The organism is Agromyces sp. Y575, from assembly GCF_059445445.1.
Window position 1 is genome coordinate 1 of sequence record NZ_JCAIUI010000001.1, and the last position, 55469, is coordinate 55469.

The 55469-nt window shown below is 67.1% G+C and carries 60 protein-coding genes, 1 tRNA gene, 1 rRNA gene and 1 pseudogene (1 of these 63 running past the window's edge); 40 read left to right on the forward strand and 23 right to left on the reverse strand.

Annotated features, from left to right (window positions below; translation table 11 throughout):
• The 20 genes from rrf to AC1C2U_RS00100 form a co-directional block, all read left to right on the forward strand.
• Positions 1–86 (forward strand): 5S ribosomal RNA (rrf, locus tag AC1C2U_RS00005); the annotation flags it as partial.
• A gap of 671 nt (positions 87–757) precedes the next feature.
• Positions 758–1714, forward strand: coding sequence for a hypothetical protein (locus AC1C2U_RS00010; RefSeq protein WP_495359677.1), 957 nt, complete (start codon positions 758–760; stop codon positions 1712–1714).
• Positions 1689–2723, forward strand: coding sequence for an HAD-IIA family hydrolase (locus tag AC1C2U_RS00015; protein ID WP_495359678.1), 1035 nt, complete (start codon positions 1689–1691; stop codon positions 2721–2723). Before AC1C2U_RS00010 ends, AC1C2U_RS00015 begins: the two co-directional genes overlap by 26 nt.
• A gap of 97 nt (positions 2724–2820) precedes the next feature.
• Positions 2821–3027, forward strand: a complete 207-nt coding sequence (locus AC1C2U_RS00020; protein ID WP_495359679.1) for a hypothetical protein — start codon at positions 2821–2823, stop codon at positions 3025–3027.
• A 3-nt stretch (positions 3028–3030) separates the two neighbouring features.
• On the forward strand, positions 3031–3840 hold the full coding sequence (locus AC1C2U_RS00025) for a TlyA family RNA methyltransferase (RefSeq protein ID WP_495359680.1): 810 nt from the start codon (positions 3031–3033) through the stop codon (positions 3838–3840).
• Positions 3795–4751 carry an NAD kinase gene (locus tag AC1C2U_RS00030; RefSeq protein WP_495359681.1) on the forward strand — a complete coding sequence of 319 codons (957 nt, stop codon included), beginning with the start codon at positions 3795–3797 and terminating at the stop codon, positions 4749–4751. Before AC1C2U_RS00025 ends, AC1C2U_RS00030 begins: the two co-directional genes overlap by 46 nt.
• A gap of 23 nt (positions 4752–4774) precedes the next feature.
• Entirely contained in the window at positions 4775–6472 is a 1698-nt protein-coding gene (recN, locus tag AC1C2U_RS00035; RefSeq protein ID WP_495359682.1) for a DNA repair protein RecN, read from the forward strand.
• Between the two features lie 157 nt (positions 6473–6629).
• Positions 6630–8291 (forward strand): CTP synthase, encoded by a 1662-nt coding sequence (pyrG, locus tag AC1C2U_RS00040; RefSeq protein ID WP_495360811.1) that lies wholly within the window; start codon positions 6630–6632, stop codon positions 8289–8291.
• Entirely contained in the window at positions 8284–8958 is a 675-nt protein-coding gene (locus AC1C2U_RS00045) for an NUDIX domain-containing protein (protein ID WP_495359683.1), read from the forward strand. Before pyrG ends, AC1C2U_RS00045 begins: the two co-directional genes overlap by 8 nt.
• A complete protein-coding gene (xerD, locus tag AC1C2U_RS00050; protein WP_495359684.1) occupies positions 8955–9857 on the forward strand; it encodes a site-specific tyrosine recombinase XerD in 903 nt (300 codons plus the stop codon). The genes AC1C2U_RS00045 and xerD overlap by 4 nt, the downstream gene beginning before the upstream one ends.
• A gap of 41 nt (positions 9858–9898) precedes the next feature.
• Positions 9899–10786, forward strand: coding sequence for a ParA family protein (locus AC1C2U_RS00055; protein ID WP_495359685.1), 888 nt, complete (start codon positions 9899–9901; stop codon positions 10784–10786).
• Complete coding sequence (locus tag AC1C2U_RS00060; RefSeq protein ID WP_495359686.1) at positions 10770–11600, forward strand: segregation and condensation protein A; 831 nt, start codon at positions 10770–10772, stop codon at positions 11598–11600. The genes AC1C2U_RS00055 and AC1C2U_RS00060 overlap by 17 nt, the downstream gene beginning before the upstream one ends.
• Positions 11560–12321, forward strand: a complete 762-nt coding sequence (gene scpB / locus AC1C2U_RS00065; RefSeq protein WP_495359687.1) for an SMC-Scp complex subunit ScpB — start codon at positions 11560–11562, stop codon at positions 12319–12321. The genes AC1C2U_RS00060 and scpB overlap by 41 nt, the downstream gene beginning before the upstream one ends.
• Entirely contained in the window at positions 12314–13141 is an 828-nt protein-coding gene (locus AC1C2U_RS00070) for a pseudouridine synthase (protein WP_495359688.1), read from the forward strand. The genes scpB and AC1C2U_RS00070 overlap by 8 nt, the downstream gene beginning before the upstream one ends.
• On the forward strand, positions 13138–14220 hold the full coding sequence (locus tag AC1C2U_RS00075; protein ID WP_495359689.1) for a prephenate dehydrogenase: 1083 nt from the start codon (positions 13138–13140) through the stop codon (positions 14218–14220). Before AC1C2U_RS00070 ends, AC1C2U_RS00075 begins: the two co-directional genes overlap by 4 nt.
• Entirely contained in the window at positions 14217–14909 is a 693-nt protein-coding gene (gene cmk, locus AC1C2U_RS00080; protein ID WP_495359690.1) for a (d)CMP kinase, read from the forward strand. The genes AC1C2U_RS00075 and cmk overlap by 4 nt, the downstream gene beginning before the upstream one ends.
• A 41-nt stretch (positions 14910–14950) precedes the next feature.
• Complete coding sequence (gene der / locus AC1C2U_RS00085; RefSeq protein ID WP_495359691.1) at positions 14951–16465, forward strand: ribosome biogenesis GTPase Der; 1515 nt, start codon at positions 14951–14953, stop codon at positions 16463–16465.
• Between the two features lie 7 nt (positions 16466–16472).
• Positions 16473–17117, forward strand: a complete 645-nt coding sequence (locus AC1C2U_RS00090; protein WP_495359692.1) for an SRPBCC family protein — start codon at positions 16473–16475, stop codon at positions 17115–17117.
• Positions 17114–17830, forward strand: a complete 717-nt coding sequence (locus AC1C2U_RS00095) for a DUF4166 domain-containing protein (RefSeq protein ID WP_495359693.1) — start codon at positions 17114–17116, stop codon at positions 17828–17830. The genes AC1C2U_RS00090 and AC1C2U_RS00095 overlap by 4 nt, the downstream gene beginning before the upstream one ends.
• A 5-nt stretch (positions 17831–17835) precedes the next feature.
• Positions 17836–18072, forward strand: coding sequence for a DUF167 domain-containing protein (locus tag AC1C2U_RS00100; RefSeq protein WP_495359694.1), 237 nt, complete (start codon positions 17836–17838; stop codon positions 18070–18072).
• Between the two features lie 29 nt (positions 18073–18101).
• Here AC1C2U_RS00100 and AC1C2U_RS00105 read toward each other — a convergent pair whose 3' ends face one another.
• Positions 18102–18740 carry a GNAT family N-acetyltransferase gene (locus AC1C2U_RS00105; protein WP_495359695.1) on the reverse strand — a complete coding sequence of 213 codons (639 nt, stop codon included), beginning with the start codon at positions 18738–18740 and terminating at the stop codon, positions 18102–18104.
• Positions 18741–18918: 178 nt separating this feature from the next.
• Here AC1C2U_RS00105 and AC1C2U_RS00110 point away from each other — a divergent pair, with 178 nt between their 5' ends.
• The 3 genes from AC1C2U_RS00110 (at position 18919) to AC1C2U_RS00120 (ending at position 20760) form a co-directional block, all read left to right on the forward strand.
• Positions 18919–19050, forward strand: coding sequence for a hypothetical protein (locus tag AC1C2U_RS00110; RefSeq protein ID WP_495359696.1), 132 nt, complete (start codon positions 18919–18921; stop codon positions 19048–19050).
• Positions 19051–19378: 328 nt separating this feature from the next.
• On the forward strand, positions 19379–19546 hold the full coding sequence (locus AC1C2U_RS00115) for a hypothetical protein (RefSeq protein WP_495359697.1): 168 nt from the start codon (positions 19379–19381) through the stop codon (positions 19544–19546).
• 110 nt (positions 19547–19656) lie between these two features.
• Positions 19657–20760 carry a type I restriction endonuclease gene (locus AC1C2U_RS00120; RefSeq protein ID WP_495359698.1) on the forward strand — a complete coding sequence of 368 codons (1104 nt, stop codon included), beginning with the start codon at positions 19657–19659 and terminating at the stop codon, positions 20758–20760.
• 45 nt (positions 20761–20805) lie between these two features.
• Here AC1C2U_RS00120 and AC1C2U_RS00125 read toward each other — a convergent pair whose 3' ends face one another.
• Positions 20806–22560 (reverse strand): pyruvate dehydrogenase, encoded by a 1755-nt coding sequence (locus tag AC1C2U_RS00125; RefSeq protein WP_495359699.1) that lies wholly within the window; start codon positions 22558–22560, stop codon positions 20806–20808.
• A gap of 238 nt (positions 22561–22798) precedes the next feature.
• On the opposite strand from AC1C2U_RS00125, the gene AC1C2U_RS00130 reads away from it, so the two are divergent.
• Positions 22799–22875 (forward strand) — tRNA-Pro (locus AC1C2U_RS00130).
• Positions 22876–23067: 192 nt separating this feature from the next.
• Here the strand turns inward: AC1C2U_RS00130 and AC1C2U_RS00135 are convergent.
• The 4 genes from AC1C2U_RS00135 to AC1C2U_RS00150 all read right to left on the reverse strand — a co-directional run bounded on the left by AC1C2U_RS00135 (position 23068) and on the right by AC1C2U_RS00150 (position 28060).
• Entirely contained in the window at positions 23068–23820 is a 753-nt protein-coding gene (locus tag AC1C2U_RS00135) for an SDR family NAD(P)-dependent oxidoreductase (RefSeq protein WP_495359700.1), read from the reverse strand.
• Positions 23817–25328, reverse strand: a complete 1512-nt coding sequence (locus AC1C2U_RS00140; protein WP_495359701.1) for an APC family permease — start codon at positions 25326–25328, stop codon at positions 23817–23819. The genes AC1C2U_RS00135 and AC1C2U_RS00140 overlap by 4 nt, the downstream gene beginning before the upstream one ends.
• A gap of 205 nt (positions 25329–25533) precedes the next feature.
• Positions 25534–26046, reverse strand: a complete 513-nt coding sequence (locus AC1C2U_RS00145; protein ID WP_495359702.1) for a hypothetical protein — start codon at positions 26044–26046, stop codon at positions 25534–25536.
• Between the two features lies 1 nt (position 26047).
• On the reverse strand, positions 26048–28060 hold the full coding sequence (locus AC1C2U_RS00150) for a primary-amine oxidase (protein ID WP_495359703.1): 2013 nt from the start codon (positions 28058–28060) through the stop codon (positions 26048–26050).
• Between the two features lie 127 nt (positions 28061–28187).
• Between AC1C2U_RS00150 and AC1C2U_RS00155 the strand changes: the two genes are divergently transcribed.
• The 4 genes from AC1C2U_RS00155 (at position 28188) to AC1C2U_RS00170 (ending at position 31809) form a co-directional block, all read left to right on the forward strand.
• On the forward strand, positions 28188–28784 hold the full coding sequence (locus AC1C2U_RS00155) for a TetR/AcrR family transcriptional regulator (protein WP_495359704.1): 597 nt from the start codon (positions 28188–28190) through the stop codon (positions 28782–28784).
• 106 nt (positions 28785–28890) lie between these two features.
• Entirely contained in the window at positions 28891–29886 is a 996-nt protein-coding gene (locus AC1C2U_RS00160) for a phosphotransferase enzyme family protein (RefSeq protein WP_495359705.1), read from the forward strand.
• Positions 29887–29906: 20 nt separating this feature from the next.
• The gene (locus AC1C2U_RS00165; protein ID WP_495359706.1) at positions 29907–31199 is read left to right on the forward strand and encodes an aspartate aminotransferase family protein; all 1293 of its coding nucleotides are present in this window, start codon (positions 29907–29909) and stop codon (positions 31197–31199) included.
• Between the two features lie 4 nt (positions 31200–31203).
• On the forward strand, positions 31204–31809 hold the full coding sequence (locus AC1C2U_RS00170; protein ID WP_495359707.1) for a TetR/AcrR family transcriptional regulator: 606 nt from the start codon (positions 31204–31206) through the stop codon (positions 31807–31809).
• Between the two features lie 58 nt (positions 31810–31867).
• Here AC1C2U_RS00170 and AC1C2U_RS00175 read toward each other — a convergent pair whose 3' ends face one another.
• The 3 genes from AC1C2U_RS00175 to AC1C2U_RS00185 form a co-directional block, all read right to left on the reverse strand.
• Positions 31868–33313 (reverse strand): aldehyde dehydrogenase family protein, encoded by a 1446-nt coding sequence (locus AC1C2U_RS00175; protein ID WP_495359708.1) that lies wholly within the window; start codon positions 33311–33313, stop codon positions 31868–31870.
• A 101-nt stretch (positions 33314–33414) separates the two neighbouring features.
• A complete protein-coding gene (locus AC1C2U_RS00180) occupies positions 33415–34416 on the reverse strand; it encodes an AraC-like ligand-binding domain-containing protein (protein ID WP_495360812.1) in 1002 nt (333 codons plus the stop codon).
• Positions 34417–35055: 639 nt separating this feature from the next.
• The gene (locus AC1C2U_RS00185) at positions 35056–35298 is read right to left on the reverse strand and encodes a hypothetical protein (protein ID WP_495359709.1); all 243 of its coding nucleotides are present in this window, start codon (positions 35296–35298) and stop codon (positions 35056–35058) included.
• An 18-nt stretch (positions 35299–35316) separates the two neighbouring features.
• Here AC1C2U_RS00185 and AC1C2U_RS00190 point away from each other — a divergent pair, with 18 nt between their 5' ends.
• Positions 35317–35721 carry a VOC family protein gene (locus AC1C2U_RS00190; protein WP_495359710.1) on the forward strand — a complete coding sequence of 135 codons (405 nt, stop codon included), beginning with the start codon at positions 35317–35319 and terminating at the stop codon, positions 35719–35721.
• Positions 35718–35999, forward strand: coding sequence for a winged helix-turn-helix transcriptional regulator (locus AC1C2U_RS00195; protein WP_495354360.1), 282 nt, complete (start codon positions 35718–35720; stop codon positions 35997–35999). Before AC1C2U_RS00190 ends, AC1C2U_RS00195 begins: the two co-directional genes overlap by 4 nt.
• Positions 36000–36123: 124 nt before the next feature.
• Here AC1C2U_RS00195 and AC1C2U_RS00200 read toward each other — a convergent pair whose 3' ends face one another.
• Genes AC1C2U_RS00200 through AC1C2U_RS00210 form a run of 3 tightly spaced genes read right to left on the reverse strand, consistent with a single transcriptional unit; the run spans position 36124 to position 38489 of the window.
• Positions 36124–37596, reverse strand: coding sequence for an MFS transporter (locus tag AC1C2U_RS00200; RefSeq protein WP_495359711.1), 1473 nt, complete (start codon positions 37594–37596; stop codon positions 36124–36126).
• Complete coding sequence (locus AC1C2U_RS00205; protein ID WP_495359712.1) at positions 37583–38173, reverse strand: SRPBCC domain-containing protein; 591 nt, start codon at positions 38171–38173, stop codon at positions 37583–37585. The genes AC1C2U_RS00200 and AC1C2U_RS00205 overlap by 14 nt, the downstream gene beginning before the upstream one ends.
• Positions 38166–38489 carry an ArsR/SmtB family transcription factor gene (locus AC1C2U_RS00210; protein ID WP_495359713.1) on the reverse strand — a complete coding sequence of 108 codons (324 nt, stop codon included), beginning with the start codon at positions 38487–38489 and terminating at the stop codon, positions 38166–38168. The genes AC1C2U_RS00205 and AC1C2U_RS00210 overlap by 8 nt, the downstream gene beginning before the upstream one ends.
• A 109-nt stretch (positions 38490–38598) precedes the next feature.
• On the opposite strand from AC1C2U_RS00210, the gene AC1C2U_RS00215 reads away from it, so the two are divergent.
• Positions 38599–39174: a dienelactone hydrolase family protein gene (locus AC1C2U_RS00215; protein ID WP_495359714.1), complete on the forward strand. Its 576-nt coding sequence runs from the start codon at positions 38599–38601 to the stop codon at positions 39172–39174.
• A gap of 174 nt (positions 39175–39348) precedes the next feature.
• Here AC1C2U_RS00215 and AC1C2U_RS00220 read toward each other — a convergent pair whose 3' ends face one another.
• A complete protein-coding gene (locus AC1C2U_RS00220) occupies positions 39349–40275 on the reverse strand; it encodes an SDR family NAD(P)-dependent oxidoreductase (protein WP_495359715.1) in 927 nt (308 codons plus the stop codon).
• Here AC1C2U_RS00220 and AC1C2U_RS00225 point away from each other — a divergent pair.
• The gene (locus AC1C2U_RS00225) at positions 40257–40850 is read left to right on the forward strand and encodes an acyl-CoA-like ligand-binding transcription factor (RefSeq protein WP_495359716.1); all 594 of its coding nucleotides are present in this window, start codon (positions 40257–40259) and stop codon (positions 40848–40850) included. The genes AC1C2U_RS00220 and AC1C2U_RS00225 overlap by 19 nt on opposite strands.
• Positions 40851–40984: 134 nt before the next feature.
• Here AC1C2U_RS00225 and AC1C2U_RS00230 read toward each other — a convergent pair whose 3' ends face one another.
• The 4 genes and pseudogenes from AC1C2U_RS00230 to AC1C2U_RS00245 all read right to left on the reverse strand — a co-directional run bounded on the left by AC1C2U_RS00230 (position 40985) and on the right by AC1C2U_RS00245 (position 44799).
• Positions 40985–42286, reverse strand: coding sequence for a Fic family protein (locus AC1C2U_RS00230; RefSeq protein ID WP_495359717.1), 1302 nt, complete (start codon positions 42284–42286; stop codon positions 40985–40987).
• 251 nt (positions 42287–42537) lie between these two features.
• A pseudogene (locus AC1C2U_RS00235) lies at positions 42538–42681 on the reverse strand (hypothetical protein); the annotation flags it as partial.
• Between the two features lie 112 nt (positions 42682–42793).
• Positions 42794–43501: a DUF998 domain-containing protein gene (locus tag AC1C2U_RS00240; protein WP_495359718.1), complete on the reverse strand. Its 708-nt coding sequence runs from the start codon at positions 43499–43501 to the stop codon at positions 42794–42796.
• Positions 43502–43626: 125 nt separating this feature from the next.
• Entirely contained in the window at positions 43627–44799 is a 1173-nt protein-coding gene (locus AC1C2U_RS00245; RefSeq protein WP_495359719.1) for an aminotransferase-like domain-containing protein, read from the reverse strand.
• A 126-nt stretch (positions 44800–44925) separates the two neighbouring features.
• On the opposite strand from AC1C2U_RS00245, the gene AC1C2U_RS00250 reads away from it, so the two are divergent.
• On the forward strand, positions 44926–45531 hold the full coding sequence (locus AC1C2U_RS00250; RefSeq protein ID WP_495359720.1) for a TetR/AcrR family transcriptional regulator: 606 nt from the start codon (positions 44926–44928) through the stop codon (positions 45529–45531).
• A 56-nt stretch (positions 45532–45587) separates the two neighbouring features.
• Here AC1C2U_RS00250 and AC1C2U_RS00255 read toward each other — a convergent pair whose 3' ends face one another.
• The 4 genes from AC1C2U_RS00255 to fdxA form a co-directional block, all read right to left on the reverse strand.
• The gene (locus AC1C2U_RS00255; protein ID WP_495359721.1) at positions 45588–45998 is read right to left on the reverse strand and encodes a GreA/GreB family elongation factor; all 411 of its coding nucleotides are present in this window, start codon (positions 45996–45998) and stop codon (positions 45588–45590) included.
• A gap of 262 nt (positions 45999–46260) precedes the next feature.
• The gene (locus tag AC1C2U_RS00260; RefSeq protein ID WP_495359722.1) at positions 46261–46893 is read right to left on the reverse strand and encodes a superoxide dismutase; all 633 of its coding nucleotides are present in this window, start codon (positions 46891–46893) and stop codon (positions 46261–46263) included.
• A gap of 52 nt (positions 46894–46945) precedes the next feature.
• A complete protein-coding gene (locus tag AC1C2U_RS00265) occupies positions 46946–47467 on the reverse strand; it encodes a flavin reductase family protein (protein WP_495359723.1) in 522 nt (173 codons plus the stop codon).
• The gene (gene fdxA / locus AC1C2U_RS00270) at positions 47464–47811 is read right to left on the reverse strand and encodes a ferredoxin (protein ID WP_495359724.1); all 348 of its coding nucleotides are present in this window, start codon (positions 47809–47811) and stop codon (positions 47464–47466) included. Before fdxA ends, AC1C2U_RS00265 begins: the two co-directional genes overlap by 4 nt.
• Before the next feature lie 79 nt (positions 47812–47890).
• Here fdxA and soxR point away from each other — a divergent pair, with 79 nt between their 5' ends.
• Positions 47891–48364: a redox-sensitive transcriptional activator SoxR gene (soxR, locus tag AC1C2U_RS00275; RefSeq protein WP_495359725.1), complete on the forward strand. Its 474-nt coding sequence runs from the start codon at positions 47891–47893 to the stop codon at positions 48362–48364.
• 26 nt (positions 48365–48390) lie between these two features.
• Here soxR and bla read toward each other — a convergent pair whose 3' ends face one another.
• Complete coding sequence (bla, locus tag AC1C2U_RS00280) at positions 48391–49314, reverse strand: class A beta-lactamase (RefSeq protein ID WP_495359726.1); 924 nt, start codon at positions 49312–49314, stop codon at positions 48391–48393.
• A gap of 73 nt (positions 49315–49387) precedes the next feature.
• Here bla and AC1C2U_RS00285 point away from each other — a divergent pair, with 73 nt between their 5' ends.
• From AC1C2U_RS00285 to AC1C2U_RS00310, 6 genes are all read left to right on the forward strand, one after another.
• On the forward strand, positions 49388–50326 hold the full coding sequence (locus tag AC1C2U_RS00285; protein ID WP_495359727.1) for a LysR family transcriptional regulator: 939 nt from the start codon (positions 49388–49390) through the stop codon (positions 50324–50326).
• Complete coding sequence (locus tag AC1C2U_RS00290; RefSeq protein WP_495359728.1) at positions 50316–51218, forward strand: serine hydrolase; 903 nt, start codon at positions 50316–50318, stop codon at positions 51216–51218. Before AC1C2U_RS00285 ends, AC1C2U_RS00290 begins: the two co-directional genes overlap by 11 nt.
• Before the next feature lie 405 nt (positions 51219–51623).
• Positions 51624–52019, forward strand: a complete 396-nt coding sequence (locus tag AC1C2U_RS00295; protein WP_495359729.1) for an efflux permease Rv1217c-related protein — start codon at positions 51624–51626, stop codon at positions 52017–52019.
• 434 nt (positions 52020–52453) lie between these two features.
• A complete protein-coding gene (locus tag AC1C2U_RS00300) occupies positions 52454–53119 on the forward strand; it encodes a nitroreductase (RefSeq protein WP_495359730.1) in 666 nt (221 codons plus the stop codon).
• A gap of 89 nt (positions 53120–53208) precedes the next feature.
• On the forward strand, positions 53209–54009 hold the full coding sequence (locus AC1C2U_RS00305) for a hypothetical protein (RefSeq protein ID WP_495359731.1): 801 nt from the start codon (positions 53209–53211) through the stop codon (positions 54007–54009).
• 36 nt (positions 54010–54045) lie between these two features.
• The gene (locus AC1C2U_RS00310) at positions 54046–54831 is read left to right on the forward strand and encodes a ferritin-like domain-containing protein (protein WP_495359732.1); all 786 of its coding nucleotides are present in this window, start codon (positions 54046–54048) and stop codon (positions 54829–54831) included.
• Between the two features lie 304 nt (positions 54832–55135).
• Here AC1C2U_RS00310 and msrA read toward each other — a convergent pair whose 3' ends face one another.
• On the reverse strand, positions 55136–55469 hold the 3' portion of the coding sequence (gene msrA / locus AC1C2U_RS00315) for a peptide-methionine (S)-S-oxide reductase MsrA (RefSeq protein ID WP_495359733.1). 188 nt of this gene lie beyond the right edge of the window; 334 of the gene's 522 nt are visible here — the last part of the coding sequence; its start codon lies beyond the right edge, outside the window; the stop codon is at positions 55136–55138.

Here is a 55469-nt window from a genome sequence, read left to right on the forward strand (position 1 = left end):
GACACATTCCGAACCCGGAAGCTAAGACTCGCAGCGCCGATGGTACTGCAGGGGGGACCCTGTGGGAGAGTAGGACACCGCCGGACAATCATTAAGGAGAGTGGCCACCCGAAGAGGGTGGCCATTTTTCGTTAACGGGTCGCTTACAATGCGGCCCAGTACGGTTGAGTCCCATGAGGACTCCACACTCGACGGGACTATCGTGAGCGACTCCAGGCATGATTCGGCAGACCAGGGACGCCAAGATCGAGGCGATCAGCGCGGCCGGAGTGGCGACGGAACCGCTCGTGGAGTTGGGGGCGGTCGACCATCCTCAGGAGCTCGTGACGGTTCGGCGTCAAAGCGCCCGAATGGTGACGCGAAACGTGCCGGCGGCTCTGGCGATGCGAAGAAGCCCTACGGGGACCGTGATGCGAAGCGTCCGTATGGCGATCGTGATGCGAAGCGTCCGTATGGCGATCGTGATGCGAAGAAGCCGTACGGGGACCGTGATGCGAAGAAGCCCTATGGGGACCGTGATGCGAAGAAGCCCTATGGGGACCGTGATGCGAAGCGTCCGTATGGCGATCGTGATGCGAAGCGCCCGTATGGCGATCGTGATGCGAAGCGCCCGTATGGCGATCGTGATGCGAAGCGCCCGTATGGCGATCGTGATGCGAAGAAGCCCTACGGAAGCCCGTCGCGCGGCGGCCGACCTGACGGTCGCGACGAGCAGCGTGACGCGCCTCGCGAGACGTACGGTGCGGCCGAGTTGCAGGTGCGTCCGCGCCACGACGCCCCGGAGATCGACGAGTCCATCGAAGCGCGCGATCTCGACAAGGGCGCTCGCGCCGAACTCAAGACCCTGAGCAAAGACAACGCGGACTGGGTGGCGCGCCACCTCGTCGCGGCATCCCAATTGCTCGACGATGACCCGGAGCTCGCACACCAGCACGCGCTGTCGGCGGCACGCCGGGCCGGCCGAGTCTCGGTCGTGCGCGAGACCCTCGCGATCACCGCGTACGCGACCGGTGACTTCCCGCTCGCCCTCCGCGAGCTGCGCACCTACCGTCGGATCTCCGGAAGCAACGACCAGTTGCCGCTCTTGGTCGACAGCGAGCGCGGCGTTGGGCGCCCCGACCGTGCACTCGAAGTCGGGCGTGCGGTCGATCGGTCGACGCTGCCGGCCGCGGTGCAGGTCGGACTCGCGATCGCGATGTCGGGTGCACGTCTCGACCTCGGTCAGCCTGAGATCGCTCTCGCCGAACTCGAGATCCCGCAACTCGAGCCCGACCGGGCGTTCTCGTACAGTCCTGCGCTCTTCGCCGCCTACGCGGAGGTGCTCGAGGAACTCGGCCGAACGGCTCAGGCGAAGGAGTGGCGTGCTCGCGCCGATCGCGCTGAAGCCGCCCTCGGAGGCCCCGCCGAGGCCGAGTCGATCGAGATCTTCGAGATCGAGATCGACGACACGGTCGAGCCGGAAGAACCGAACACGGTCGAGCCCTCGACTGACGAGTCGGTCGCTGACGAGTCAGTCGCCCAAGATGCGGCTGAGTCTGAACAGACTGAACAGACATCCACCGCGCCGAACGCGGATACCGATGTGGATGTGGATGACGAGGACCCCGGCGCCGTGCTCGAAGACGACGTCGCAGCGGTGATCGCCGAAGGCGCAGCACTCGACGCCGACGAGAACGAGGGCACGCCCGATGGGCCTGTTTCGCGCGAAGACTGAGACGTCGACCCCGCTCGACGGGGTCGACGCCGTGCTCGCCGACCTCGATGGCGTCGTCTATGCGGGGGCCGATGCGATCCCGCGTGCCGTCGAGAGCCTCAACCGCGCCAAGCAGCACCGCGCGGTCGGGTACATCACGAACAACGCGTCGCGAAGCGACGCATCCGTCGCCCGTCATCTTTCCGAACTCGGCCTCGATGTGGTGCCGGCGGACGTCGTCACCTCGCCGCAGGCTGCGATGAGCCTGCTCGACCAGCAGGTGGCGCCAGGCGCGCTCGTGTTCGTCGTCGGCGGAGAGGGTATCGTCACCGAACTCGAGAAGCGCGGATACCGTGTGACACGATCGGCCGACGACGCACCCGACGCGCTCGTGCAGGGGTTCACGCCCGATATCGGTTGGAGCGATCTTGCTGAGGCGAGCTTCGCACTGAACGCGAACGGCGGGCCGGATGCCGCGACGCCGGGTATTCCCTGGATCGCGACGAACATGGACTGGACGATCCCCGTTGCCAGAGGCATCGCCCCCGGCAACGGCACCCTCGTCTCGGCGGTGCACACTGCAGTCGGTCGGTTCCCGCTGGTCGCAGGCAAGCCCGAGACGCCGATCTTCGACGAAGCCAGGCGCCGGTTCGCCGCCGAGCGGCCTCTCGTGGTCGGAGATCGGCTCGACACCGACATCCTGGGCGCGAACCGCGCCGGCATGCTGAGTGCGATCGTGCTCACCGGGATCGACCGCGCGAAGCATCTGCTGGCCGCTGATGCGTCGAGCCGGCCGGACTTCATCCTCGCCGACCTCGATGGGCTCCACGAGCCGTACCCGGCGACTGAAGCGGTTCGCGGCGGCGCCGTACGTGTCGGCGCAGCTCGGGTTCGAGTGGCCGGCAATCGTGTCGAGATCGTCGATGAGGGCGATGGCGGCATCGACCTGCTTCGAGCGGCGTGCGCAGCGATCTGGCAGTCCGGCACGTCGATCCACGTACTCGAGGTGCCGGAGCGCCTCTACACCTGACCGGCGGTCGTGCCATCATCGGAACTCCGATGTGTGGAAACCGAGCAGCGCCGATGTCATCGACCCGAGCGTCGGTCTGTCGGGGTAGCGTTGAGGGGTGAGCACAGAACCCGATCGAAGCCGCGAGGCGAACACGCCCGCAGTGTCGAGCGCTGGTGAGTTCGGTGAGGCATCCGAAGCGACACCCGGGCTGCTCGCCGACATCGAAGCGCGCCCGCTCTCCGAGCGTGCCGAGGGCTATCAGAGCCTCGCCGACCGGTTGCGCACTCAGCTCGAGCAGTCCGACCCGTCGCTGCGTTCCTGACGCATGACCGAACAACGCCTCGACGCGGCCCTCGCGGCTCGCGGGCTCGCACGCTCTCGCACTCACGCCGCAACGCTGATCGCTTCGGGTGTCGTGACCGTCGACGGTCGCCCCGTGACGAAGGTCGCAACGAGAGTCGGCGACGAGGCGCGACTCGGGGTCGCGGCATCCGACCACTATGTGAGCCGCGCAGCGCACAAGCTCATCGCCGGCCTCGATGGATTCGACGTCGACGTCGAAGGCCGCGTCGTCCTCGACGCGGGAGCCTCGACCGGGGGATTCAGCCAGGTGCTGCTCGAGCGCGGTGCACGCCACGTGCTGGCGATCGATGTGGGCCACGACCAGCTCGCACCAGAACTCGTCGGGCAGACACGACTCGTGCTCGTCGAGGGCTGCAATGTGCGCCACCTCGACGCCGCACGCCTCGCCGAGCTGACCGGCATCGACGAGCGACCATCGCTCGTCGTCGCCGACCTGTCGTTCATCTCCCTCACGGTGGTGCTCCCGGCGTTGAAGGCGACGGCGTCGGATGGTGCGGACTTCGTGCTGCTCGTGAAGCCGCAGTTCGAAGTTGGGCGCGGAGGCGCGCGTGAAGGCGTGGTTCGCGATGCCGGGCTCCGCTCCGAGGCGGTTTCGAACGTGCTCTGGGCAGCCTTCGACGAGGGGCTCGGCACGGTCGGCGTCCTGTCCTCCCCAATCGCGGGTGGTCACGGAAACCTCGAATACCTCGTGCATCTGAGCGCGGTGCGCGGTGCGAGTCCGACAGAATGGACAAGTCGGGTCGACGAACTGGCAGGAAGGGCGAAGGCGTGAATGACGCACGGCGCTTCCTCGTGGTCTCGCACACCGGCCGTCAGGCAGCCCTCGAGGCGACGAGCGAGGTGTGCGCGCAACTGCTCGCGGCCGGCGCCGTCCCGGTGATCGCGGCCGAGCACTGGGATGACGTTCATGACTTCGTGCCCGAGCTCAACGGCGAGGTCGAGCGGTTCGAAGAGACCGACCCTGCCCGTGTCGAACTCGTCATCGTGCTCGGTGGCGACGGCACGATTCTGCGTGCAGCCGAGATCATGCACGACTACCCGATTCCACTTCTCGGCGTGAATCTGGGCCACGTGGGATTCCTCGCCGAGAGCGAACGCGATGATCTCGGCTACACCGTGGGCCGGGCACTCGCGCGGGACTACACCGTCGAAGAGCGGATGACCCTCTCTGTGCGAGCGAAGGTCGGCAACGCCGTCGTCTACGAGAGCTGGGCGCTCAACGAGGTCACCGTCGAGAAGGCCGAGCGCGAGCGGATGCTCGAGGTCGTCATCGAGGTCGACCGGCGGCCGCTCTCGTCGTTCGGCTGCGATGGCGTCGTGATGTCGACGCCGACCGGCTCCACCGCCTACTCGTTCTCGGCCGGTGGCCCGGTCGTCTGGCCGAGCCTCGAGGCCTTGCTGCTCGTACCGCTCAGCGCCCATGCACTGTTCGCGCGTCCGCTCGTCGTCGGCCCCGAGTCGTCGCTCGCGGTCGAGATCCTGCAGCGTACCGAGGCATCCGCAGTCATCTGGTGCGACGGCCGTCGCACCTACGATCTGCCGCCCGGGGCTCGGGTCATCGTGCGCAAGTCCCCGGTGCCTGTGCGCCTCGCGCGGCTTCACGAGGTGCCGTTCACCGATCGCCTGGTGAACAAGTTCCAGCTCCCGGTCACCGGGTGGAGGGGACCGGTGGGGCGTGAGTGAGGCAGCGATGATCGAGGGCAGCGATGATTGAGGAGCTCGGCATCCGTGACCTCGGTGTCATTGCCGAGGCCACTCTTCCACTCGGTCCGGGGTTCACAGCGGTGACGGGCGAGACCGGTGCCGGCAAGACCATGGTGGTGACCGCCCTCGGGCTGCTGCTCGGCTCACGCGCCGACGCGGGCTCCGTGCGCGCCGGTGCCAAGCAGGCTTGGGTCGAAGGGCGCTGGTTGGTGCCCGACCACGGTGCGATCGCCGAACGCGTGGCCGAGACGGGTGGTGAGGTCGAGGCAGGGGAGCTGCTGCTGGGGCGCTCGGTCTCCGCCGAAGGGCGCAGCCGTGCCGTGGTGGGCGGTCGCAGTGCGCCGGTCGGCGTGCTCGCCGAACTCGGCGACGAACTCGTCGTCGTGCACGGGCAGGCCGACCAGCAACGGCTCCGTTCCGCGGTTGCTCAACGTGAGGCGCTCGACCGTTTCGCGGGGCAGGGCCTGCAGACCGTTCTCGAGGCGTACCGCACGGCCTTCAACGCCTGGCGAACGGATGCCGCCGAGCTCGATCGCTTGCGCGAGGCCCACGACGCCCGCACCCGTGAGGCAGCGGACCTGCGCGCTGCGCTCGACGAGGTCGAATCGGCGGACCCCCAGCCCGGTGAAGACACCGAGCTGCAAGAGCGCGCCGATCGCCTTTCGAATCTCGAAGAGCTCCGCCTCGCAGCTGCGCAGGCACGCACGCTCATCTCGGCTGAAGACGTCGTCGATGATGCACCTGACGCCGTCGCGCTCGTCGACGGGGCGCGTCGGCATCTCGAACGGGTGTCCGAGCACGACCCGGCCCTGCAGCCGATCGCCGAGGTGTTGACGAACGCTGGATTCCTCCTCGCAGATGCTGCGGCGGAGTTGTCGGGGTACCTCGCCGGTCTCGATGCCGATGGCGCTCGCGAGCTCGAGGTCGTCCACGAACGACGTGCGCTGCTCGGGGGGCTCATTCGCCGGCACGGCAGCCTCGACGGGGTGATCGAGTTCCGCCGCACCGGGGGGCTGCGACTCATCGAGCTCGACAGCGATGATGAGCGCATCGAAGGGCTCGAGGCATCCGTCACCGCGCTCGAGGCCGAGGTCGATCTGCTTGCCGAGCGGCTCACCGCCGTGCGCACCGAGGCTGCCGGCCGTCTGGCCGCCGCGGTCACGAGCGAGCTCGCAGCGCTCGCGATGCCCGATGCCCAGTTGACGGTCTCCATCGAGCGGGCGCCCGAGGCGGTCGTGCATGGGCGAGATATCGTGTCGATCCTGCTGCGCCCACATCCGGGTGCTGAACCGCGGCCGGTCTCGCGCGGTGCATCCGGCGGTGAACTCTCGCGGGTGATGCTCGCAATCGAAGTCGTCATCGCGGGCAGCGATCCGGTTCCGACGTTCGTCTTCGACGAGGTCGACGCGGGTGTCGGCGGTGCCGCGGCCATCGAGATCGGTCACCGGCTCGCCCGGCTCGCCGAGCGTTCGCAAGTCATCGTCGTCACCCACCTCGCACAGGTCGCCGCATTCGCGACGAACCACCTGAGCGTCGTGAAGGGCACCGACGGGCAAGTGACCTCGTCGAGCGTGCGCCAGCTCGCCGGAGCCGAGCGAGAGGCCGAGATGGCACGGTTGCTGTCGGGGCTCACCGACTCGGAGAGCGGACTCGCGCACGCGCGAGAGCTGTTGGAGATCGCCGCAGATCGAGCGGCGTGACGCGCGGCCGAAGGCCGTGCGTGATGGGGGATCGACCGGATCCCGACAAGAGATAGGGGAGCGCGTGGGGCATGTCGGGGCGAACGACCGGGAACGTGAGTTAGACTATAAGCCCGTGGTGGATGAACGCGGAACAGCTCCTTCGAGCACAGACAATTTGAACGGCACGACCAAGCACATTTTTGTGACCGGTGGTGTCGTTTCTTCGTTGGGCAAGGGACTCACGGCGGCGAGTCTCGGCAATCTCCTGACAGCCAGGGGCCTCAGAGTCGTCATGCAGAAGCTCGATCCCTATCTCAACGTGGATCCGGGCACGATGAACCCGTTCCAGCACGGTGAGGTATTCGTCACCGACGACGGCGCCGAAACCGACCTCGACATCGGGCACTACGAGCGGTTCCTCGACATCAATCTGAGCCAGGCGGCGAACGTCACGACCGGTCAGATCTATTCGACGGTCATCGCGAAAGAGCGGCGCGGCGAATACCTCGGTGACACGGTGCAGGTCATCCCGCACATCACCGATGAGATCAAGCGGCGCATGCGGCTGCAGGCCTCGGAGTCGCCGAAGCCCGACGTCATCATCACCGAGATCGGCGGCACCGTCGGCGACATCGAGTCCCAGCCGTTCATCGAGTCCGCCCGCCAGGTGCGACACGAGCTCGGCCGTAAGAACGTGTTCTTCGTGCATGTCTCCCTCGTTCCCTTCATGGGCGCATCGGGTGAGCAGAAGACGAAGCCGACGCAGCACTCCGTCGCAGCCCTTCGCTCCATCGGCATCCAGCCCGACGCACTCGTGCTCCGCAGCGACCGGCCGGTCACCGAATCGAACAAGCGCAAGATCGCACTGATGTGCGACGTCGACGAGGTGGCTGTCGTCAACGCGGTCGATGTGCCGTCGATCTACGAGATCCCCACGATGCTGCACGATCAGGGGCTCGACTCGTACATCATCGACGCGCTCGGGCTCACCGCGGCCGACGTGGACTGGTCGGGCTGGAGTGAGCTGCTCGAGGTCGTGCACGAGCCGAAGCACGAGGTGACGATCGGTCTCGTCGGCAAGTACATCGACTTGCCCGACGCGTACCTCTCGGTGACCGAGGCGCTCCGGGCCGGCGGGTTCGCGAACGACACGAAGGTCAAGATCGAGTGGATCCCGTCCGACGAATGCCAGACGCCGGAGGGCGCCCAGAAGCACTTGGCCCACCTCGACGGCATCTGCGTGCCCGGCGGCTTCGGCGTGCGCGGCATCGAGGGCAAGCTCGGCGCCCTGCATTTCGCCCGTGAGAACGGCATTCCCGTGCTCGGCCTCTGCCTCGGTCTGCAGTGCATGGTCATCGAGTACTCGCGCAACGTGGCCGGGCTGCCCGGCGCGTCGTCGAGCGAGTTCGATCCCGACACCGAGTTCCCCGTCATCGCGACGATGGAGGAGCAGGTCGAGATCATCGCCGGCGGCGACCTCGGCGGCACCATGCGCCTCGGTCTCTACCCCGCCGCGCTCGTCGAAGGGTCGATCGCGGCCGAGCTCTACGGTTCGACCGAGGTCTCCGAGCGGCACCGCCACCGCTACGAGGTCAACAACGCGTACCGCGATCGCATCGCAGAGGCCGGCCTGACCTTCTCGGGCATGTCGCCCGATCGTCACCTCGTCGAGTTCGTCGAGTTGCCGCGTGACGTGCACCCCTTCTACGTCGGCACCCAGGCGCACCCCGAGTTGCGCAGCCGCCCGAACTCTCCGCACCCGCTGTTCCGCGGCCTCGTCGGCGCTGCGCTCGAGCGCCAACAGGCGAGTCTGCTGTTCGACGTCAACAATGACTGATCCGCACGACACCGGCGTCGGCGAGGGGCGAGAGCCGCTCGCCGACGAACTGGTCGAGGTGCCCATCGTCACGAGCGAGCGGGTCTTCGACGGTCGCGTGTGGGATATCCGTCGTGACGCCTTCGAGTTCGGCGGCGAGACGATCGTGCGCGAGTACATGGACCACACCGGCGCCGTCGGTGTGCTGGCGCTCGACGACGACGACCGTGCATTCCTGATCAAGCAGTACCGGCATCCGGTTCGCATGCGCGACTGGGAGATCCCCGCGGGGCTGCTCGACATCGACGGTGAAGACCCGCTTGCGGCCGCGAAACGCGAGCTGGCCGAAGAGGCCGACCTCGAGGCATCCGATTGGGCGGTGCTCACCGACTTCGCAACCTCACCGGGCGGCAGCGACGAACTGATTCGGATCTACCTCGCTCGAGGGCTCTCGGCCACCGCCGACGCGTTCGCACGCGAGGCTGAAGAGGCTGACATGGAGACGCGCTGGGTGCCGCTCGACGAGTGCGTCGACGCGGTGCTCGAGCGGCGCATCCACAATGCGCCGCTCGCCATCGCGGTGCTGGCCGCCGCTGCGGCACGCGCACGCGGCTGGTCGAGCCTCGGACCGGCGGATGCCCCGTGGCCGGGTCGGCACGTCGGCCGCTCGGAGCCGTCGCGGCGATGAGCCGCACGCCGGTCGACGACTATCTGCGGCATCTCGCCGTGGAGCGGGGACTCGCGCGGAACACCATCGCCTCGTATGGTCGCGACCTCGTGATCTACGCCGACTGGCTCGCTGCTCGTGGCATCGCGGGGCCGGCTGCCGTGACGGAGCAGGATCTCAGCGACTTCATCCGTTTCCTCGGCGCCGAACGAGTGCCGACGTTGGCGACTTCATCGATCGCTCGTGTGCTGTCGGCGGTGCGAGGCCTGCATCGATTTCTCACCGATGAAGGGATCGTTCCCGCAGACGTGTCACGCGAACTGCGCCCGCCGAAGCTGCCCATGCGCCTGCCGAAGGCGATCCCGGTCGACGATGTCGAGGCGCTCATCGCCGCGGCCCGCGGTGAGGAGCCAACGGATCTCCGCGACACGGCGCTGCTCGAGCTCCTCTACGCCACGGGGGCGCGGGTGTCCGAAGCGGTATCGCTGAACGTCGACGACCTCGTCGACCAAGAGGTGGTGCGGCTCTTCGGCAAGGGGGGCAAGCAGCGCGTCGTGCCGCTCGGAAGCTACGCCCGGCGCGCGGTCGACGCGTACCTCGTGCGGGCTCGGCCGTTGCTCTCCGCACGCGGCTCGGCGACGCCCGCGCTCTTTCTCGGCGTGCGCGGCAAGAGGATGTCGCGGCAGGCCGCGTGGGAGGCGATCCGTGACGCCGCCGAGACGGCAGGGCTCGCGACATCCGTTTCACCGCACACTCTGCGGCACTCCTTCGCGACGCATCTGCTCGAAGGCGGTGCGGATGTGCGCGTCGTGCAGGAGCTGCTCGGGCACTCCTCGGTCGCGACGACGCAGATCTACACCCTCGTCACAGCCGATACACTCCGGGAGATGTACACGGCGGCCCACCCGCGTGCTCGATAGAATCAACCAAGCACCCGCACAGCCCAGAAGAGAGTGGACACGTGACGCACCAGAAGCGCGACTCAGCGAACGGAATCGCAACGCTTCCGCCAGAGCTCGGTCCCACTGGTCGTCCCCACCGCGAATTCCCCGAGCCCAGGGCGCTGAAGACGCATGGACCGGCGCGCATCATCGCCCTCTGCAACCAGAAGGGCGGGGTCGGCAAGACGACCACGACGATCAACCTCGGAGCCACGCTCGCCGAGTACGGTCGCCGCGTGCTCGCGATCGACTTCGATCCGCAGGGTGCGCTCTCAGCAGGACTCGGCGTGCAGACGCACGACGTGCCGACGATCTATGATCTGCTGCTCTCCCGCAATCTCGACCCGGCCGATGTGATCCAGAAGACCGGTGTCGAGAACCTCGACGTGATTCCCGCGAACATCGACCTCTCCGCGGCCGAAGTGCACCTCGTGACCGAGGTCGCCCGTGAGCAGATCCTCGCCGGCGTGCTGCGCCGGGTCGCCGATGACTACGACGTGATCCTCATCGATTGCCAGCCGTCGCTCGGCCTCCTCACCGTCAACGCACTGACCGCGAGCCACGGAGTCGTCATCCCCCTCGAGTGCGAGTTCTTCGCGCTGCGCGGCGTGGCGCTCCTCATCGAGACGATCGACAAGGTGCGCGACCGGCTGAACCCCGCCATCGAACTCGACGGCATCCTCGCCACGATGTACGACTCGCGCACGCTGCACTCGCGTGAGGTGCTCGAACGGGTTGTCGACGCGTTCGGCGAGAAGGTGCTCGAGACGGTCATCACGCGCACGGTCAAGTTTCCCGACGCGACCGTCGCAGCGACCCCGATCACAGAGTTCGCTCCCGAGCACCAGGCGTCGAAGTCGTACCGCCAGCTCGCCAGGGAGCTGGTGTTCCGTGGCGCGGTCGCCTGAGGCGGCTTCGGCCCCCGAGCAGCAAGTGCCCGAGGGGGGCTTCCGTGTCGCCCTCACCAACTTCGAGGGTCCGTTCGACCTCTTGCTCTCGCTCATCGCGAAGCACGAGCTCGACATCACCGAGGTGTCGCTGTCGGCCGTGACAGACGAGTTCATCTCCTACCTGCGCGGGCTCGATTCCGAGGAGGAGCTCGACCGGGCGTCGGAGTTCCTCGTCGTGGCGGCGACCCTGCTCGACTTGAAGGTCGCCGGGCTCCTGCCGCAGGGTGAACTCGTCGACGCCGAAGACGTTGCGCTGCTCGAGGCGCGTGACCTGCTCTTCGCGAGGCTCCTGCAGTACCGGGCGTTCAAGGAGGCTGCGCGGTGGTTCACGGGGCAACTCGAGCAGGAGTCGCTTCGGCATGCCCGCAACGTGCGGCTCGAGGAGAAGTTCCGCCAGCGTGCGCCCGAACTCGTCTGGACTCTCTCGGCCGAAGACTTCGCCGCGCTCGCGACGCTCGCGCTCACGCCGCGAGAGATTCCCATGGTGGGACTCGATCACCTGCACGCGCCACTCGTGTCGATTCGCGAGCAGGCCGCGCACGTCGTGGCGGTGCTCCGGCGCGGCGACCCTGTGACATTTCGCCAGCTCATTGCGGGGGTTGCGCAGCCGGGACTCGTCGTGGCGCGATTCCTCGCCGTGCTCGAGCTCTACCGTCACGCGGCGATCGGATTCGAACAGCTGGAACCACTCGGTGAACTGACCCTTCGCTGGTCGGCGGAGAATTGGTCGGATGAGAACCTCGAGAGCCTGGGGGCGGACTATGACGAGTGAGACGGATGTCGCGGCGATGAATCTCGATACCGGCGCAGAGCGCCCGAATCGACCACCGGAGTCGGCGGGGGAGGCCGACGGCCCCGAACTGTCGATCTCGACGCCGCTCGACGTGCCCGGGCAACCGGCGCTCGACCTCGACCGCGCCCTCGAGGCGATCCTGTTCATCGCCGACGAACCGCAGAGCGTCGTGTCGCTGGCGGCCGCGGTCGCACGGCCTGTGGCCGAGGTGCGTGCGTCGATCGCTCGACTCCGCGCGGACTACGACGGCACCGGCACTTCGGGCGAGCCGCGGACGGATGTCGCCGGGGAGCCCGAGGCTCGCGGCATCCGTCGCGGCTTCGAACTTCGCGAGGTGGGCGGTGGCTGGCGTTTCTACGTCCGGGCCGAGTACGACACCCTCGTGGCGGACTTCGTGCTGACGCAGTCGTCGACCAAGCTCTCGCAGGCTGCGCTCGAGACGCTCTCGGTGATCACGTACAAGCAGCCGATCACTCGGTCGCAGGTTGCCTCCATCCGCGCGGTGAACGTGGACTCGGTGGTGCGCACCCTGCTCGGTCGCGGACTCGTGACAGAGGTCGACACCGACCCTGAAACAGGCGCGATCCTCTACGGCACGACCGAGCTGCTGCTCACCAACCTCGGTATCAACTCGCTCGACGAGCTGCCGCACATCTCGCCGTTGCTCGACGACGGCCAGGAAGGATTCGACGTTGACTGACGCAACCAGCTGGAGCGGCGAACCGCCCGAGGGCGTTCGCCTGCAGAAGGTGCTCGCGGCGGCGGGCGTCGCGAGCCGTCGGGTCTCCGAGCAGTACATCACCGAGGGCCGAGTCGAAGTCAATGGCGAGGTCGTCACCGAGCTCGGGCGCCGCATCGATCCCGAGACCGACCTCGTTGCTGTCGACGGCGTTGCCGTGCAGCTCGACCCGGCGAAGCGCTACTACATGCTGAACAAGCCGCGCGGCGTGGTCTCGTCGATGCGCGACGAACAGGGCCGCCCCGACCTCACGCGCTTCACCGCCGACCTCGAAGACCGCGTGTTCAACGTGGGCAGGCTCGATGCCGAGACGAGCGGCTTGCTGTTACTCACGAACGACGGCGACCTCGCCCACGTGCTCGCCCACCCTTCGTTCGGCGTCTCGAAGACCTACATCGCGAAGGTCACCGGCCGAGTGAGCCCGCAGACCGTGCAGCAGTTGAAGAACGGCATCGAGCTCGATGACGGACCGATCAAGGCCGACCGTGCGCGCATCCTGCAGCAGCAGGGGGACGACGCGCATTCGATGGTCGAGCTGACGCTCCACTCCGGCCGCAACCGCATCGTGCGTCGCATGCTCGACGCCGTGGGGCATCCGGTCGTCGACCTCGTGCGCCGCAGCTTCGGGCCCCTGAACCTCGGCACGCTCCGATCGGGTGAGATGCGCGAGCTGACGAAGATGGAGCGTGGCGAGCTGCTCACGATCTCGCGGGCTGCGAACGCGCCCGCGGAAGCAACCGCGGATAACGCGGAAGCCGACGGGGAGGCGAAGGACGCGTGAGCGAATCACGCCTGGTCGGGCCGGTTCGCGTCGTCGGTGTCGGCCTGCTCGGCGCCAGCGTCGGCCTCGGTCTGCGGGCGAAGGGCATCGACGTGATCCTCGCCGACGCGTCGCCCACTCACCTCGCGATCGCCGTCGACTACGGTGCCGGCCGGCCGGCCGCACCCGGTGACCGGCCGCAGCTGATCGTCGTGTGCGTGCCACCCGATGTCACGGCTGATGTCGTGGCTGCAGAGCTCGATGCCTACCCGCAGTCGATCGTCACGGATGTCGCCAGCGTCAAGCTCGCCGTCTATGAAGACCTGAAAGCGCGCGGCGCCGATCTCTCGCGCTACATCGGCACGCACCCGATGGCCGGGCGCGAGCGCGGTGGCCCGATGTCGGGTCGCGCGGATCTGTTCCTCGGTCGCCCCTGGGTTGTCGCCGCGCACGGCGGCATCTCCTACCAAGACGGCTCGGCGATCGACGACCTCATCCTCGATCTCGGGGCCACGCTCGTCGAGCTCACGCCGGAGCAGCACGACGCGGCCGTCGCCCTCGTCTCGCACGTGCCGCAGGTGGTGTCGAGCCTCATGGCGCGCCGGCTCATCGAAGCCCCTCACGCTTCGGTGAACCTCGCTGGGCAGGGCCTGCGCGATGTCACTCGTGTCGCTTCGAGTGACCCTGAATTGTGGGTGCAGATCCTCGGCCAGAACGCCGCGCCCGTCGCCGAGATCCTCCGCGGCTACCGCGACGACCTCGACCGGTTCATCGACGCGCTCGAGAACATGGATGCGCCGGGCGCTCGTCGTCGAGTGGCCGAAGAACTCTTCGGGGGCAACACCGGTGTCGAACGGTTGCCCGGCAAGCACGGCGTCGATCGACGGTACTCGAGCCTCATCGTCATGATCGACGACCGGCCTGGTCAGCTCGCTCGACTCTTCCACGACGTCGGCGACGCCGGCGCCAACATCGAAGACCTCCGCCTCGAGCACTCGCCCGGGGCGCAGATCGGCCTCGCCGAGATCTCGGTGCTGCCCGAGGTGCAACAACACCTCACCGACGAGCTGGCCGCCCGCGGCTGGCGGATTGCAGGTTGAACGTGCCACCCGTCATCCCGTTCGTGGTCGCCATCGACGGCCCAGCCGGCAGTGGCAAGTCGAGCGTGTCCAAAGAGGTCGCGCGCCGGATCGGGTTCGGATTCCTCGACACCGGAGCGGCGTACCGCGCGTTGGCCTGGCATGCAGAGGCATCCGGGGTCGACACGGATGACGCGGCATCCGTCGCCTCGTGCCTGGACTCGTTCGAGTACCGCATCGGAACCGACCCGACCGGATACGCGGTGCACGTCGGCGACATCGACGTGACCGACGCGATCCGCGATCCGCAGATCTCGGCGGTGGTCAGCGCCGTCGCACGTGTCCCCGAGGTGCGTCGCCACCTCATCGAGCTGTTCCGTTCGATCATGGCGGCCGTTGACGCGCCCGGCATCATCGTCGAAGGACGCGACATCACGACGGTGGTGGCACCCGACGCCCCCGTTCGCATACTCCTCACAGCATCCGAAGCGGTTAGAATGGGCAGGCGCTCCTCCGAGCTTGCCGGATCCTCGGCCGAGGCAGTGGGGGAGCAGTTGCGCAAGCGCGATGCGGCCGATTCCAAAGTCGTGGACTTCATGACCGCGGCCGACGGCGTCACGACCGTCGATTCGACCGAACTCGACTTCGACCAGACAGTCGACGCGGTGATCGGCGTGATCCGCGCAGCGCAACCGGCGCTCGCACCGTAGTCGCGACGCGACCGGCGCACACAGATTTCAGAGGAGAGACCATGACCGACCAGGGCGAAGACTTCGACGCTCCAGACGACGACCTCGCGGAGCGTCTCGCCGATGTCGACGACGAGCTCGCCGAGCAGCGGGCGACCACGCTCCGGTCGGGGCTCGCCGACTACGCGCTCGACGACGACGACCTCGAGGTTCTCGAGCTCTCCGAAGAGGGCGAGGAAGCGATTCGCTTCCTCCCCGCACTGCCGGTGATCGCGATCGTCGGTCGGCCGAACGTCGGCAAGTCGGCCCTCGTGAACCGAATCCTCGGGCGCCGTGAGGCCGTCGTCGAAGATACTCCGGGCGTCACTCGCGACCGCGTGTCGTACAAGGGCGAGTACCTCGACCGACGGTTCACCCTCGTCGACACCGGTGGTTGGGAGCCCGACGCGAAGGGCATCGATGCATCGGTCGCCGCACAGGCCGAGGTCGCGATCGACCTTTCCGACGTCGTGCTCTTCGTCGTCGATGCCACGGTCGGTGCCACGTCGACGGATGAGCACGTCGTGCGTCTGCTCCGCAAAGCGGGCAAGCCGGTGTTCCTGCTTGCGAACAAGGTCGACGACGCGCGACAGGAGTCCGAGGCTGCTGCGCTCTGGAACCTCGGCCTCGGCGAGCCGCTCCCCGTGTCGGCCCTGCACGGTCGCGGCGTCGCCGACATGCTCGAGACCGTCTTCAAGGTGCTGCCGCAGGTCTCGGCTGTAGCGAAAGACGAATTCGGCGGACCGCGACGCGTCGCGATCCTCGGTCGCCCCAACGTCGGCAAGTCGAGCCTGCTCAACAAGACCGCCGGTGAAGAACGCGTCGTCGTGAACGAACTCGCGGGCACCACCCGCGACCCCGTCGACGAGCAGATCGAGTTGGGCGGCAAGATCTGGCGCTTCGTCGACACGGCAGGCATCCGTCGTCGCGTGCACCTGCAGCAGGGCGCCGACTTCTACGCCTCGCTGCGCACCCAGGCTGCCCTCGAGAAGGCCGAGGTCGCAGTCGTGCTGCTCGACGTCTCGCAGCCGATCTCCGAGCAAGACGTGCGCATCATCGACCTCGTGCTCGAATCGGGTCGCGCGCTCGTGCTCGCCTACAACAAGTGGGACCTGCTCGACGACGAACGTCGCCGCTATCTCGAACGCGAGATCGACCAAGACCTGCACCACGTGGCGTGGGCACCGCGCGTGAACATCTCGGCGAAGACCGGCCGGCACCTCGAGAAGCTCGTACCCGCCCTCGAGACCGCGCTCGAGTCGTGGGACACGCGCATTCCCACCGGCAAGTTCAACGCCTTCCTGACCGAGCTCACGCAGGAGCACCCGCACCCGGTGCGCGGCGGCAAGCAGCCCCGCATCCTGTTCGGCACGCAGGCAGCGAGCCGCCCGCCGACATTCGTGCTGTTCACGACCGGGTTCCTCGACCCGGGCTATCGCCGCTTCATCCAGCGGCGCCTGCGCGAGATCTACGGTTTCGAAGGCTCGCCGATCGTCATCAACATGCGAGTGCGCGAGCGCCGAGAGCGCGGCAGGTAGTCCACGGATGCCGCGGCGCCCGAGTCGTTCCCGTCGAGCGGGGGAGTCGGGTGATCGCGGCATCTACGTCGAGATCCTGGTGCGCGCCGAACTCGACGAGGTCTGGCGGCTCACGCAGGAGCCGGCGTTGCATTCGCGCTGGGACCTTCGCTTCTCATCGATCGTGCCGACGTCGCAGTTGCCCGAGGGCGGCTACCGGTTCGTCTACGAACGGTCGCTGGGCGTGCACACCATCACCGGCTCGGGCGTGTCGCTCGGCGAGCGTTCGCACGCCGACGGCGGCGCAACATCGGCGCTGCGGTTCGACACGGATGACCCGTGGTCGCCGATCCGCGCAGGACGCGGCTACTGGCGCTACGTGCCGACGCCCGATGGCGTGCGATTCCTCACGGGCTACGATTACGAGCCCGGATTCGGGCGGGCGACTGACCGGGTCATCCGGCCGTTCGTGCGGTGGATGACCGCGTGGAGCTTCGACCGCCTGCGGATCTGGGCGGAGACCGGCGTGGAGCCCGAACGGTGGCCCGTGGCATCCGTCATCATGTTCTGGCGCCGCGACCGGCCGCGAGCGCAGCGCTGTCGCACCGCCCCGCCGTCGCGGGGTGTGTTCGCGCACGGGCCCGACGCGCTCGACGCATTGGAGGAACCGTGACCGAGATCTCCGATGTGCCCGGCGTCGTGACCGTCGGCGCGGTGTTCCCTCGCGTGCTCGGCGAGGACTTCGACCGGCTGCATCCGATGATGCAGCGGCGGTTCGGTGTCTCGCTCGACGGCGGCTACGCCTGCATCGGCAGCGGCACGATGACGAGCATTCGGCGCGGGTCGTGGTGGACGGTGCCGTTCCTGCAGTTCGGGCGCCTTCGGAACATCCTGATTCCGGATGTCGGCAGTGAGGTGCCGTTCACGATCGAGAACCACCCGTACCTCGATCCGTTCGGTCGGGAGACTGTGACGTTCGTGCGCGAGTACCGCGTGCCCGGCCGTCGGCGGGCGAGTCGCTTCGACGCGACGATGGTGGTCGACCCTCGACGTGATGTCGTCGTCGACTACCTCGGAACGCACCAGCATCTGGCCGTCGATCTGACGCTTTCGGTGGAGCCTGACGGATCGCTGCTGCTGCGTTCGGGCGAGCAGAGATTTCGCGAGGGATGGATCGACTTCAGATTCCCGATGCTCTTCTCGGGCCGCGCCGAACTGCGGGAGCGGTTCGACGATGAGTCGGGCGTGTACCGAGTGAAGCTCGAGGTGCGCAATCGCGTGTTCGGCCTTCTCTTCGGGTACGAGGGGTGGTTCACGTGCGAGTTTCCGCGATCGGGTGACGTGCCCGCCGAGGCGCGCCCCAAGCGGCACGAGGCACGGTACTGATCGCGATGGACCTCACGATCAGGGTGAAGCCCGGCAGCCGCAAGGGGCCGCTCGTGGAGCCGAACGAGGGTGATGCGTCGGCGTCGGTCACAGTGTTCGTGCGTGAGCGCGCGATCGACGGCGCCGCGAACGAGGGCGTCATCGCCGCGCTCGCGACGCACTTCAGCGTGCCGCGCAGTCGTGTGCACATTCTGCGCGGGGCATCGTCGCGTGTGAAGCGCGTGCGCATCGACGTGGACTGACCGGCACCTGCTGCGACCCGACTACAGCCTCAATAGCGAGGAGCGCCGTCACTCCCCAGCACGACCTGCATGATCGCTCGGTCTGGCTTCGGCCGGGAGACCTCGGTGAAGCCCGCGCCCGCGAACATCGAGACCGTGCCGTGGAAGAGCGCATCGGCTGCCACCTTCGCACGCTTCGAGGGGTCGACGGCGTAGGCCTCGACGATGTACGCGCCACCCGCGCGCGCGAAGTCGACCGCCGCTTCGGCGAGCGCGCGACCGACACCGCGGCCACGTTGGCTTCGCGGTACGACGAAGCAGGAGACGGCCCAGACGCCGGCGTCGTCGAAGTCGGGGTGGGCGGTGCCGCCGGTGACGATGCGGCTGAGGCGGAGTCTGGGGAGATTGCTTCGCGGCTCGACGGCGCACCAGCCGACCGGTGTCTCACCGTCGTAGGCGATGAGTCCCGGCCCGGCGCCGGTGCTGTGCATCTGCGCCTGCAGGCGGTCGTGCAGGCCCTCATCGCCGATGCCCCGCCAATCGCTGCCCGGAATCTTGTACCACTGGCACCAGCAGTGCGCCGCGTCGCCGCGAGTGCCGAACACGGCCTCGACATCACCGAACGGTACGCCGCTCGCCGGAACGACCCGCAGCGGTGCGGGCTCGAGATCTTCGATCAGGTCGGTCATCACGTCTCGAGAGTAGCGCCGACCACTGACATCCGAGTCCGCGATCGGGGGCTATCGACAGCGCAAGCACCGCACCCGAAGGACCGCCGTGCGATCATCGTCTCGCTCACGCCATCCGCTCACGACATGATGCGCGACATGCAGCGCGACCACGCCGAGCTCTCGGCAGAGTTGCTGGGTGCCGTCGCACCGGCCGATCGCGACCCGCTGCTGCGGCGGCATCGATGCGATCGCCGGGCGGCTGCGGGAGCTCAGCGAGGCCGACGAGGAGCGCCGCTCGCTCGACGACACCAAGGCGGTGGGGGAGTGAGCGTCGGGACCGCGGCCCGGCCCGAGGCATCCGTTTGGCGACGCGTCGGTCGCTTCCTGAAGCGAGCGCTCCTGCTCGAACTCAGCATCTATGCGAGCATCGGCCGGTTCATTGCGCGCCGCCCGGCGGTGCCGCGCGGTGCGGCCGGGTTCGGCTATCACAAGCCCGTGGTGACGATCCTCATGCGGGCCTCGAGACTGACATCGCCCTCAGCTGGGATGACATCGCCTCGGTTGCGCGCGACCTGCAGGTCGACGAGCCGAAGTCGCCGAAGAAAGTCGGGACCCTTCGACAGGCTCAGGGTGGCGCGGATGCCTCGCGCACGCTTATGCTGCGCCTCAACAACGAGACCGACCTCGAGATCGAACTCGAACGCCTCACCATCGTGCGGCTGCCGGGGCACGGCGCGGCGGGCGGCGACCAGGCGATCACCGCCGTGCGCATCTGGGTCGACGATCCCGTGGCGTTCATGGACGAGGTGCGGAAGTACATCTGACCATCGTGTGCGGCCAACCGTGAGTGGACGCCCCTGTTCGGGGGGCCGCGGTGCGCTTTCATTCGCCGATACGCTCAGCCACATCTGTGTGCTCGGCGAAAGGATGCCCATTGGAGATCTCGGAACGGCTGTCAAGTCTCGCAAACAAGATCAATCAGCAAAGGCGCTCGATCGAGACAGAAGAAGCGACGAAGAATGCTTTCGTCATGCCGTTCATATCCTTGATTTTGGGTTACGACGTCTTCAACCCAAGTGAGGTCGTGCCCGAGTTCACTGCCGATGTCGGGATCAAGCGCGGGGAGAAGATCGACTACGCGATCGTCAAGGACGGCGAAGTCCAGATACTGATCGAGTGCAAGAAGATCGGTTCCGGATTGAGCCTCGCGCACTCGTCACAACTCTTCCGGTACTTCGCGGTGGCGAATGCACGCATCGCGGTGCTGACCGACGGCAATGAGTATCACTTCTACACAGATCTCGACGCGCCGAATCGAATGGATGATAAGCCGTTCCTGGTGCTCGATCTCACGGACCTCGACGAAACGTTGATCCCCGAGATTCAGAAGCTCACCAAGGACACGTTCGACATCGACTCGATCATCAGCGCTGCTGAGGAACTGAAGTACATCGGTGCGATAAAGCGTGTGCTCGCGGCGCAGTTTGCTAGCCCGGATGCAGACTGGGTGAAGGCGATTACGGCACGTGTTTACGATGGACCGATCACGCAGCGAGTACGCGATCAGTTCAAAGTGCTCGTGGCCAAAGCATCGAAACAGTTCCTCAGCGATCAAGTGAACGAGCGGATCAAAGCGGCACTGGGCGGTCCGGGCTATTCTCTGCAACGGGACGATGCATCCGTCTCCGGTTCGACCGCGAGTGAGCATGTGGCGGAGGCGAGTACAAAGGATGCCGCCGACGGAGACGGCATAAGCACCACGCTCGAGGAGTTGGAAGCGTTCCAGATCGTGCGCGCAATCGCCTGCAGCGAAGTGAAACCCGCTCGGATCGCGCAACGTGACACCAAGTCATATTTCGGCGTCTTGCTGGACGACAACAACCGAAAGCCGATCGCGCGCATTCACTTCAATTCAGGGCAGAAGTACATCGGCCTCTTCGATCGCGAAAAGAACGAGACGCGGCATCCCATCAGCGCTCTCGACGAGATCTATCAGTTTGCCGATGATATTCGCGAGACTGTCCACTTCTACGACTGAGCTTCGTCCCTACGACTGAAGCTGGCCGCTAGATTCGGAGAGTCCTCAGAGCCCGGGCAGGTGCCGAATGTTCGACCGCGCCATCGCCACTGCCTCGGCTGCGCCGCCGTGCAGCACTGTCTTCGACATCGCAAGCGCGAATCCCTTCACCTGGTCGCCCGTGATCGCGGGCGGCAGCGAGAGAGCCCGCGGATCGGTGACGATGTCGAGCAGCGCCGGCCCGTCGTGGGCGAAAGCGGTCGCAACGGCATCCTTCAGCGCGTGCGGGTCGTCGACGCGCTCCGCATGGAAGCCGATCGCCTCGGCGATGCCGGCGTAGTCGACCGACGGAACGTCGACGCCGAATGACGGGAAGCCGTCGACGAGCATTTCGAGCTTCACGAGCCCGAGGGTCGAGTTGTTGAACACGAAGATCTTGAGCGGCAGCTTGTACGCCACTGCGGTGTTCAGTTCGCCGAGCAACATCGAGAGTCCGCCGTCGCCGGCGATCGCGACCACCTGGCGGTCAGGGTAGGCGAACTGTGCGCCGATCGCGTGGGGGAGCGCATTCGCCATCGAGCCGTGGATGAACGATCCGATGATGCGCCGATCGGGGCCGGGGGTGACGTAGCGGGCCTGCCAGACGTTGCCCATGCCGGTGTCCGCGGTGAACACGGCGTCGTCGTCTGCGGCCTCGTCGATGAGCGAGATGGCGTACTCGGGATGGATCGGCGCGACCTTCGAGACATCCGTATAGGTGCCCACGACCGTGTCGAGCAGCTTGTTGTGCTTCTTCAGCATGCGATCGAGGAAGGCATGGTCGCTCTTCGGCGCCACGAGTTCGCTGAGTCGGGCGAGCGTGGCACGCACGTCGCCGTGCACGGGGTGCGCGACGCTGACGCGCCGGCCGAGGTGCGCGGCATCCGTGTCGATCTGGGCGATGACGACTTTCGCTGGGTCGGGCATGAACTGTTCGTAGGGGAAATCGGTGCCGATGAGCAGCAACAGGTCGGCATCGTGGACGCCTGCGTGTGCGGCGCCGTAGCCGAGCATGCCGGTCATGCCGATGTCGAAGGGGTTGTCGTACTGGATCCACTGCTTGCCGCGCAGCGTGTGGCCGACGGGCGCCTTGAGCAGCTCGGCGAACGCGACGACCTCGTCGTGGGCGCCCTCGACGCCGGCCCCCGCGAAGATCGCGACCGTCTTCGCCTTGTCGATCGCGGCAGCGAGGTGACGCACATCGGACTCGGCGGGCACGAGCGTCGCGGGTTCCGTGAGCACGAGCGACGGGAACGAAGCGGATGCCTCGAACTCCGCGACATCCCCGGGCATCACGACGACCGACACCCCGGAGTCCGCGATCGCGTGCCGCAGTGCCGAGTTGACGACCCGCGGCGACTGCGCGGCCGTCATGACCTGCTCGCAGTAGTTCGAGCACTCGACGAACAGACGCTCGGGATGCGTCTCTTGGAAGTACCCCGAACCGATCTGCGCACTCGGGATGTGGCTCGCGATGGCGAGCACCGGCGCGCCCGAGCGATGCGCGTCGTAGAGGCCGTTGATGAGGTGCAGGTTGCCAGGCCCGCAACTGCCGGCGCACACCGCGAGCTTGCCGGTGAGCTGCGCCTCGGCGGCGGCCATGAACGCGGCGGATTCCTCATGGCGCACGTGGATCCAGTCGATGCCGCCCTTCGCCTTGCCTCCCGAGCGACGCACGGCATCGACGATGGGATTCAGCGAATCCCCGACGATGCCGTAGATGTGATCGACTCCGGCATCGATGAGCTGGGCGACGAGCTGGTCGGCTATGGTGCGTGCCACGGTGTTCCCCCTCAGAGCTGCGAACGTGCACTCCAGTCTTGCGGGGATCGCGTGCGCGGTCGAGGGCTCCCAGCGGATCGTCAGTGGCTCGAGGAGGATGTCGTCTGTTGGTTGAGGGGAGCGAAGCGAGCGTCTCGAAACCCGGCGAGCCGATGCCCCGTGGTCCTCCGCTGTGCACGAGCACGCCTTCGGATGCCGCTATGATGGTCAAGTTGTCTTCGGGGAAATCCGATGGCATCGGGCTGTGGCGCAGCTTGGTAGCGCACTTGACTGGGGGTCAAGGGGTCGCAGGTTCAAATCCTGTCAGCCCGACCAGAAAGTCCCGGAAACTCAAGGGTTTCCGGGACTTTTGAGGTTAAGAGGTTTGATCCTCCTATCGAAAACCCATCACTTTCAGCCTTTCAGCACCCTTGATGCGGACGTGCCGTCCGAGACGGCCGTGTCATCACCGGTCGGAGCGGCGTCGTCGCCCGAGCAGAGGAAGGGCCGGCGTGTGCTGAAGCGGGACTACGCCGGGAAGGACGAGCGGCCCGTGTACCCGAAGTCCGAAATCAGACTCACGCCGTTCACGGCGCGGGCCTGACGCGATGCCAGGTAAGCGACCGACCACGCGACGTCTTCGGCCGACTGCAGCGGGAACGCCGGGGCGTCGATCGCCTCGTCGCCGAGCCCGCGCCTGGCCATCGGCGTGTCGACGATCGACGGGGCGACGCTGTTGACGCGGATGCCGGACTCGTCGTACAGCTCGACCGCGAGCGCCCGTGTGAGCTGCACGATTGCCCCCTTCGAGGCGTTGTAGGCGAGCATGCCCGGCACCGCGACGAAACCGGAGTCCGACCCGATGAGAGTGATGCTCGCGGCCTCGGACTTCTCGAGCCACGGCAGTGCCGCGCGCACGGCGAGGAAGGCGCCCACGACGTTGACGTCGAGCGCTTCGCGGAAGCCCGCGGCCGTGACCTCGCGCACAGAGGCTCCCATCTCGCCCTCCGTGCCGGCGCACACCACGAGCGCGTCGATCCCGCCGAGGCCTTCCGCGAGCGTGCTGACGGCGTGCTGGACGGCATCCTCATCCGTCACGTCGGCGGCCGCGTGCAGCACCGACTCGCTGAGTGATGCGGCGGCCGCCCCGAGCCGCTCGACGGAGCGGCCGATGAGGCCGACCGCCGAGCCGGCGTCGTGGAAGAGCCGTGCGCACGCGAGCCCGATGCCGGACCCGCCGCCGGTGACGACCACCCGCTGGGGCAGGTGTAGCCCTGTCATCGGTCTCCGGGCAATCCCGAAATCGTGTGATCTTCGGGCATCTCGGTGAAGTTCTCGAGGTCCGCATCGAGACCGCGATAGATGTCGGGCTTCCTCGCCTTCAGGTAGTACGCGTAGATGAGGCCGCCGACCACCGCGAGCACGAGGAGCCACGGCAGGAGCTGCACGTACAGCGCCTCCGACCCCGCCACGAGGGTGAAATTGAAGATCGCCATGATGCTGAACAGGAGGAGGGCGATGAACCCGATGCCTGGCGCGATGAACGTGCTCCACCACTTCGTGCTGCGCTGACGGCGGAAGTACACGACGACCGAGAGCGCGGCGATGGCCTGCACGATCATGATCGCGAGCGTCGCGAACCCGAGGCCTACCGGCACGAGCGTCAGCACGGGGGGCAGGGGGTTGCCGTCGGCGTCGGTCTCGACGAAGAGGGCGAAGATGCCGGCGACGATGATCGCGAAGACGAGGTTCACCAGGAGTGCACGCTGTGGTGCACCCTTGCTGTTGGTCTTCGAGAGCCACTGTGGCAGCACGCGGGCGCGTCCGAGGGCGAAGAGGTAGCGCGCGGCCGAGTTGTGGAACGCGAGCTGGGCGGCGAACAGGCTGACGACGAGGAGCACGAGTGCCACGACGCCGACGATCGGGCCGAGGTAGGCGTCGAGGAGGACGAGCGTCAGATCCCCCGCGGCCAGGCTGTCCAGCGCCGCTCCCTGCGCATCCGAGACGCCCAGGGCGCTCACGATCGCCCATGCGACGATCGCGTGCATGACGCCGATGATGATGATCGCCGCGTACGTGGCGCGCGGGATCGTCTTGCGCGGCTCGCGCGCCTCTTCGCCGAACAGCGCCGTCGCTTCGAAACCGATGAAGGCCGTCGCCACCATGAGGAGGCCGATCCAGATCGAGCCGCCGATGAGGATCTCGGGGCTGAACGCCTGCGTGATCGCCTCGATGCTGAATCCGGTCTGGACGAGCACCGAGATGGCGAAGGCGACCAGGATCAGCGTCTCGAGCACGAGTGCGACTCCGAGCACGATCGCGCTGAGGTGGATGCCTGACCGGGCGAGCAGGAACACGACGATGAACAGGACGACACCGCAGAGGTACCAGTTCAGCTCGAACCCGAAGAGCGCGGGAAGGACGACCGCGCCCGTGAAGAACCCGATGGTGCCCATGGCTCCCGCGACGAAGAAGTTGTAGCCGATTGTCGCGATGAGTCCCGTGACGAGACCCGCGGGCCGCCCGAGTCCCTTCACTGCGATGGCGTAGAAGCCTCCCGCGTTGACGAGATCCTTCGTCATCTGGGCGTAGCCGATGGCAAACAAGAGCAGCGCGAGCGCGACGATGACGACCGCGACGGGCGTGCCGCCGCCGTTGCCGAACGCGATCGCCAGCGGCAGCACGACGATCGCGACGGTGAGCGGGGCCACGGCCGCGAGCACCAGGAAGACGATCGAACTGACGCCGAGCTTGTTTCGGGCGAGGGTGCCGGAAGCAGGAGATGTCATGAAGACTCCAATGGTTGGGAGGGTGCGGAGCGCGTTCCCTCGGGTGGGAATGAAATCGGCTGCGGAACACCCGATACACGTCGTCGGGCATCGAGCAGGATCGTAGCCCCGGGCGGTGAGCCGACACACGGGGGAGGGGGCCATCCGTGCGTCTGGTGCGTCATCGTGTGCGTTCCCCGCACACGATGGGCGGTTTCGCAAGCGTTCACAGGACCACTGCGAGCGCCATGAGGACGGTTGAGGCGCCCATCGTGAGGTACTGCATCCGTTCGAGCACAGAGCCCGTGCGGGCGAGCCACAGCGATGCTCCGCCGTACCCCGCGGCGATGAGGAGCACGAGCGCCTGGGGCGATCCCGCCGCATGATGCCCCGACACGGCGGCACCCGGCGCGGAGGTCATGAACACCAGCAGCGCCGCCATGGCGATCAGCCCGACGCCCGCGTGCACTGCCATCGGCTCAGGACGCCGGCGGGGCCGTTCCGTGCGGGAGGCGCCTCGAACGCGCAACCACACGGCCTGTGCGAGGGCCGTGGTGACGAGCGCCACAGCCCACCTGATCGGCGCGACGACGCCGAAATGCGAGGCATCCAGCATCGCGACGATCATGAGGACGGATGCCGCGACCTCGCCCGCCCTCGTGCGCCCGCGGTCGGCGGCGACGCAGCATGCGCCGACCGCGGCAGGCGCGACGGCCCATGCGTGCAGGACCTCGACCACGTCAGTGGTGGTGGTGCTCGCCGGTGGAGCCGTGGTCGCAGTGGCACGATCCGCTCGCGCACGAGCAGCCGCCCGCCGCCTTCGCCGGTGCCGGCACGTTCAGCGTGGGGTTGCGCTCGAAGAAGTTGTAGGGCTTCAGCGTGAACTTGGCGTAGTCCATCGGCATGATCGGCCAGTCCTCATTGCGGGGGAAGTGCGTCAGCCCGAACGTGTGCCACAGCACCAGGTCTTCGCCCACGAGTGGCTCATCGCCCTCGATGAACGCGGGGATGCCCGACTGACCCGGATGCTGGTTGACGAAGTCCCCCGCAGCGTAGCGCTCCGCCGGGTCGTACCTCGTCACGAAGAGGTTCTTCGTCGCGAAGGCCGCGCGGGCGGCGATCGACGACTCGTCGGCGGCCAAGAGCACGGGATGCCCCTCGGGGAAGAGCACGTAGGACGTCGGCTGACCCATCGAGGTCTGCTTCTCGGTCGAGGCGATCTGCCACACGCGATTGACGGAGCCGTCCGCGAGGCGGCCGGACTCCTTCTCGGAGGTGATCGGTGTGACCTTCTTCGTGAAGGCGTTGCCGTAGGGGTTCTCGGGCGAGATGGGTAGGCGCACGGCATCGATCTCGTTGACCACGTTGGCGACGCCGTCGACCGTCATATCGAGCCGCATCGAGAACAGGTGCTGGTGGTACGGGGCGCCGAGTCCCGGTGCGACCTCCGAGGCGAAGGGATACGGCTCACCGTCGGCGCTCGCGCCCGGGTACGCCGAGGTGAAGAGCACGCCCGTGAGCTTCGCTTCACACTCGATGGTGCCGTCGAGGTAGAGGTACCAGAAGAAGCCGTAGTCGTAGTTGCCGACGGTCGTGAAGAACGAGATCACGAGGCGCCGCTGGCGGCGCACTTCGTTCGAGCCGGTGAAGAGGTCGTTGTGCTTCCACAGCGTGCCGTAGTCCTCCTCGTGCATGCAGATGCCGTTGCGGATCGTGCGCGGCATTCCGAGTTCGTCGGCGACGACCGGCGAGAAGTAGCGGATCTCGCCGACGCAGTCGCAGCCGAGTTCGAGTTCGCTCGTATACCGGCCGAAGAGGTACTCGCCCGTGTCGAAGTAGTTCTGCCAGAAGCGGTTGGGCGAGGGATCGCCGTAGGGGACGACCATTTCGCTGACCGAGCCGCGGTACATGACGGGTCTGTCCGCGAAGCTCAGGTTGCGAAGAACCAGGCCTTCGCGGGTATCGAACCCGATGCGCAGGTCCCAGTTCCCCCACGTGATGTGCTCACCGTCGACGGTGTAGCTCGGTCCTTCGGGCTGCGTGATCACGATGGGCTTGAGTCCCTCGAGCGGCGGGCCCTGCTCTTCGGGGTCGTCGAAGTTGCCGGTCGTCTGCGGGATCGGGAAAGCCGGGCCTTCGACGATCTTGGCGACCTCGCGGCGGCTGACGTCGATGTAGGCGGTCAGGCCGTCGACGGGGTGCGCCCAGGGGTGGTCGCGGGGAGAGAACTGCTGGAAGGCGAACGTGCGCAGCAGGCGCCGGTCGGTCTCATCCTCGAGGTCGTAGCTCCCCGCCGAGAGTGGCACCAGGACGACATCGTCGACGGTCAGCCCACGCGAAGCGAGTGCGGCGGCCCAGGCTGCGTCGGCGTTCGCGATCTCGGCGACGAGTTCGAACTCGGCATCGAGTATCGGCAGCCGGCCTTCGGCGGGGTCCAGTTCGATGTGGCTCACGAGGTCGCCGGTACTGATCGATACGACCGCGTCGATCGAGTCCCCCGTCGAGAGATCGAGCAGCTGCACGCGTGCACGGCGATCGGGGAGGTTTGCGTCGCCCGCCGTCCAGGCGAGGACGTCGTGCTTGTGCGGCTCCTCGAGACCCACGTAGGCGAATCGCGTCGTCTCGGTAGGTGCGAGCGTGGAGAGCACGATCGATCGGACGGCTTCGATCTCGGCAACGGTGAGGGAAGCGAGCGGATGCGGCGCACCCGCATCACCGGAACTCTCGGCGTGCACGGAGTCGGTCATCGTCATGGGGTTCTCCTGTCCCGTCATTGGGATCGAGCAGCGCGTCGTCGCACTGTTTCGATCAGTGTCCAGGTTTTCGTACACGTGTACAAGATTGGAGTCGTGGCCGTTATGGTTCTGTTACGTTCGCTGTATGCCGAAGTACGTCGACCATGACACGCGCCGTCGCGAGATCATCGGGCGGGTGTGGCGCCTGATCGCCTCCGAAGGCATCGACGAAGCGACGACGCGTCGTATCGCAGAGGAGACAGGATTCTCCAACGGACTGCTGCGCTACTACTTCCCGAGCAAGGACTCAGTCATGACGGCGGCCTTCGAGCACGTCTTCGGGGCGACGAACGAGCGCGCGGCGGCAGCCGTGGGCAAACCGGGGATCGGTGGCCTGCGGGCGCTGGCAATGGAGATCCTCCCGCTCGACGACGAGCGGATTGCCGAGGCCCGCGTCGTCATCACGTTCTGGCAGCGGTCGTTGAACAACGCCGCCGAAGCCGATCTGTTCTCCGAGCGCACGACCGAGTGGCGCGTGACCTTCGCCGAGCGATTTCGTTCGGCGATCACGCGCGGCGAGCTTCGGGAGACCCTCGACGTGCAGGAGGTCGTCGACGAACTCCTCTCGATGCTCATGGGGGCGCAGATCGTCGCGGTGTTCTCGCCCGCCGAGGCGAGTCCCGCGCGCCTGGAGCGTCAACTCGACCTGTTCATCGAGCGCCTCGCGACCGCGCGGCGTTGACGTGGTCGAACAGTGAGTACATAATCTGTACTCGGAGTACAGAAAGCCATGCGAGGCCGACGTGCCGGCTGACCGTTGAGGCGCGACTCGACAACGAGGAGATGTCATGGACGACAAGATCCGTGCCGCTGAGCTGATGGCGCGCTCGGCGCTGCTCGACTTTCCGGTGGGGGCCGAGCCCAGCATCCGCTTCGTGAAGTATCGCGAGAACGTGGTCTTCCAGGTCGAGGACGGCGCGGGGCGATACGCCCTGCGGATCGCGCGCCCCGGTTACCGCACCGACGCGCAGATCTCGAGCGAAGTGACGTATGTGCGTGCGCTGCGGGAACTCGGCATCCGCGTCCCCGACTTCATCCGCACGACGAACGGCAGGGATCTCACGTCTCGATCCGCTGACGGACGGCGCCACCAGATCCTGCTCCAGCACTGGATCGAAGACGCCGCGCCGATCGACGACATCGGCAACGGCTTCGACGGGAGCAGCACGCTCACGCCCGAGGACTTCGCCGCCATCGGCGCCCTCGCTGCGCGGATGCACGAGGTGGGCAGGCGCATCGGGCGGCCTACAGGGTACGACCGCTCGGCGTGGGACCGCGACGGACTCGTCGGCCCCGCTCCGCTCTGGGGTGACCCCCGCGCGATCGCGGAGCTCACGGCGGACGAGATCGCGGTACTCGATGCCGTGTGCGTCTCGCTGGCCAGGGTCCTCGACGATGCCGGCACCGACGAAGACGTCTTCGGGGTGCTGCACGCCGACTTCAGCCCCGAGAACGTGCTGCGGGCGGATGACGGAACGCTGACGCTCATCGACTTCGACGATTTCGGCGAGGGATGGCACGCGTTCGACCTCGCGACGACGCTGTTCTTCTTCCTCCCGCACCCTCGGTATCCGCAGTACCGCCGCGCTCTCGAGACGGGCTACGCCGAGGCCGCCACGCGCCCCGAACGCACGCTCGCGCTGCTCGATGCGCTCATCCTCGCGCGCGGCCTCACCTACCTCGGCTGGGCGGGGGAGCGTCGAGGTGACGAGACGGCGGAGTTCCTCGTCGCGGAGGTCCGCCCGCTCGTGCTCGCGCTCGCGCGCATCCACCTTTCCGAATGACAGATCCACAGGAGACACGCATGTCCGCTGACGAGAAGCCCACGCTGCTGGAGCGACGGCACCGCACGATCGGTCCGCACTCCCCGCTCTTCTACTCGACGCCGCTGCACGCCGTGTCGGCATCCGGCGTCTGGATCACCGCCGCCGACGGCACGCGCTTCCTCGACGCCTACAACAACGTCCCCCACGTCGGCCACGGCAACGCCCGCGTCATCGCAGCGGGGACCGCACAATGGTCCACGCTCAATGTGCACACGCGCTATCTCAACGAGCGGGTCGTGGATTACGCCGAGCATCTGCTCGCGACGTTCGGTCACGGGCTCGACCGCGTGTTCTTCACGAACAGCGGATCGGAGGCCAACGAGCTCGCCCTGCGCATCGCCCGCCAGCACACGGGCAGCACCGGGGTCCTCGTGTCGGACTTCAGCTATCACGGCAACACGACCTCGCTCGCTGAGCTCACGACGGGGCTGACGGTCGCCGAGGAGCTCGGCGATCACGTGCGGGCCCTCCGGATCCCAGACGCGACGGGTCCCGATGCTGCCGAGGCGGCGGAGCGCGCGCTCGCCGAGGCGGATGAGGCGATCGCCTCTCTGCGGTCGGCCGGACTCGGGGTGTCGGCCCTTCTCATCGACCCGGCGTTCTCGACGGAGGGGCTCAACGCCCTTCCCGACGGGTACCTCGCCGCTCTCACGGACCGCGTGCGCGCCGCCGGCGGCCTGGTGATCTCTGATGAGGTGCAGTCGGGCTTCGGGCGTCTCGGCGACTCGCTGTGGGGCCACGACGTGGTCGGCATCCGCCCCGATCTTGTGACCCTCGGCAAGCCGATGGGCAATGGGCATCCGATCGGAGGCGTCGTGACGAGCCAGCAGATCCTCGAGGAATTCGGCGAGCACAACCTGTATTTCAACACCTTCGCGGGGAACCCCGTGTCGTCGGCCATCGGTCTCGCGGTGCTGGATGAGATCGAGGAGCGCGGTCTCGTCGCGCACGCGGGGGTTCTCGGTCGGGCGGCTCGCGCGCGCCTCGAGGGCTTCGCCGCCGGCCAGCCCCGGGTGCGCGCGGTCAAGGGTCGGGGGCTTTTCTTCGGCCTCGAGCTCGTCGATGAGCAGGGTGATCCCGATCCCGAGCTCGCCCGCGGCGTCGTCGAGGCGATGTACGCGCGGCACGTGCTCATCAGCCGCGTCGGACGCGACGAGAACGTGCTCAAGATCCGCCCGCCGCTGGTCATCAGCGCGGTCGAACTCGATCTCGTGCTCGACCGGCTCGAGGATGCCGTGGCGTCCGCCGTAGGATCTGAGCCGGGGAAGTAGGCCCATGACGACCGGCACCGGACGTACTCTGCGTGAACGTCAGCAGGAGCGCACGCGCCGCGATGTCATGCGCGCGGCGCTCGAGCTGATCTCCGCCGACGGCAGCGACCGGATGACGATCGATCGCATCGCCGCGGAGGCGGGGATGTCGCGCGGCACGCTCTACGCGCACTACCCCGAGGGCCACGACGAGATCATCCGATCGGCCTACGACCTGCTCGGCGCCGATCTGCTCGCGACCGCGCAGGTGCGCGCCGAAGAGCACACGGACTGGGTGGATCGGCTGACGGCGTACGCCGAGGCGATGGTCGAGCTCGCGCAGGACTCGGAGCTCGGCTTCTTCTACAACATCTCGGGCCCGAGCCGGGTCGGTCTCCATCGGGAGCGAGGCACGAGCTCCTTCGGCTACCGAGAGGTCTTCCGCACCGAGCTCCAGGGCGCTCAGGCCGCGGGGCTCGTGCCGCCTGACGTCGATCCCGTCGCGACGGCAGGGCTCCTGGTGGGGATGATGCGTCAGGCCGGCATCGACGTCGCGCGTGATTCGTCGCTTGCGGCATCGTACGTGGCAGCCTTCCGCCGCACCCTCGAGGCGCTTTCGCGCTCCCAATGAGGGTGACGCGGAAGAGCCGGCCCGCGTGACGCGGGCCGGCTCTTCCGCGACTGTCGGGTCAGCGCTGGATCACCTTAGGGGCCGAGACCGCCTTGAGGCCGGCGACACCGAACTCCTGGCCGTATCCGGAGGACTTGATGCCGCCGAACGGCACCTGGGGGTTGATCGCGCCGTGCTGGTTGATCCAAACGGTGCCCGCCTGGATCCGCTTCGCGACCTCGACCGCTGCATCCGCGTCGTTGGCCCACACCGAAGCGCCCAGGCCCTGCGTCGAGTTGTTCGCGCGCCGCACCGCGTCGTCGACATCGCTGTAGCGGACCACGGGGATGACGGGACCGAACTGCTCCTCGTCGACGAGCGGGGCGCCGTCGTCGATGTCGGCCACGACGGTCGTGCGGTAGAACAGCGGCCCGTGCTCGGGTGCCGGCTCGCCGCCCGTGACGATGCGCGCGCCGCGGCTGCGGGCATCCTCCACCAGTCCCGCGACGATGTCGTACTGCTTCTCGTTCTGCAGCGGACCGAGCACGTTGCCGGCCGTCAAGCCGTTGCCCATCGGCATCGCGTCGGCCATGCCGGCGAGCGTGTCGACCACCTTGTCGTACTGCGAGTCGTGCACGTAGAGGCGCTTGAGTGCGGCGCAGGTCTGTCCGGTGTTGAGGAAGATGCCCCAGAACAGGTTCTCGGCGATGGCCGAGACGTCGGTGCCGGGCAGGATGATCCCCGCATCGTTCCCACCGAGTTCGAGTGTCAGCCGGGCGAGGTTGTGCGCCGACGACTCGACGATCTTGCGGCCCGTCGCCGTGGACCCCGTGAACATGATCTTGTCGAGACCGCGATGACCCGCGATCGCGGCGCCGACTTCGCGGTCGCCCGAGATCACGGTGAGCACGCCGTCGGGGAGGTGGCGGTTGAAGACCTCGACGAGCGCGAGCACTGACAGTGGCGTGTACTCGCTGGGCTTCACGACGACCGTGTTGCCCATGCGCAGCGACGGCGCGATCTGCCAGACGGTGATCATCATGGGCCAGTTCCACGGCCCGATCGCACCGACGACGCCGAGCGGGTCGTAGTGCACCTCGGCGCGCGATTCGCCGGCTTCGAACACGACCTCGGGCTCGAGAGCCGTGTCGGCGGCGCTGCGTGTCCAGATGCCGCACGCGCCGACTTCGAAGCGGGCGTTCGGACCGTCCATCGGCTTGCCCTGCTCACGCGAGACGATCACGGCGAGCTCTTCGGTGTTGGCGTCGAGGTCGTCGGCGATCGCGTTGAGGATGCGGGAACGTTCGGCGTGGCCGAGCGCAGCCCAAGCGGGCTGAGCGGCGCGCGCGGCGTCGATCGCGGCATCGAGGTCCGCCACCGTGTGAACGGGGGCGTAGCCGATGGTCTCGCGCGTCGCGGCGTCGGGAATCGCGCGACCGTTCGCTTCGGTGGTGGTGATGGTGTCCAGAATTGTGGCTGACGCGGTCACGGGTTCCTCCTCGTCTTCGTGGGCAACGTTGCCCACGAAGACGAGGCTAAGTGTCGTCTCGGGCGGGGGAACCGCGGTCGGGCGAACGGTGCGCGCATCGCACACACGCGTGCGCCTCGTGCGCAGAACCCTGCCGTTCAGCGCGCGATGTCGGCGCGTGCGCTTGCGCGGTACTCGCTCGGCGACATCCCGAATTGCTGCCGGAACGCCCGCGCGAAGGCGGCGGCGTCGGCGAAGCCCCACCGCATGCCCACAGCGGCGATCGGCGCCGTGGCCGCCGCGAGCTCACGCCTGCTCGCTTCGAGCCGACGGTGGCGGATCCAGCCGCTGACAGTGTCGTGCTGCTGCTCGAAGAGCTTCTGCAGGTAGCGCACCGACACGTGGTGCACCGCCGCGATGCCCGCGACCGTCAGGTCGGAGTCCGACAGGTGCGCTGCGATGTAGGACTCGACCCGGGTGCGCAGCGCTCGACGGTGGGTGTCCTCGTCGAGCAGGCTCGTGCTCTCGACGCGTTCGGCGATGGAGGCCATCACCAGGTCCAGGACGGCGTCCGACAGGGGGAGAGCGGCGCGCAGTTCGCCCTCGTTGAGCTGGCGGCTCATCTCGGCAAGGAAGCGCGAGGCGATCGCGCCGATGCCCGTGCGCCCCGAGAACCGCAGCGCCGTGAAGTCACGCAGCACTCCGCGATCGAGATGCAGGGATTCGACCGGGAACATCACGACGAACATGCGGAATGCGTCCTCGGAGTCCACCACGTACGGCCTCGTTGTGTCGTAGAGCGCGAAGTCTCCGGGCGCGAGCGCCGCATCGCGCCCGTCTTGCGTGATGACACTGTAGCCCCGCAGCTGGAGCCCCAGCTTGATGTAGCCGGGATCCGCTTGCGCGATCTGGCGAGCGCCGCGACTCACGCGCACGGCCGAGCCCGAGACGATGTTCACCGATGTGCCCGCGAGCGGCTGCGAGACGAGTCCGCCCATGAAGGCATCGCGCGCCGTCGCATCGCGTCCCGAGGCTAGGAGAGGGACGAAGCTCCCATCGACGGCTGCCGACCACGCATCGAAGCGCTCGCGCGGGCGTAGCGGCGCGCAGTCCAGGACCAAGCGTCCTGCGGGAGAAGGTGCGGCGTTCGGGATCGCCACGGCCGTCTGTGTCAATGGGACCCCTCCACGTCGTCGTGTTCCGTCAGCATACGCGCGACTATTGCGTAGCTGACTGACCGGTCGAAAATAGTGCGCGGACCATGATGGGGCAATGGATGCCGCTACCGCTGAGCGACCTGGGGCCGGTGTCGGATACGTCTTGCGAGGCTAAGCTCCGAATCTCCCGACGCGGACGCCAGCGACTCACTTTCATGTATCCCGCAAGCCGGTCCGTCAGCGAGGCACATGCTGTCGCGTAGGCGGATCCTTGGGTTCTTGCCCGCGCTAGCGTTGAAGCGAACAAGGAGGTCTGATGCGTGTCGCCCACCCTGCGATCTAGGCCGTGTTGATCAATTTGCTTCGATGGGCTGGGAGTCGGGCAGGCGTCGGTGCTAGTGTGCGAACGGTGCAGGTAGACCCCTCGATCACGGGAGTGATCGCAGCGTTGTGGATGACCGTGGCGATCCTGGCGGGTGGCTACGCGCGAACGCGGAACAGGTCCGCGTGGAACTGGTTCCTGTTGACGCTCTTCCTTGGTCCAATCGCGGCGTTCTTGATGGTGACGTGGCCGGCGCGTGTTAACCCCTCCGCGGTCCCGGCTCAGGCTTCCGCGGCTGATCGGGATCGTACGAAGACGGGCTAACGTGCGGCGAGGGCGATCGCGGCCCGGTAGCTGCGTGCCGTCTTGTCGGAGCGCATCGGTATCCCGCGCCACTGCTTGAGCTTGTTGAAGCAGCGCTCGACGACTTCCTGCACCGCGCCGGCACGTCCCGCAACGACGCCGTCGACGAAAGCATTCGAGGCCGAGCCGGCCGCAAATGAAACTTCAAGATGCTGGATACCTAACCGGGGTGCGGCCTGGTCTTGACACCGCACTTCCATTTTGGAAGTATTGGCTCTATGAGCCTATTCATTACCTGCCCGGTCGAGAGTGTCGAGCGCGCGACCACCTTCTACACCGCCCTCGGCTGGACTCTCAACGCCGAGATGTCAGATCACAACGTGTCGTGCTTCGCGATCGCGCCCGAGCAGTACGTCATGCTCGGCAGCCGCGAGATGTACGCGAGCGTCGGCGCCACTGAGGAGTTGACCGGCGGGCCCGACACCCCCTCGAAGGTGACGGTCTCCTTCGACCTCGGCAGCAGTGAGGCGGTCGATGAACTCGTCGAGCGCGCCCGCGCTGCCGGCGGGCGTGTCGGTGACATCGATGACTACCCCTTCATGTACCAGCGCCAGTTCGATGACCCTGACGGCTACCACTACTCGCCGTTCTGGATGAAGCCGGACACCGATCCGATCGCGTGAGCGACCTCGCCGCAGCCCTCGACATCGTCGGAGCACGGTGGGCCCTGCTCATCGTGGAGCGGCTGCTCGACGGGCCACAGCGATACGGGGATCTGCAGCGCGACCTCGGAATGGGGACGAACATGCTCGCGACCCGCTTGCGCGAGCTCGAAGCGGCTGGCGTCCTGCACCGTCTGCCCCTCCGGCACAACACCCGGGCCTATGCGCTGACCGATCGCGGGTTCGCCTTGCGCGCGACTATCGTCGCGCTCGGACGCTGGGGCGCCGAGGAAGCCTAGGTGTGCCCGAGATCGTCGAATCGTCGCGTTATCTCGCCAGTAGTCTCCAGTAAGCGTCCTCAAGGATGCTCAGGCGACATTGATTTCGGCTGGCATCGCCGCCGAGCTGAGAGTGGCCGAAGACTCATGTCGTGTTAGCTCCTGTGTCTGGGGTGGGTTGCGCAGCGGGTTTGCCGACCAAGACTGCAGCGGCGACGCCTGCTAGGGCCATGCTGAGGGAAGCGATACCGAGGGCAAGGCCGAAGCCCGCGAGTTCTGCTTCCGGCGCGGACGTGCTTGTCGCTCCGACATCGGATGCGTATCGCACGGCGATACTCACGAATATTGCGAGGCCAAGAGCCCCGCCGGCGTGGGTCATGGTGGCTTGGATCCCCGATGCGAGCCCCGCATCTTGTTCGCCGACGCCGGACAGTGCCGTGGTCGTCATTGAAGGCAAGAGGAGTCCCTGGCCGAGGCCGACGACCACCATGCTGGGTGCAATCTGCCACCAGTAGTTTGCGTCCGGTGACAGGAGGGCGACAGTCAACCCCAGCCCGAGGGCGGTGAGAATGCAACCTCCAGCAAGGACCGTGCGGAGGCCCACGCGAGGAATCATGGCCGAGCCGAGGGCGAGACCCGCACCGATTGCGATACCGATCGGCAGGTAGGCAAGCCCCGCGGCCAGCGGCGTATAGTGCAGGATGCTCTGCACGTACAGGCTCAGGATGAACAAGAACGAGCCGAAGGCGGCCGCATTCACGAGCGTCACCGCATTGGCGGTCAGCCGGGTCCGGTTGGCGAAAAAGGCGGGCGGGATCAAGGGTCGGCTGCTTCGGGCCTCGATGAGGAACATCAGCGCAAGCAGCGCTACTCCCACGATGAGCGGGACAACGACGTCAAGGGCAGTCCAAGAATTCTCTGATGCCCTCAGCAGCCCGTAGATGACGGCTGCAAGTCCGATAGTTCCGGCGAACATCCCGGAGAACTCGGGTCGAGCGGCGTGCACCATTCGACTTTCCCTCAAGAGGCGAGGTCCAAGCACGAGAACCAGGAGCACTACGGGAAGGGCGATGAGGAAGACATAGCGCCAACTCGCTACGTCGGTGAGCACCCCGGAGATTACGGTGCCGGTCACGCCACCGATCCCTGCGAGCGCACCCCAGACGCCGATCGCCTTTGCTCGTTCCGGTGTCTCGGGGAAGAGTACGACGATGAGTGCGAGTGCGGCGGGTGCGGCGATCGCATCGCCGATCCCTTGGATGACCCGGCCGGTGACGAGGATCCACCCAGTTGGCGCGAGGCCCGCGAGGGCGGAGCCCGCGGCGAAGACGATGACTCCCGTAAAGAACATCCTGCGTCGGCCCGCGAGGTCGGCGATCCGTCCGCCGAGCAGCAGTAGCCCTCCTGCGGTGAGCGCATATGCGTCGACGACCCAAACGAGGTTTGCGGGGCTGAGGTCGAGGTCAGTGCCAATGCGAGGAAGAGCAATGTTTACAACGGTGAGGTCGAGAACGAGAAGGAATTGCATGACCGCCAGTACTCCGAGGGCCTTCCACCGGCGTGGATCGGCCGGTATGGCGACGCGGTTCGCGACGGGCCGCGTTTCAGAGGTCGACATCGCCGCTTCCGATCTTCTCCCGCAGGGTCCGCCCAGTCTCGAGAAGACTCTTCAAGTCGCGCAGCATGTACGGATGACCTCCGCCCGCACCGAGGTGTTCGAAGTCCCCGCTCACCACTGCGGCCATATGAGGAGCTCCGAGGAGATCGTGCGTTACGGTCAAGCGGGAGCGGCCATCTCCCAAGCGCTTGATCGCATATCGCACTTCGGTGGCAGGCTCATCGGCGGATTTCGGATCAACCAAGAAGCGCATTTTCGTCGCGAGCAGCGAGGGTGGGTCGTAGGCAGTAACGACACCCTCGATGATGATGTCTGGCGCTGGAACCGTGCCGTCTCCGGCAACAACGCGAAGGTGCGGCGGTTTTTCAACGAAGTAGCGACCTCCGACCCGCGGCTCGACCACAGCACGTCCGCCGTAACCGTATCGGGCTGTCCAATCGGGATCGGTGATTGCCTCCCAAATGCGCTCGGGCGAGACGGCGATCTCGATTTTGTATATCTGAGTCGTACCACGGCGGCGTGATGCGGCCAGGTCTTCGTCGCGCAATCGCGGCACAACAGGAGTGTCGTCATTCATTTCCATACTCCAATGCCTCTTTCAGTTCGGTCAGCGCTCCGACGCGCTCGGCCGTGTACTTGTCGATCCAGCGGTCGTGGATGAGCCGGATGGGCACAGGGTTCAGGTAGTGCAGCTTCCACCGACCGGATTTTTTGGTCGTGATGAGTCCGGCCCCCTCAAGCACACCGAGATGTCGCATCACACCGAACCGGGTGAGTTCGATGTCGCGCATCAGTTCCGCAAGACTCTGCCCATCGCGGACGAACAGCCGATCCAGTAGCAGCCGCCTCGTCGAGTCGGCCAACGCTTTGAATACCAGTTCGTCGTCGTCCATAGAGGCCAATATAGGTGCCAAGGTTGTCACGTGTCAAAATAGTCACCTATAATGCATGCGAACGAGAGATCGATCGACGTCGCCGATCGACGCGGACGAAGGAGTCATGATGGCCGAAGTACTGCTCTTCCATCACGCGCTCGGCCTCACGGAGGGTTTGCACCTCTTCGCGAACGAGCTACGTCGAGCGGGCCACACCGTGCACACGCCCGGTCTCTTCGAGGGGCGCACCTTCGACTCCATCGAGGCCGGTGTCGCATACGCCGACGAGGTCGGTTGGGATGAGATCATCGCACGCGGCGAGCGCGCCGCGCATCCGCTGACCAACGAGCTCGTCTATGCAGGCTTCTCGCTCGGGGTCATGCCCGCGCAGAAGCTCGCCCAGACCCGTGCCGGCACGAAAGGCGCGCTGTTCTTCTACTCCTGCGTCCCCGTCGCGGAGTTCGGCGGGTGGCCTGCCGGTGTTCCAGTGCAGATCCACGGGATGGATGCCGACCCGATCTTCATGAAGGAGGGCGATGTGGAGGCTGCCCGTGAACTCGTCGAGTCAGCCGACGCCGCCGAGCTGTTCCTCTATTCGGGCGACCAGCACTATTTCGCGGACCCCTGCCTGCCGAGCTACGACGCCGCCGCGACGAAACTCCTCACACGACGCGTGCTCGAGTTCCTCGCGCGGCGTCAGTGATGGCGCGGGCCGACCGCGAACCGGCTGTTCCCGAGACGACCGGTGAGGACCCGAAACGGGCTGAATCCTCAACGGGGTGGCTGGTTCGGGGCTGTCAGCTGACGGATCGAGGATAGGTTCGGCTATTGCCGTTGTCGTCGAGCGCTGCCACGAACAAGGGTTGCGTTCGTCACGTCAGATGGTCTCGCCAGCGTCGGCGAGCAGGACGCTTCCCGTCATGATCGTGGAGAGGTCGCTTGCGGCAAAGAGGACGACGCGGGCAATGTCGTCGGGCGTGCCGGTGCGGCCGATCAGACTCTGGTTCATGACATCCATGGGCGGAATCTCGATTCCGGCGGCTGCTGCCTGCTCCATCATGGTCGTCGCCATGGCGATGTTGCCCTCGGTGGGCACATAGCTCGGTGCGACGCCGAGAACGCGGATACCGAGAGGGGCGAACTCGAGGGCCATCGCCTTCGTCATGCCGCGCGCTGCATGTTTCGAACCCACGTATGCGGTAAGGCCGGGTGCCGGAGCCTGGAAGCCGGCGGTGGAGACGATGTTGACGATAACGCCGCCGCTTTCCGCCATCTGGCTCACGGCCTCGCGTGCGCCGAGGAACGTTCCGCGAGTGTTGACGGCATATACCTGATCCCACAACTCGACTGACATCTGCGGCACGGGGACGCTCGGGAAGAGACCAGCGTTGTTCACCCAGATGGTCAGCGCGCCGGTCACGGCTGCAGCCTTGGCCGCCGCATCCGAGACGGACTTCTCGTCGGTGACGTCCATCCGCACACCCACGGCGGTGATGCCGTGACGTGTACTGATCTCCTCAGCGGCTTCGATTGCGAGTTCGATGTTCAGATCGGCCAGTGCGACATTCGCACCTGCTTCCGCCAGACGCTCCGCGATGGCGCGGCCGAGTCCTTGCGCGCCGCCGGTGACGAGAGCCGCTCGCCCGGTCAGCGAGATCAGATCCGCGAGAGGACGGGTGGACACATCGGGAAAGGGAAAGGACATTGTGGCCTCCGAGTCGGTGACTGAACTGTTATGGCAGACTATGCCAAAACGCGCACCCTGCCAAACGGTAGCGTGAACGGATGCAGCGAACCGAAGCACGGATCGGCCGTCCGCCAATCGCGGATCCGGAGGCGTTGCGCTCGAGGCTCCTCGAATTCATCGAAGAGGTCGGTTACCAACGGGCATCGATGAGTGCGCTTGCTGAAGTGGTGGGAATGAGCGTGCGCACCCTGCATCGCTACTTTCCGGCGAAAGCCGACATCGTCTGGGGAGGGATCGAAGTCTCCGTCGCCGCGCTCGCCGCAGAACTGCGCGCCGCGCTTGACCAGACACCTGCCCTCGACGCTGTCGCGGATGCCGTCGCAAAGGTATTCGCTCGCAACGTCGAAGAAGTCACCACCATGCGAGCCCGACTGCGTCTGATTGCGCTGTCATCGGAGCTGCAACACAGCCGATCAGCAACCTTCGACGGCTGGCGGCGTGAGTTCATCGACTTCTTTGCAACTCGTCGCGGCGAGAGCCAAGCGAGTCTGCGATCGGTCGCCGCTGGGGCGGCGATTCACACCGTGATCATGGAATCGCTCAGCTGGTGGGCGCTACACAACGAAGTCGCAGATCCCGCAGAAAGCATTGCCGACGCGATTCGCGGACTGGGTGCGCTGCGCGATGCGTGAGCATGCCTCGGCGATCTGCACCCAGGTCAGTCCGGCACTGCGGGCAGCGAACAACAGCCCCGATTCGAGCCCGTCGACTTCGGCGCGCCGCAGGCAGGAGCGTGAGCGCACCGTCGACGGCACATTCGGCGCTGTCACCTGTTGCGTCCGCTGTGCGGGGGCGTCTGCAAGCGACCGAACTGGCCGATCTCGGGTAGTGGCGGCCCCTGCTTGGGCCTGCGTCCGGCGGTGTCCCCGGCTCCGACGCGGTTGCTGCGCTCGGTGATGGCGACGAGCGCGAGGTGCCGGTCTGCGGTCCAGCAGATGAGCCGTCCGCGCTGATCCTTTGTGCGGCCGAGGATACCGGCGTCGGCCAGTTCGACCAGGGCGTTGTGCGCCGCGGTCTTCGACACCCCGTGCTGCTGGGCGGCGGACTCGACGGTGAGGACGGGGTCAGTCGCGAGCCCGTCGAGGATGCGGCCGATGACGGCGCCGCGTCGCGGGACCGCGGGCGTCTGGCCCCGGGCCCGACGGTAGACGATCAGCTCCTCGCGCGTGCGTTCATCGAGCGCTGCGACGTCGGCGGACAGGCGCACAGCGTTGCCCGCGGCACCCTCGGTGGCCTGGGCGAAAGCGATGACCCAGTCGTCGAGTTGTGGCGGGTCGGCGCGGAACGCGGTGAGACCGGCGATGTACGCGCTCGTGTCTCCGGCGAAGACCGTGCTGATGGGGATGAGGATGTTGCGCAGCGCGTCCGCCCGGTGGAGCACCGTGTGGATGAGCGCGCGCCCGGTGCGGCCGTTGCCGTCGATGAAGGGGTGGATCGTCTCGAACTGCGCGTGGGCGATCGCAGCGCGCACGACCGGGTTGCCGGTCGTCTCGGTCACGAAGCGTGCGAGATCGGTGACCAGCCGTGGCACCTCGGTTTCCGGCGGTGGGATGAACTCGGCTCGCAGCGGACTCCAGCCCGGCCCGCCGACCCAATTCTGCTCGGTGCGCAACCCGGGCTCGAGTGTCGGCTCGATGGCGTGCTGCAGGCCCTCGATGTCGGCCACGGTGATGGGCCGGGAGCGATCGGCGAGCGCGTCGATGGCGGCTTCGGTCGCGCGCACGTTGCCGATCACGTCGAGCGCGACCCGGCTGCCCTCGCGCAGCGACTCGGCGATCGCCAGCCGCTTCGGGCTGATGCGGTTGCCCTCGATCCACGACGACGAGATGCTCTCCGACCGGATCAGCAGGTGATTCAGGTAGGCGCCGCGGGACCCGATGCGCTCGTCGGCGCGCGCGAGCACCGTCACGGCGTCTTCGGCCGCCGACTGCGCCTCTTCACCGAGCGCGGGGAGCGCGGTACCCAGCTCATCGGGGATGAAGGAGTGGTAGCGGCCGGGTGCGCGGTCTTTGCGCCCGAGCTGGCCGACGTCATCGGGATCCCATACCCGTTCGATGAATGTCGGCATCGAGGCCTCCTAAGGTGGGCGGAATTCGAAGTCAAATCAATCTTAGAGCATCTAAAGTTGATTTCTCGCTCGGATTCGAGAAGAACTCGCCGGTGACCCGCTCGAGTTCGGGAGCGGAGGCCAGCCTGATCGATGTCGCTGCGCCCTGGGCCGGGGTCTTCATGAACGGCTTGATGAGCGGCACGATGACGCGCCGGGTCTGTGCGCTGCCGATCACGCCCGACGATCGCGAGGTGCGCACCCGTTCGAGCCAGCCCCAGTGCGGTCGCTTTGCCGATGCCGCTGCTCGCGCCGGTGACGAGCACGACGCGTGGTCGGGGGCTGGACGGGCGCGCCGCCCGCGCGGCATCCGTTCGGGACTTCGAGTGGCTGTCGCCATCGGTGCCTCGCGACATGGCGGCTCCCTTCGCGCGGACGCTGCCAGTATGCTCCGGAACTCGCCTGGCCACAGGTGCCCGTGCTCGTGGACACCGACCGTGTCCGAGGACCCACCCTGCGCTGTCCCGTTCAGTTGTGAGAGACGCGAGATGGAGTCGCCGGAATCGATGAGCTCCGGGCGGCGACGTCGCCCGGGCCGTCGAGGATCAGGCGGACTGAGATCGCGGCGACGAAGCCGAACGAGATCGCAGTCCCCACGACGAGCCGCAGGCTCAGACTCCCGAGATCGGGCCACGCGCTGACGCCGATGTTGAACACGAGGGCGACCACGCACAGCGCAACCCATCCCGGCCTTCCATCCGACGCGAACCGGCGTGCGAGTACGACGCAGGCGACGATCCACGACACGGTCGCAATGCCGAATCCGGTCTCGTGCAGAATGCCGTGCCAGCTGATGTCGGGAGCCCCTTGTGGCGCGCCGGGCGGGAAGCCGGCGCCCGCGTCTGTGATGAAGACGCCGGCGATGATCAGGCCGATGCCGTTGAGTGCGATCAGGATGGGCGCCCAGGTCGACGCGCGTCCAGGGTGGAGTCGGCGTCGCAGGCCGAGAGCGCACGCAACGTACAACGCACCCGCGAGCACGAAGCTCGAGACCTGAATCCATCCCAGCTCGCCGAGGCTGAGCAGACTCAGTGGATGACGAGTCGGATCGAACCCGTCGCGAGTGATGGCCTGCAGCGCCCAGATGACGAGGAACACTGGTCCGGCGAGGACGCCGCAGACGAGGAGTCGGGTCGTTGTTCTCTCGCCGCGGGCAGCGGTATCGGATGTCGACATGGTGGAACCCTTTCCCGAGCCCTCGTACCTCCGATGGAGGACGGAAGCTCTATGCTCAACAGTGAACTAAGAAGTTCAGTATCGCAGACTGAACCAATTGGTTCAATGTCGAGGGGTCGCGACTTTCAGAACGACTGCGCCAGGCGACTGAGTCCCTCGATGATCGTGGTGGGTGCGTAGGTGGTGAACGAGAGCCGCAGCGCGGTTGGGTCCGGTCGATCAGCGTAGAACGGCGCTCCCGGCACGTACGCGACCGAGTGCTCGATCGCCCGGTCCAGCTGGTGCGACGCGTCATGCCCGTGCGGCAGCGTGACCCACACGAACATCCCGCCTTGCGGGATGGTCCACGTGCTGCCGGCTGGAAGCGTCGCGGGCAGCGCGCCGAGCATCGCGTCGCGACGCTCGCGGTACGCTGCGCGGATTCGGCCGAGCACGGCCTCGAGGGTGCCGCCGCGCACGTAGTGCGCCGCAGCCGCCTGGTCGACGGTCGACGTGTGCAGATCGGCGGCCTGCTTGGTCACAACGACGGTCGAATGGAGATCGGCTCGAGTTCGGATCCAGCCGAGGCGAAGTCCAGGTGCGAGGATCTTGGAGAAACTGCCGACGGTGATGACGTGCTCGATCGAGAGGGCGGCGAGATAGGGCAGCGGTTCGCCCGAGTACCGCAACTCGCGGTAGGGCTCGTCTTCTATGATTCGGAATCCGTGGGTGGCAGCGAGCCGAGTGAGGCCCTCGCGCGTTCCGAGGTCGAGCGTGGTGCCGGTGGGATTCTGAAACGTCGGCACCGTGTACATGAGCTTGGGGCGATGCTGCAGGGCCAGCCGGTGCAGGGCGTCGAGGTCGATGCCGTCGGCATTCACTGGGATGCTGACAACGCGCGCCCCAGCGAGGGTGAACGCTTGGAGTGCGGCGAGATAGCTCGGGCGCTCGACGAGCACCGTGTCGCCCGGATCGAGCAGTGAGAGCGCCAAAAGGCTGAGCGCCTGCTGCGACCCGGTCGTGATGAGGATCTCGTCGCTCGTGGTCGGCAGACCCTGAGCGGTGTACCGATCGGCGATGAACTCGCGAAGCGCGACATTTCCCTCGGTCGTCGAATACTGCAAGGCGCCCGGATCGGCGAGCACAGCATCGAACGAGCCTCGAAGCCCGCCGAGATCAAAGAGCTCCGGCGCCGGGAGTCCGCCGGCGAATGAAATGATGTCGGGGTTCTCGGTGAGCGCGAGCAAATCGCGAACCGGAGAGCGCGTCGTGCCGCCGGAACGTCGAGACAGTTGGGGGAGCGGAGTCGGAGTCGGCATGAGGACCTTGTCGGCAGAGTGACGGAATCGCTGGATCAGGCGGCCGCTGATCGTGTCACTGGCCGGTGGGGCACGTCATCGTGGTGGGATGGCGGTCTCGAAGCTTTACGGTACAGAATGTATCGTATGGCGGCAATGACATTGGGGCGACCACGGCACGAGAGCATCGACCGCGCAGTTCTCGATGCTGCCGCGCGGATCATCGAACTCGAGAACTACCGGGCGCTCACGATCGGCCGCGTCGCCAAAGACGCCTCGACGACGCGTGCTGCCGTGTACCGGCGATTCAGCACCACCGCAGAACTCGTCATCGCAGTGCTGAGCGACCGGTTCGGCACCGACCCCGGCGTCGACACCGGCGACCTCGAGACCGACCTGCGAACCATCCAGCAGCATCGCCTGGAACTGTTCAACCACCCGCTGATCGCTCGCGGTCTTCCGGGACTGATCGACGACCTCTCGATGCAACCCGACGCCGCTCAGCGCTTCTCCGCCGAGTTCCTGGGCCCCCGACGCACGGCGACGACTCGCGCCGTGCATCGTGCGATCGATCGTGGCGAGCTCGATGCATCCGTGGATGTGGAGTGGATCAGCGACCTCCTCACGGGGCCGTTGCTGATGCGAGCGCTGCTTCCGGGCCTTCAAACGATCGACTCAGCGCTGATCGAGCACACGATCAGGGTCGCCCTCAGCGAGCTCACCGAACTCGGCGCGAAGGAGCGCTCGCGATAGTCCTCTGCGATCTCATCGCACAGCGTGACCGAACCCGAGTCATGCGGGCTGGTGGGTCAGCCGAAGGGCACCGCTTCGAGCACCGTGACCTGCACGGTGCGGTTCGGCGCCTCATAGGCGACGGAGTCGCCGACGTACCGGCCGATGATCGCCGCGCCGAGCGGGGAGGTCGGTGAATACACGTCGAGGTCGACGCTCCCATCGAGGTCGGCGAGCTCGCGACTGCCGAGCAGGAAGCTCGTCGGCTCGGCGTCGCCGTCGAACCGCACCGTGATGCGCATACCGGGCTCGACGAGCCCGTCGTCGGGCTTGAGACCCACCTCCGCGTTGCGCACCATCGCGCGAAGCTCAGTGGCGCGCGCCTGCTCAGTGGCGGTCAGTGTTCGTCCGGGCCGCGAGAGTTCGGCGAGTTCCGCTTCGAGCCGCTCCAGTGCGGCCGGCGTCATCCATACGGATTCCATGGTCATCGGGGAGTTCCTCCCTCTCGGCGACCCCGCGGAGTCGTCTGGCAAAGAACTTCCCATCTTAGCCGAAGTGCCGGAGAGCGGCATCCGAAACCGCTGGCGTCGCTCTACCGGCTCAACCAGGCGATCAATGTTCCGATCGCGGTGAGGAGGATCAGAGCGAGGAGCCCGTAGCGCCGTATCTGCACCGCGAGCAGCGCGACCGACGGGCGCCGGCGTCGTCGACGCCGGCGCCGTGGCGCGCGAGGGGGTTCGGGCGGAGTGCTCAGTTGGCGCTCGGCACGATGAGACCGCTCGTCGCGGTGCGAGCATTGGTGAAGCGGGCCTGCACGTCGGCCCAGTCGACGATCTCCCAGAACGCCTTCACGTAGTCGGCGCGCACGTTGCGGTAGTCGAGGTAGTACGCGTGCTCCCACACGTCGAGCTGCAGCAGCGGGGTCACGCCGAGCGGCGCGTTGCCCTGCTGGTCGAAGAGCTGGAAGATCACGGGCCGGGCGCCGACGCTGTCCCAGGCGAGCACCGCCCAGCCCGAGCCCTGCACGCCGAGCGCGGTCGCCGTGAAGTGGGCACGGAACGCGTCGAACGAGCCGAAGCCGTCGTCGATGGCCGCCGCGAGCTCGCCGTCGGGAGAAGCCCCGCCGTCGGGCGACATGTTCTGCCAGAAGACGCTGTGGTTGATGTGGCCGCCGAGGTTGAATGCCAGGTCTTTCTCGAGCTTGTTGACATTCGCGAGGTTGCCGCTCTCGCGGGCCTCCGCGAGCTGCTCGAGCGCGGTGTTCGCGCCGGTCACGTAAGCCTGATGGTGCTTGGAGTGGTGCAACTCCATGATCGTCGCCGAGATGTGCGGCGCGAGCGCTGAGTAGTCGTAGGGCAGGTCGGGCAGTGAGTAGGCCGGCATTCGGATGCTTCCTTTCGATGTGCCGATCACGTTTGAGAGCGGCGGTGGCGGGTCAGAGCTCGGGGATGTCGTGGTCGAGGCGGTGGAAGCGGCGATCGCGGTAGACGAGCGACGGCGCTGCGGGCCCGAGGAACACCTCGAGCACCTCGGCGACGACGAGGGACGAGCCGCCGACCGGCACGGTCTGCAGGGTGCGACAGCGCAGCGCAGCACTCGCGTCGGCGAGCCACGGCTCACCGGTCTCGAGCCACGACCACCCCTGTTCGGTCGTGAACCGGGGCGCGCCAGAGTGCGAGAACGCGCGGGCGACGTCGACCTGATGTGCGGCGAGGAAGTGCACGACGACGGTCTCCGCTGCGAGCAGCGCACCGGCCGAACCCGTCGCTCGCGTCACCGAGAATGAGAGCGCGGGCGGGTCTGCTGCCACCGATGCGATGCTCGACGCGGTCAGTCCGACCGGTCCGTCGGGCGTCATTCCGGTGATCAGGCCGATGCCGGCGGGGTGCCCGCGGAAGGCGGCCTTGAACCCGTCGGCGGTGGCGATCGGGTCGCGCACTGCGGCGGCATCCGTCATGAATGCGACGCCTGCGGGGGGAGCGCGGTGATCACCGGGTGGTCGAAGCTCAGCATTCCGGTCTTGGCGGCGCCGCCGGGGGAGCCGAGCGCCGGCGCCGAACCGGGGGTGATCTCGAAGAACTCGACGTTGGCCTTGTAGTAGTCGGCCCACATCTCAGGGAGGTCGTCTTCGTAGTAGATCGCCTCGACGGGGCACACGGGCTCGCACGCCCCGCAGTCGACGCACTCGTCGGGGTGGATGTAGAGCGAACGTTCGCCCTCGTAGATGCAGTCGACGGGACACTCGTCGATGCACGCCTTGTCTTTCACGTCGACGCACGGTAGCGCGATCACGTACGTCACGGGGTGATCACCGACTTCACGATTCGCATACCTCTACCGTAAAACCTCAAGTAGCCTTGAAGTCAAACGAGGGGGCCGGATGTCGCAGCATGACGAGCACGCGACGTCGACGGCGCGACATGCGCCCGACGAGCTGATGACCGTCGGCGAGATGAGCCGGCGCACCGGCGTCGCACCGTCGGCGCTTCGGTTCTACGAAGACCTCGGCCTCATCGCCTCCCAACGCACGGGCGGCAATCAGCGGCGCTATGCACGACACATGCTGCGGCGCGTCTCGCTCATCTCGGTTGCGAAGCGGCTCGGCATTCCCCTCTCCGACGTCCAGACGGCGTTCGAGAACGTGCCGCTCGACACGACGCCGAGCCACGAGGACTGGCAGCGGGCCTCACGCCGCTGGAAGCGACAGCTCGAAAAGCGCCGCCACGGCATCGAACGCCTCGAGCGCGAACTCACCGGATGCATCGGCTGCGGGTGCCTCTCGATGAAGGCGTGCGGATTGCTGAACCCCGACGACGCACTCGGTGACGACGGGTCGGGCCCCCAACGGCTCTGACCCCCCTCGGCGAGAGGGCCGGCGCTTCAGACCGCCGCGACGAGACGCGTCACCTCGGCCAGCACCTCGTTGTTGTACGTCGCGTCGGCACGATCGGTGCGCGTCATGATCGCGAGGATCAGGGGCTCGGCGCGCGGGCGCCACAGCACACCGGCGTCGTTGACCACCCCGTAGTCGCCGCCGCCGGTCTTGTCCGCGAGCTCGAACGGAGCAGTGAGGCCGGCTCGCATCCGGGCGCCCGATGTGGTGTTGCGAAGCATCCACTCCTGGAGTCGAGCGGCGGCGAGCACACCGGCGCGCTGCTCGAGGATGAGCGCCCGGTACAGGCCGGCGATGTCGTCGGGGGTCGACGTGTCGCGCTCGTCGCCGGGCAGCGCGTCATTGAGCTCGGGTTCCCACCGGTCGAGTCGCGTCGCCTTCGCACCGAGTGAGGCCGCGAACGAGGTGATCGCCGATGGGCCACCGAGCTCGCGGAGCATCAGGTTGCCGGCCGTGTTGTCGCTGAAGCGCAGTGCTGCGTCGGCGAGTTCTTCGGGTGTGGCTTGATACGTCGTGGTCTTGTCGAGCACGTTCGAGTTCTCGACGATGTCGGCGCGAGTGAAGGGAATCGGCGTCGCCCAGTACTCCTCGTCGTAGCCGCGCGCCTGCACGAGGGCGGCTGCCGCGAGGGTCTTGAACAGGGAGCACATCGGGAAGAGCTCACCGCCGCGGTACCGGAATGAGCGTCGCGAGTCGTGCCAGAGAGCGGTGACGCCGATGGTGACGGATGTCGCGCGCTCGAGTTCGGCGACCGCCCGCGCCAGTTGGCGGTGACCGCCGACCGCGGGCGAGGGCGGTGCGGCGAACGCCGGCGGCGGCGAGAAGACGGCCGCGGCTGCCCCGGCGGTGGCAAGGCCGCCGAAGGCCAGCAACGAGCGGCGTGAGACGGGGGATGTCGGTCGATTCGTCATGTCCGGAGTCTGACCCGCGGTCGGCGATGCAGGCAAAGGCGGGAATGCGGCGATCAATGCAAGAATCGCATGCATGTCGCGACACCTCGATCTGCGAGCCGCGTGCGAGGCCTTCGTCTCCGTCGCCGAGCACGAGAGCTTCACGGCCGGCGCGACGGGTGCGGGGGTCACGCAATCCGTGGCGAGCCGCCGCGTCGCGGCACTCGAACAGCACCTCGGGGCGCGGCTCTTCGAACGATCGTCGCGGCGGGTGGAGCTGACGGCGTTCGGTCGCGGTGTGCTGCCGAGCGCCATCAAACTCGTCGATGCGGCGCACGAGCTCTCCGACGATGCGGAGCGGTCACGTCGGCTTCCAGTGACGGTCGGCGTGCCGCATCGCATCGACGAAGTGGAAGCGGCGAAGCTGACCTCCGGTGCAGCGGTCCGTTCGATGAACGTGGAACTCGTTCCCGCTCGTCCCGCAGAACGGGCCGAGTCCCTCGCCGCCGGGCGCACGACGCTCAATCTCGAGCCCATCGCGCCCGACCGCGCTCAATGGGCGGAATCACTCGGCGTCGCGGGGGCGGCGCCGACCCCGCGCGACCGGGAGTTCTATTTCGCCGAGCTTCGTCCGCGCCGGGGCATCCGACGCATCGCACGACTCTGGTTGCAGCCCGAAGACGACGTCCCGCACGTGCGGGACCGCCTGGAACGAGTGAGGAACGGCGCCGGACTTGCGCCGGCACAGCTCCGGATCTCGCCATCGAACATCAACGCGATGGCCGCGGTGCTCGGAGGTGAAGACCTCGTGCTCTGCACCCTGACAGAGGGCGAGTCATTCGGCCTCCGGTGGCGGGCACTCGGCGACCTGCATCTCGTGCGCGGATACGCCCTCGCCTCCCGTGAGGGGCAACTCGCGTCGCGATTCCTCGATATCGCCGGCCCGCACATCGCCGCGCTGCTGCACTCGAGCGAGGTCGGCGGTCCCGCCGCCCCCACTCCGCTGGCGAAGAGGCCTTCACGTGGACACTGACCGGGCAGTACTGCGCGAAGCAGCCGACGTGCTCAGTGGGGCGGGCCTGCGCGCGTCGATCGCCGTGCGCGACCTCGGCACCAAACGGGAGCTCTCGCTGGCCGCGGACGACGCCTACCCGCTCGCCTCCGTCGTCAAGCTTCCCCTCGCGCTCGCCGTGCTGCAACGCGTCGCCGCCGGCACGATCGACCCGGCGCGCCCGGTGACCCTCGACCCGGGCGATCGCACACCGGGCGTCACCGGCTACTGCCGATTCCGGCACCCGACGATCGTCTCGGTCGAAGACCTGCTCTACATGGCAGTGTGCCTGAGCGACGATACGGCGGCCGACGCCTTGTTCGCACTCTGCCCGCCCGACGTGGTCACGGCGTCGCTTCGCGAGGCCGGCATCGCGGGCCTCACCGTGCGCCATTCGATCCGAGAACTGCATCTCACGCTCGCCAGCACGCTCCCGCCCGAGCAGATGCCGCACGCGCTCGAACTCGCGATCCGGGCCTCCACGCGCGGCGGCGGCCACCTCATTCCACAACTCGACGTGTCGAGCGCGAACGCAGGCACCGCGAACGCTTGCGTCGAACTGCTCGATCGCATCTGGCGCGCCCCGTCGCTCAGTGGCCAGAAGGATCGGCTGCGAGGTCTACTGGGCATGAACGTCATGCGTCACCGGCTCGCCCCCGACCTGGAATCGGATGACGCGGTGTGGCACTCCAAGACCGGTACGTTCCTGCATCTGCGCCATGAGGTCGGCGTGCTCGAGCATGCCGACGGCGGCGTCTTCGCGATCGCCGTGCTCAGCGAGTCATCCGTGCCCGCGCAGCGTCAGCCGCTTGCGGAACAGGCTCTCGGCTTCGCCGCGAAGCTCCTGCACGACCGGGTGCGGTCAGCGGCCTGACCGAGGTGTTCAGCGACTCGCGCCGCTGCGCGAGTCGGCTGCCGCCCGGGCATCGGCGACGCGGTACCCCGACGCCCGCAAGGCCACGTCGGTGAGGATCGCGCCTCATCGACGGCAGGTGTCGCGTAACCATGGGTTGCGAGACAGAAGATGCGTTACTGAGGTATCTCAGCGGCATTCTCGCTGACCAGCTCAGCAGAAACCGTACGATCAAACCTCCCAGTCTGAGCGATAGCGGCGCGCGGAGAGCAGTTCGGACCAGTCTTCATCTTCGGCGCTCTCATCGGCGCGGTCGCCACGAGCGCCGCCGACCAACTCGCCGCGAACGCAGCACTCGGTGGCCTTGCCGAAGGGCCGAACCCTGCTCTCGGCTTCATCGCGATCGTGCTCTGTATCTTCGCTCAGGTGTCATCCAGGCCGCATTCGGGCTCGGCCTTGGCATCGTCTACGCGGCGACCACCGGGGAAGGCGTGTGGGTGCTCGGGCTCACCGCCCGCCGCACTCGTCAAGCTCCCGGCGATCTGGGCGATCACGGCGATCGCCGCGCTTCTGTACGGTTTCGCGCCACGCGTCGCCGGCCCGATTGCCTACGCCGTGCTCGGCTGCTTGTTTGCGCTCGAGCTGGGTGCTGACCTCGGGCTCGTCCCGCGCGAGGCTCTCGTCGTCTCGCCGTACACGCTTGTGCCGGCGCTTCCGGTCGGTGCGCTTACCGTGATCCCGATGCTCCTCCTCACCGCCGCATCCGCTGCACTGGTCGCTATCGGCGCCGCGGGGCTGCGTCGACGCGATCTACTCCACTGACGCGGCGCACTGATCGCCGGAAGACCACGCCCGGAATGGTCCTGAGTGCGTGCGCGGCCAACTGCGCGACCCTTGCGTGCGTGCGAGACGCCCGCGGATCCCCGGCTACACCCGGCATCGAGAACGCTGCGACCTGCCACGTCTCCGGCCAACGCCAGCATGGCGGGCCGTTCGTAATACGAGTTCGCGAGGCTGTCGTCGTTCTCTGCCGAATAGGCTGCGGCGAAAGCATCGTAGTCATTTGCCCGATGCTGCGCTCGGGCCTCAGTGCGCTTAGGTGCGTCCGTCATAGGCTCCATCCCGTCAACTTGCTAGACCGCGTGGCTGGTAATTCTGAACGTCAACTCGATCGAAGGCGAATCTGTCTTGGGAGTGGTTGCCGATTCGGGCCGTATTTCGCGGCAAGGTAGATCGGGGGATGGGAGGAAACAAACGTGGATGTGTATGAAGCCGTAAACAGTCGCCGGTCTGTGCGCGCGTTTAGCGATGAGCCAGTGCCCAAGACGGTGCTCGAACGAGTACTGACTGCGGCGATGCGGGCACCATCGAGTGGCAACCTGCAGCCCTGGCATGTGCATGTCGTGGCCGGCGAGCCCTTGTCTGAACTGAAGAGACGCGCGACCGCCAGGGCGTTGGCTGGAGATCCAGGTGATGAGCGGGAGTATCCGATGTACCCGGCCGAGCTGGCCTCGCCATACCTTGATCGTTTCTCCGCGGCGGCCGCGCAGAGATATAAGGCGCTGGGGATTGAGCGCGACGACCCGGAGCGGCCTGCGAAGATCGCAGCTTTGAACTCAGGCGCGTTCGGCGCGCCTGTCGTGCTGTTTTGCTATGTCGATCGGACGATGGGCCCAGGCCAGTGGACGGACGCGGGGATATACCTGCAGACGGTGATGCTACTGCTGAGGGCGGAGGGGTTGCACAGCTGCCCGCAGGTGATGTGGACGATGTATCGAGAGACGGTCCGCCAGACGATCGGGGCCGATGAAGGGCTCGTGCTGGTCTGCGGCGTTTCAGTGGGATTCGAGGCGGAAGGCGTACCGCCGCTGCGCACCGGGCGGGCACACGTGACGGAATCCGTGAGTTTCCTCGGCGCATGATCGGGTCATCGCGCATCGTCGTGAAACTGGTTCGGACATGTGAGCGGGAAGCACACGACCTCGTAGGCGCCGAAGGGTAGCCTCGGCACATGACGGTCGCACCGGCGACGGGGTTCGATGTTCGCGAGTACGCGCGCACTGCGCACGGCAGCCACCGCGCTGAACTCGATCTCGCCGTCTTCTCGACGGCACCCTTCGCACCCGAGGTGGCGCGGCTGCTCGCGGTGCTCCAGATTCTCGAGGGCGCCACGATGGGGCACCTCCGAAACGTGCTCGTCACGCCGACGCACAAAGATGCGCGCGTCACCGCCTTCCTGGTGACGTGGGCGTACGAGAAGTTCTGGATCGCCGACGCACTGGGAGCGATACTCGACGCCAACGGCCCGGTTTCGCCCACGGGTGGCGGCGAGCGCGTCGAGGTCGTGAGACGGGTCGGGGCGCGGGGCCCGGTGCGGCGGGCCTTCGCCGGGTTCGCTCAGGGCCCATCCGTCGTCGGAGCGCACATGGCGGTCGGGCTCGTCGACGACTGGGTGCTGAGTGCCGCATACCGACGTGCGGTCGACACCGCGAGCAGCGCCGCGCTCGCCGAAGCGCTCGCCGGAATCCTCGCGGTGAAGGCGCGGCACACGCGGTTCTTCGATGAGGAGGCGCGGCGCCGCCTGGCGGCATCACCGCGAGCAGTGCGACTGACTCGCGGCGAGTGGCGCAGGTCGGGGATGCCCGTCGGCAGCGGAGTACTCGGCGAGGGAGACCACGGGTTCTTCACTCGATTCGTCTGGTCGGGATCCGAAGGCTCGGCCCTGGCGGAGGACATCGAACGCGGCATCCGAGAACTGCCCGGTATCGACGCGCACACGGCCGCGCGAGTGCGAGCGCATCTCGCACGCTGACCGCGCGCAGTGCGCAGACGACGAGGGAGGACACGAATGGCATTCGACATCGACAGGTACACCGCGACTTCCGTCAGCGTGCACTGGGACGACCTCGACCTCGGGAGCTTCCGCGAGCACCCCCTGCCCGAACGATCACTGCGCACCCTGCGATACATGGCCGACGTCGAGTACCACACCATCTGCTACACCCGCGATCTGTTGACGACTCCATCGCACCGCGAAGCCGACGTGAGCGCCTTCATGACGATGTGGAACCGCGAGGAGTTCTGGCACGGCGAGGCGCTCGCCACGATGCACGACATCACGATCGACTACGACGTGCTCAAAGCGAGTCGGTTGAAGCTCGGCTGGAAGGACCGCCTCGACCCCATCAAGCAATCGGTGCTCGGATCACTCGTCGGCACCGACTTCGTGGCGGTGCACATGTCGTGGGGGGCGGCGAACGAGTGGTCGGCGATCACCGCCTACCAGCGCATGGCCGAGCTCGAGGAGCATCCGGTGCTCGCGGAGTTGTTGCGTCGCATCGCGAAGCAGGAGGCGAGGCACGTGGCGTTCTACACTTCGCAGGCGCGCGACCGCCTCGCGGCGAGCGTGAAGGCACAGAAGATCACGCGCTTCGCGCTGAGCCGGTTCTGGGCGCCGGTCGGGTCGAGCATCATGTCCACTGATGATGTACGGCACGTGATGCATCATCTGATGAGCGGGCCCGAAGGTCGGCGCGCCGCGCGAAAGGTCGACGACAGCATCAGCGGCATGCCCGGCCTCGACGGTCTGACGATCGTGCAGGACGCGCTCGACGGCCTCGGCGTGCCCGCCTGAGTCGGTCGACTTCGCGCGCGGCTGCCTCGACCCGGTCGTGGCGGCCGGGGTCCAGCGCCCGGGTACCGATCGACGCGCAGAGCGTCGATGCACCGCTCTCGAGGTTTGCGATCTTCCTGGTCGTCACGATCGTATCCTCGACGTCTCGACCGTGGTCACGGGGTCCATGTTCTTTGTGCCGTCGAATGCGACGCTCAGGAGTCTCTCTCTCGATGAAGCGGCTGCCGAGGCATCCGCTCACTGAACGCAGGAGCGGCCGCCCCGGCGTTGAAGCCGGGACGGCCGCTCATCGCTCATCGGCGGATCAGGCCGTTGCCGCGTTGTCGCGCTTCGGCAGCTTCCAGCCGGGCCGCACGAAGTGGCACGTGTAGCCGTTCGGGTACTTCTCCAGGTAGTCCTGGTGCTCGGGCTCGGCCTCCCAGAACGGGCCGGCGGGGGAGACCTCGGTCGTCGCCGGGCCCGGCCAGAGGCCGGAGGCGTCGACATCGGCGATCGTCTCGTATGCGACGACCTCCTGCTCGTCGCTCGTCGGGAAGATCGCCGAGCGGTAGCTCGTGCCGATGTCGTTGCCCTGGCGGTTCTTCGTCGACGGGTCGTGGATCTGGAAGAAGAACTCGAGCAGGTCGCGGAAGGACTCC

Bases quoted from the DNA above. Each gene is read 5' to 3' on its own strand.
- AC1C2U_RS00015 (WP_495359678.1), top strand. From the start codon at position 1,689: ATGGGCCTGTTTCGCGCGAAGACTGAGACGTCGACCCCGCTCGACGGG.
- AC1C2U_RS00025 (WP_495359680.1), top strand. From the start codon at position 3,031: ATGACCGAACAACGCCTCGACGCGGCCCTCGCGGCTCGCGGGCTCGCA.
- AC1C2U_RS00030 (WP_495359681.1), top strand. From the start codon at position 3,795: ATGGACAAGTCGGGTCGACGAACTGGCAGGAAGGGCGAAGGCGTGAAT.
- recN (WP_495359682.1), top strand. From the start codon at position 4,775: ATGATTGAGGAGCTCGGCATCCGTGACCTCGGTGTCATTGCCGAGGCC.
- AC1C2U_RS00045 (WP_495359683.1), top strand. From the start codon at position 8,284: ATGACTGATCCGCACGACACCGGCGTCGGCGAGGGGCGAGAGCCGCTC.
- xerD (WP_495359684.1), top strand. From the start codon at position 8,955: ATGAGCCGCACGCCGGTCGACGACTATCTGCGGCATCTCGCCGTGGAG.
- scpB (WP_495359687.1), top strand. From the start codon at position 11,560: ATGAGAACCTCGAGAGCCTGGGGGCGGACTATGACGAGTGAGACGGAT.
- der (WP_495359691.1), top strand. From the start codon at position 14,951: ATGACCGACCAGGGCGAAGACTTCGACGCTCCAGACGACGACCTCGCG.
- AC1C2U_RS00090 (WP_495359692.1), top strand. From the start codon at position 16,473: ATGCCGCGGCGCCCGAGTCGTTCCCGTCGAGCGGGGGAGTCGGGTGAT.
- AC1C2U_RS00100 (WP_495359694.1), top strand. From the start codon at position 17,836: ATGGACCTCACGATCAGGGTGAAGCCCGGCAGCCGCAAGGGGCCGCTC.
- AC1C2U_RS00105 (WP_495359695.1), bottom strand. From the start codon at position 18,740: ATGACCGACCTGATCGAAGATCTCGAGCCCGCACCGCTGCGGGTCGTT.
- AC1C2U_RS00115 (WP_495359697.1), top strand. From the start codon at position 19,379: ATGCTGCGCCTCAACAACGAGACCGACCTCGAGATCGAACTCGAACGC.
- AC1C2U_RS00135 (WP_495359700.1), bottom strand. From the start codon at position 23,820: ATGACAGGGCTACACCTGCCCCAGCGGGTGGTCGTCACCGGCGGCGGG.
- AC1C2U_RS00140 (WP_495359701.1), bottom strand. From the start codon at position 25,328: ATGACATCTCCTGCTTCCGGCACCCTCGCCCGAAACAAGCTCGGCGTC.
- AC1C2U_RS00150 (WP_495359703.1), bottom strand. From the start codon at position 28,060: ATGACGATGACCGACTCCGTGCACGCCGAGAGTTCCGGTGATGCGGGT.
- AC1C2U_RS00155 (WP_495359704.1), top strand. From the start codon at position 28,188: ATGCCGAAGTACGTCGACCATGACACGCGCCGTCGCGAGATCATCGGG.
- AC1C2U_RS00160 (WP_495359705.1), top strand. From the start codon at position 28,891: ATGGACGACAAGATCCGTGCCGCTGAGCTGATGGCGCGCTCGGCGCTG.
- AC1C2U_RS00165 (WP_495359706.1), top strand. From the start codon at position 29,907: ATGTCCGCTGACGAGAAGCCCACGCTGCTGGAGCGACGGCACCGCACG.
- AC1C2U_RS00170 (WP_495359707.1), top strand. From the start codon at position 31,204: ATGACGACCGGCACCGGACGTACTCTGCGTGAACGTCAGCAGGAGCGC.
- AC1C2U_RS00185 (WP_495359709.1), bottom strand. From the start codon at position 35,298: ATGGAAGTGCGGTGTCAAGACCAGGCCGCACCCCGGTTAGGTATCCAG.
- AC1C2U_RS00190 (WP_495359710.1), top strand. From the start codon at position 35,317: ATGAGCCTATTCATTACCTGCCCGGTCGAGAGTGTCGAGCGCGCGACC.
- AC1C2U_RS00200 (WP_495359711.1), bottom strand. From the start codon at position 37,596: ATGTCGACCTCTGAAACGCGGCCCGTCGCGAACCGCGTCGCCATACCG.
- AC1C2U_RS00205 (WP_495359712.1), bottom strand. From the start codon at position 38,173: ATGAATGACGACACTCCTGTTGTGCCGCGATTGCGCGACGAAGACCTG.
- AC1C2U_RS00210 (WP_495359713.1), bottom strand. From the start codon at position 38,489: ATGGACGACGACGAACTGGTATTCAAAGCGTTGGCCGACTCGACGAGG.
- AC1C2U_RS00215 (WP_495359714.1), top strand. From the start codon at position 38,599: ATGGCCGAAGTACTGCTCTTCCATCACGCGCTCGGCCTCACGGAGGGT.
- AC1C2U_RS00225 (WP_495359716.1), top strand. From the start codon at position 40,257: ATGCAGCGAACCGAAGCACGGATCGGCCGTCCGCCAATCGCGGATCCG.
- AC1C2U_RS00230 (WP_495359717.1), bottom strand. From the start codon at position 42,286: ATGCCGACATTCATCGAACGGGTATGGGATCCCGATGACGTCGGCCAG.
- AC1C2U_RS00240 (WP_495359718.1), bottom strand. From the start codon at position 43,501: ATGTCGACATCCGATACCGCTGCCCGCGGCGAGAGAACAACGACCCGA.
- AC1C2U_RS00245 (WP_495359719.1), bottom strand. From the start codon at position 44,799: ATGCCGACTCCGACTCCGCTCCCCCAACTGTCTCGACGTTCCGGCGGC.
- AC1C2U_RS00250 (WP_495359720.1), top strand. From the start codon at position 44,926: ATGGCGGCAATGACATTGGGGCGACCACGGCACGAGAGCATCGACCGC.
- AC1C2U_RS00255 (WP_495359721.1), bottom strand. From the start codon at position 45,998: ATGACCATGGAATCCGTATGGATGACGCCGGCCGCACTGGAGCGGCTC.
- AC1C2U_RS00260 (WP_495359722.1), bottom strand. From the start codon at position 46,893: ATGCCGGCCTACTCACTGCCCGACCTGCCCTACGACTACTCAGCGCTC.
- AC1C2U_RS00265 (WP_495359723.1), bottom strand. From the start codon at position 47,467: ATGACGGATGCCGCCGCAGTGCGCGACCCGATCGCCACCGCCGACGGG.
- soxR (WP_495359725.1), top strand. From the start codon at position 47,891: ATGTCGCAGCATGACGAGCACGCGACGTCGACGGCGCGACATGCGCCC.
- bla (WP_495359726.1), bottom strand. From the start codon at position 49,314: ATGACGAATCGACCGACATCCCCCGTCTCACGCCGCTCGTTGCTGGCC.
- AC1C2U_RS00285 (WP_495359727.1), top strand. From the start codon at position 49,388: ATGTCGCGACACCTCGATCTGCGAGCCGCGTGCGAGGCCTTCGTCTCC.
- AC1C2U_RS00305 (WP_495359731.1), top strand. From the start codon at position 53,209: ATGACGGTCGCACCGGCGACGGGGTTCGATGTTCGCGAGTACGCGCGC.
- AC1C2U_RS00310 (WP_495359732.1), top strand. From the start codon at position 54,046: ATGGCATTCGACATCGACAGGTACACCGCGACTTCCGTCAGCGTGCAC.